This window comes from Streptomyces sp. NPDC048416, from assembly GCF_043200435.1.
In the GTDB taxonomy this organism is placed as follows: Bacteria; Actinomycetota; Actinomycetes; order Streptomycetales; family Streptomycetaceae; genus Streptomyces.
Window position 1 is genome coordinate 1 of sequence record NZ_JBICXU010000038.1, and the last position, 56462, is coordinate 56462.

The 56462-nt window shown below is 71.0% G+C and carries 52 protein-coding genes (1 of these 52 running past the window's edge); 22 read left to right on the forward strand and 30 right to left on the reverse strand.

All coding sequences use genetic code 11. From position 1 onward, the window contains the following. Positions 1-238: 238 nt before the first annotated feature. The 6 genes from ACGFW5_RS31570 to ACGFW5_RS31595 form a co-directional block, all read right to left on the reverse strand. Positions 239-1372 carry a hypothetical protein gene (locus ACGFW5_RS31570; protein ID WP_393837752.1) on the reverse strand — a complete coding sequence of 378 codons (1134 nt, stop codon included), beginning with the start codon at positions 1370-1372 and terminating at the stop codon, positions 239-241. Beyond that, the gene (locus ACGFW5_RS31575; protein ID WP_393837753.1) at positions 1369-2274 is read right to left on the reverse strand and encodes an NAD(P)-binding domain-containing protein; all 906 of its coding nucleotides are present in this window, start codon (positions 2272-2274) and stop codon (positions 1369-1371) included. Before ACGFW5_RS31575 ends, ACGFW5_RS31570 begins: the two co-directional genes overlap by 4 nt. Continuing rightward, positions 2271-3482, reverse strand: coding sequence for a phosphotransferase (locus tag ACGFW5_RS31580; RefSeq protein WP_393837754.1), 1212 nt, complete (start codon positions 3480-3482; stop codon positions 2271-2273). Before ACGFW5_RS31580 ends, ACGFW5_RS31575 begins: the two co-directional genes overlap by 4 nt. Before the next feature lie 70 nt (positions 3483-3552). Then, entirely contained in the window at positions 3553-3741 is a 189-nt protein-coding gene (locus ACGFW5_RS31585; protein WP_393837755.1) for a hypothetical protein, read from the reverse strand. An 81-nt stretch (positions 3742-3822) separates the two neighbouring features. Next, entirely contained in the window at positions 3823-4236 is a 414-nt protein-coding gene (locus ACGFW5_RS31590) for an ATP-binding protein (protein WP_393837756.1), read from the reverse strand. Positions 4237-4307: 71 nt separating this feature from the next. Beyond that, positions 4308-4868, reverse strand: a complete 561-nt coding sequence (locus ACGFW5_RS31595) for a hypothetical protein (RefSeq protein ID WP_393837757.1) — start codon at positions 4866-4868, stop codon at positions 4308-4310. Between the two features lie 203 nt (positions 4869-5071). Between ACGFW5_RS31595 and ACGFW5_RS31600 the strand changes: the two genes are divergently transcribed. Together ACGFW5_RS31600 and ACGFW5_RS31605 are read left to right on the forward strand one after the other, a co-directional pair. Further along, on the forward strand, positions 5072-6349 hold the full coding sequence (locus tag ACGFW5_RS31600; protein WP_393837758.1) for an XRE family transcriptional regulator: 1278 nt from the start codon (positions 5072-5074) through the stop codon (positions 6347-6349). Then, entirely contained in the window at positions 6346-6897 is a 552-nt protein-coding gene (locus ACGFW5_RS31605) for a GNAT family N-acetyltransferase (RefSeq protein WP_393837759.1), read from the forward strand. The genes ACGFW5_RS31600 and ACGFW5_RS31605 overlap by 4 nt, the downstream gene beginning before the upstream one ends. Before the next feature lie 45 nt (positions 6898-6942). Here the strand turns inward: ACGFW5_RS31605 and ACGFW5_RS31610 are convergent, their stop codons facing one another. From ACGFW5_RS31610 to ACGFW5_RS31620, 3 genes are all read right to left on the reverse strand, one after another. Then, positions 6943-10167, reverse strand: coding sequence for an NACHT domain-containing protein (locus tag ACGFW5_RS31610; protein WP_393837760.1), 3225 nt, complete (start codon positions 10165-10167; stop codon positions 6943-6945). Then, complete coding sequence (locus tag ACGFW5_RS31615) at positions 10164-10508, reverse strand: trypco2 family protein (RefSeq protein ID WP_393837761.1); 345 nt, start codon at positions 10506-10508, stop codon at positions 10164-10166. Before ACGFW5_RS31615 ends, ACGFW5_RS31610 begins: the two co-directional genes overlap by 4 nt. A gap of 98 nt (positions 10509-10606) precedes the next feature. Beyond that, the gene (locus tag ACGFW5_RS31620; protein WP_393837762.1) at positions 10607-13885 is read right to left on the reverse strand and encodes an NACHT domain-containing protein; all 3279 of its coding nucleotides are present in this window, start codon (positions 13883-13885) and stop codon (positions 10607-10609) included. A gap of 477 nt (positions 13886-14362) precedes the next feature. Here ACGFW5_RS31620 and ACGFW5_RS31625 point away from each other — a divergent pair, with 477 nt between their 5' ends. Further along, positions 14363-15019 carry a M23 family metallopeptidase gene (locus ACGFW5_RS31625; RefSeq protein WP_393837763.1) on the forward strand — a complete coding sequence of 219 codons (657 nt, stop codon included), beginning with the start codon at positions 14363-14365 and terminating at the stop codon, positions 15017-15019. 53 nt (positions 15020-15072) lie between these two features. Here the strand turns inward: ACGFW5_RS31625 and ACGFW5_RS31630 are convergent, their stop codons facing one another. Continuing rightward, entirely contained in the window at positions 15073-15639 is a 567-nt protein-coding gene (locus ACGFW5_RS31630) for a TetR/AcrR family transcriptional regulator (RefSeq protein ID WP_393837764.1), read from the reverse strand. A gap of 172 nt (positions 15640-15811) precedes the next feature. On the opposite strand from ACGFW5_RS31630, the gene ACGFW5_RS31635 reads away from it, so the two are divergent. Continuing rightward, complete coding sequence (locus ACGFW5_RS31635; protein ID WP_393837765.1) at positions 15812-17416, forward strand: MDR family MFS transporter; 1605 nt, start codon at positions 15812-15814, stop codon at positions 17414-17416. Between the two features lie 840 nt (positions 17417-18256). Here ACGFW5_RS31635 and ACGFW5_RS31640 read toward each other — a convergent pair. Next, positions 18257-19735 carry an MFS transporter gene (locus tag ACGFW5_RS31640; protein WP_393837766.1) on the reverse strand — a complete coding sequence of 493 codons (1479 nt, stop codon included), beginning with the start codon at positions 19733-19735 and terminating at the stop codon, positions 18257-18259. Between the two features lie 174 nt (positions 19736-19909). On the opposite strand from ACGFW5_RS31640, the gene ACGFW5_RS31645 reads away from it, so the two are divergent. From ACGFW5_RS31645 to ACGFW5_RS31670, 6 genes are all read left to right on the forward strand, one after another. After that, positions 19910-20323: a MarR family winged helix-turn-helix transcriptional regulator gene (locus ACGFW5_RS31645; protein WP_393837803.1), complete on the forward strand. Its 414-nt coding sequence runs from the start codon at positions 19910-19912 to the stop codon at positions 20321-20323. A gap of 16 nt (positions 20324-20339) precedes the next feature. Further along, positions 20340-21200, forward strand: a complete 861-nt coding sequence (folP, locus tag ACGFW5_RS31650) for a dihydropteroate synthase (protein WP_393837767.1) — start codon at positions 20340-20342, stop codon at positions 21198-21200. Beyond that, entirely contained in the window at positions 21197-21658 is a 462-nt protein-coding gene (locus ACGFW5_RS31655; protein ID WP_393837768.1) for a nuclear transport factor 2 family protein, read from the forward strand. The genes folP and ACGFW5_RS31655 overlap by 4 nt, the downstream gene beginning before the upstream one ends. 197 nt (positions 21659-21855) lie before the next feature. Then, the gene (gene folB, locus ACGFW5_RS31660) at positions 21856-22215 is read left to right on the forward strand and encodes a dihydroneopterin aldolase (protein ID WP_393837769.1); all 360 of its coding nucleotides are present in this window, start codon (positions 21856-21858) and stop codon (positions 22213-22215) included. Further along, entirely contained in the window at positions 22212-22826 is a 615-nt protein-coding gene (gene folK, locus ACGFW5_RS31665; protein ID WP_393837770.1) for a 2-amino-4-hydroxy-6-hydroxymethyldihydropteridine diphosphokinase, read from the forward strand. The genes folB and folK overlap by 4 nt, the downstream gene beginning before the upstream one ends. Before the next feature lie 126 nt (positions 22827-22952). After that, positions 22953-23432 carry a DUF3180 domain-containing protein gene (locus tag ACGFW5_RS31670; protein WP_393837771.1) on the forward strand — a complete coding sequence of 160 codons (480 nt, stop codon included), beginning with the start codon at positions 22953-22955 and terminating at the stop codon, positions 23430-23432. Between the two features lie 312 nt (positions 23433-23744). Here ACGFW5_RS31670 and folE read toward each other — a convergent pair whose 3' ends face one another. From folE to dacB, 6 genes are all read right to left on the reverse strand, one after another. Continuing rightward, entirely contained in the window at positions 23745-24350 is a 606-nt protein-coding gene (folE, locus tag ACGFW5_RS31675) for a GTP cyclohydrolase I FolE (RefSeq protein WP_393837772.1), read from the reverse strand. A 115-nt stretch (positions 24351-24465) separates the two neighbouring features. Then, a complete protein-coding gene (ftsH, locus tag ACGFW5_RS31680; protein WP_393837773.1) occupies positions 24466-26490 on the reverse strand; it encodes an ATP-dependent zinc metalloprotease FtsH in 2025 nt (674 codons plus the stop codon). Between the two features lie 214 nt (positions 26491-26704). Continuing rightward, positions 26705-27244 (reverse strand): hypoxanthine phosphoribosyltransferase, encoded by a 540-nt coding sequence (gene hpt / locus ACGFW5_RS31685; protein ID WP_120727895.1) that lies wholly within the window; start codon positions 27242-27244, stop codon positions 26705-26707. A 75-nt stretch (positions 27245-27319) separates the two neighbouring features. After that, a complete protein-coding gene (gene tilS / locus ACGFW5_RS31690) occupies positions 27320-28387 on the reverse strand; it encodes a tRNA lysidine(34) synthetase TilS (RefSeq protein ID WP_393837774.1) in 1068 nt (355 codons plus the stop codon). A 230-nt stretch (positions 28388-28617) separates the two neighbouring features. Further along, positions 28618-29757: a zinc-dependent metalloprotease gene (locus ACGFW5_RS31695; RefSeq protein ID WP_393837775.1), complete on the reverse strand. Its 1140-nt coding sequence runs from the start codon at positions 29755-29757 to the stop codon at positions 28618-28620. Between the two features lie 49 nt (positions 29758-29806). Then, on the reverse strand, positions 29807-31270 hold the full coding sequence (gene dacB / locus ACGFW5_RS31700) for a D-alanyl-D-alanine carboxypeptidase/D-alanyl-D-alanine-endopeptidase (protein ID WP_393837776.1): 1464 nt from the start codon (positions 31268-31270) through the stop codon (positions 29807-29809). Between the two features lie 142 nt (positions 31271-31412). Between dacB and ACGFW5_RS31705 the strand changes: the two genes are divergently transcribed. Together ACGFW5_RS31705 and ACGFW5_RS31710 are read left to right on the forward strand one after the other, a co-directional pair. After that, the gene (locus ACGFW5_RS31705) at positions 31413-31907 is read left to right on the forward strand and encodes an inorganic diphosphatase (protein WP_053731216.1); all 495 of its coding nucleotides are present in this window, start codon (positions 31413-31415) and stop codon (positions 31905-31907) included. A gap of 128 nt (positions 31908-32035) precedes the next feature. Further along, positions 32036-33685, forward strand: a complete 1650-nt coding sequence (locus ACGFW5_RS31710; protein ID WP_393837777.1) for a threonine/serine exporter ThrE family protein — start codon at positions 32036-32038, stop codon at positions 33683-33685. 54 nt (positions 33686-33739) lie between these two features. Here the strand turns inward: ACGFW5_RS31710 and ACGFW5_RS31715 are convergent, their stop codons facing one another. Then, positions 33740-34444 carry a DedA family protein gene (locus ACGFW5_RS31715; protein ID WP_393837778.1) on the reverse strand — a complete coding sequence of 235 codons (705 nt, stop codon included), beginning with the start codon at positions 34442-34444 and terminating at the stop codon, positions 33740-33742. Positions 34445-34580: 136 nt separating this feature from the next. Here ACGFW5_RS31715 and ACGFW5_RS31720 point away from each other — a divergent pair, with 136 nt between their 5' ends. Together ACGFW5_RS31720 and ACGFW5_RS31725 are read left to right on the forward strand one after the other, a co-directional pair. Beyond that, entirely contained in the window at positions 34581-34946 is a 366-nt protein-coding gene (locus ACGFW5_RS31720; RefSeq protein ID WP_393837779.1) for a YbjQ family protein, read from the forward strand. Between the two features lie 68 nt (positions 34947-35014). Next, positions 35015-36454 carry a glutamate decarboxylase gene (locus ACGFW5_RS31725; protein ID WP_393837780.1) on the forward strand — a complete coding sequence of 480 codons (1440 nt, stop codon included), beginning with the start codon at positions 35015-35017 and terminating at the stop codon, positions 36452-36454. 498 nt (positions 36455-36952) lie between these two features. Here ACGFW5_RS31725 and ACGFW5_RS31730 read toward each other — a convergent pair whose 3' ends face one another. The 4 genes from ACGFW5_RS31730 to ACGFW5_RS31745 form a co-directional block, all read right to left on the reverse strand. Next, complete coding sequence (locus ACGFW5_RS31730) at positions 36953-37519, reverse strand: PadR family transcriptional regulator (RefSeq protein ID WP_393837781.1); 567 nt, start codon at positions 37517-37519, stop codon at positions 36953-36955. An 18-nt stretch (positions 37520-37537) separates the two neighbouring features. Next, on the reverse strand, positions 37538-38074 hold the full coding sequence (locus ACGFW5_RS31735; protein WP_393837782.1) for a DinB family protein: 537 nt from the start codon (positions 38072-38074) through the stop codon (positions 37538-37540). Positions 38075-38355: 281 nt separating this feature from the next. Next, the gene (locus ACGFW5_RS31740) at positions 38356-39813 is read right to left on the reverse strand and encodes an aldehyde dehydrogenase family protein (RefSeq protein WP_393837783.1); all 1458 of its coding nucleotides are present in this window, start codon (positions 39811-39813) and stop codon (positions 38356-38358) included. A gap of 81 nt (positions 39814-39894) precedes the next feature. After that, a complete protein-coding gene (locus tag ACGFW5_RS31745; protein ID WP_393837784.1) occupies positions 39895-40794 on the reverse strand; it encodes a helix-turn-helix domain-containing protein in 900 nt (299 codons plus the stop codon). A gap of 291 nt (positions 40795-41085) precedes the next feature. Between ACGFW5_RS31745 and ACGFW5_RS31750 the strand changes: the two genes are divergently transcribed. Next, the gene (locus ACGFW5_RS31750) at positions 41086-41586 is read left to right on the forward strand and encodes an ATP-binding protein (RefSeq protein WP_393837785.1); all 501 of its coding nucleotides are present in this window, start codon (positions 41086-41088) and stop codon (positions 41584-41586) included. Between the two features lie 20 nt (positions 41587-41606). Here the strand turns inward: ACGFW5_RS31750 and ACGFW5_RS31755 are convergent, their stop codons facing one another. Then, on the reverse strand, positions 41607-41846 hold the full coding sequence (locus ACGFW5_RS31755; protein WP_189965259.1) for a DUF397 domain-containing protein: 240 nt from the start codon (positions 41844-41846) through the stop codon (positions 41607-41609). 327 nt (positions 41847-42173) lie between these two features. Between ACGFW5_RS31755 and ACGFW5_RS31760 the strand changes: the two genes are divergently transcribed. Beyond that, positions 42174-42647, forward strand: coding sequence for a hypothetical protein (locus ACGFW5_RS31760; protein WP_393837786.1), 474 nt, complete (start codon positions 42174-42176; stop codon positions 42645-42647). A gap of 93 nt (positions 42648-42740) precedes the next feature. Here the strand turns inward: ACGFW5_RS31760 and ACGFW5_RS31765 are convergent, their stop codons facing one another. Together ACGFW5_RS31765 and ACGFW5_RS31770 are read right to left on the reverse strand one after the other, a co-directional pair. Next, entirely contained in the window at positions 42741-44801 is a 2061-nt protein-coding gene (locus ACGFW5_RS31765; RefSeq protein ID WP_393837787.1) for an FUSC family protein, read from the reverse strand. Between the two features lie 668 nt (positions 44802-45469). Continuing rightward, positions 45470-46588 (reverse strand): DUF2786 domain-containing protein, encoded by a 1119-nt coding sequence (locus tag ACGFW5_RS31770; protein ID WP_393837788.1) that lies wholly within the window; start codon positions 46586-46588, stop codon positions 45470-45472. Positions 46589-47039: 451 nt separating this feature from the next. Between ACGFW5_RS31770 and ACGFW5_RS31775 the strand changes: the two genes are divergently transcribed. The 3 genes from ACGFW5_RS31775 to ACGFW5_RS31785 all read left to right on the forward strand — a co-directional run bounded on the left by ACGFW5_RS31775 (position 47040) and on the right by ACGFW5_RS31785 (position 50043). Further along, positions 47040-47723 carry a DUF4232 domain-containing protein gene (locus ACGFW5_RS31775; protein ID WP_393837789.1) on the forward strand — a complete coding sequence of 228 codons (684 nt, stop codon included), beginning with the start codon at positions 47040-47042 and terminating at the stop codon, positions 47721-47723. A 217-nt stretch (positions 47724-47940) separates the two neighbouring features. After that, on the forward strand, positions 47941-48954 hold the full coding sequence (locus tag ACGFW5_RS31780; protein WP_393837790.1) for an aldo/keto reductase: 1014 nt from the start codon (positions 47941-47943) through the stop codon (positions 48952-48954). A 96-nt stretch (positions 48955-49050) separates the two neighbouring features. Beyond that, the gene (locus tag ACGFW5_RS31785; protein ID WP_393837791.1) at positions 49051-50043 is read left to right on the forward strand and encodes an aldo/keto reductase; all 993 of its coding nucleotides are present in this window, start codon (positions 49051-49053) and stop codon (positions 50041-50043) included. A gap of 261 nt (positions 50044-50304) precedes the next feature. Here the strand turns inward: ACGFW5_RS31785 and thpR are convergent, their stop codons facing one another. The 3 genes from thpR to ACGFW5_RS31800 all read right to left on the reverse strand — a co-directional run bounded on the left by thpR (position 50305) and on the right by ACGFW5_RS31800 (position 52833). Next, positions 50305-50874 (reverse strand): RNA 2',3'-cyclic phosphodiesterase, encoded by a 570-nt coding sequence (gene thpR / locus ACGFW5_RS31790; protein ID WP_393837792.1) that lies wholly within the window; start codon positions 50872-50874, stop codon positions 50305-50307. 150 nt (positions 50875-51024) lie between these two features. Then, positions 51025-52362, reverse strand: a complete 1338-nt coding sequence (locus tag ACGFW5_RS31795; protein ID WP_393837793.1) for an MFS transporter — start codon at positions 52360-52362, stop codon at positions 51025-51027. A gap of 27 nt (positions 52363-52389) precedes the next feature. Then, positions 52390-52833, reverse strand: coding sequence for a MarR family winged helix-turn-helix transcriptional regulator (locus ACGFW5_RS31800; protein WP_393837794.1), 444 nt, complete (start codon positions 52831-52833; stop codon positions 52390-52392). A 180-nt stretch (positions 52834-53013) separates the two neighbouring features. Here ACGFW5_RS31800 and ACGFW5_RS31805 point away from each other — a divergent pair, with 180 nt between their 5' ends. Continuing rightward, a complete protein-coding gene (locus tag ACGFW5_RS31805) occupies positions 53014-53196 on the forward strand; it encodes a ribbon-helix-helix protein, CopG family (protein ID WP_328311355.1) in 183 nt (60 codons plus the stop codon). Positions 53197-53322: 126 nt separating this feature from the next. On the opposite strand, the gene ACGFW5_RS31810 is transcribed toward ACGFW5_RS31805, so the two are convergent. Then, entirely contained in the window at positions 53323-54315 is a 993-nt protein-coding gene (locus tag ACGFW5_RS31810; RefSeq protein ID WP_393837795.1) for an aldo/keto reductase, read from the reverse strand. Between the two features lie 129 nt (positions 54316-54444). Between ACGFW5_RS31810 and ACGFW5_RS31815 the strand changes: the two genes are divergently transcribed. Together ACGFW5_RS31815 and ACGFW5_RS31820 are read left to right on the forward strand one after the other, a co-directional pair. Then, positions 54445-55200, forward strand: a complete 756-nt coding sequence (locus tag ACGFW5_RS31815) for a TetR family transcriptional regulator (protein WP_393837796.1) — start codon at positions 54445-54447, stop codon at positions 55198-55200. A 518-nt stretch (positions 55201-55718) separates the two neighbouring features. Next, positions 55719-55874, forward strand: a complete 156-nt coding sequence (locus ACGFW5_RS31820; RefSeq protein ID WP_393837797.1) for a hypothetical protein — start codon at positions 55719-55721, stop codon at positions 55872-55874. 52 nt (positions 55875-55926) lie between these two features. Here ACGFW5_RS31820 and ACGFW5_RS31825 read toward each other — a convergent pair whose 3' ends face one another. Further along, a protein-coding gene (locus tag ACGFW5_RS31825) for an NCS2 family permease (RefSeq protein WP_393837798.1) crosses the window boundary here: on the reverse strand, positions 55927-56462 show its 3' portion. Its footprint extends 919 nt past the window's final position; only the last 536 of its 1455 coding nucleotides appear in the window; its start codon lies beyond the right edge, outside the window; its stop codon occupies positions 55927-55929.

The following is a 56462-nucleotide window of genomic DNA, read 5'->3' on the forward strand; positions in this document are numbered from 1 at the left end:
GATAGCTCCGCTATCACGACGTTCCGGCGCCTTGCGATGCACCGCACCAGGCGCCGCACCCTGACCGACCCTGATCCACCAGACACCCCCTAGCCAAGTGGGCTCCGTGCCGTCATCGTCGGGAACGTCACGATGCCGGGCCCGGTCGTACCCGGGTATCCCAGATGGAACGTCATCACGTCCAACGTGGGGCCCTGGTTGTCATCGTGCCGGTCGTTCTCCCTACGATCGCCGCCGGTCAGATCGAGTCCGTGACCTTGGCGAGCACGGCCGTGCTCGCCGGGATGTCGTGGGTGAGACGGACCGCGCGGTGAGGCAGCGCGGCCAAGCGAGTCCCCACGACGTGGCGCACGCTCTCCCGGCCGCCGCCCTCGATGCCGTGCCACTGGTCGAAAAGGTCCGGGTAGCGGTCCTCCGTCGACCCCGACATGAAGTCGGCCTCCCCCAGCGAGCGCGGCTCGTCCAGAACGTCCGGGACGCCGCTGGGGTCCATCTCGGGGAACAGCACCGCGGCAGCGCGTCCGCTGGTGGCCAGCGGCACGCCGAACAGCTTCGGGAACTGATCCGGGAACACCTGCACCTTCCGCTCCCTCCTGGCGGACTCCCACAGCGGCTCGCTGCTGCCCCTCATGAGTGAGGTGGTGACCGCCTCGTGCTGGGTCGGGTGGAAGGAGCCGCCGGCCCGCAGGTGCTCGCGCGCGATGACGTCCCAGCCGAGCGAGTGCAGCAGGCCGAGGCCGAGCGCCGCAGCCGACGGCCACGGCACCACCTCGACGCCCTGCTCGGTCGGCCGCACCAACACCCGGTCGTTGGCCAGTAGTTCCCAGCCGTGGGATGCCAGCAGCAGCGCCGTGGTGGTCTTTCCCGCCCCCTTGTCGCCGAACGTGAGGATCGTCGCGCCGTCCCGGGGCCGCACGACCGCCGAGGCGTGGAGCACAGCCCACCCCGCGCGCAGCAGCTGACCCCGGATCGCCTCACGCGCCACGCGGGCCGCCGCCAGAGCGAGCGGCTGCACGTCCTCCATGGTGGCCATCACGAACCGCCCGTTGGCCGGGCTGCTGCGGTAGGCGACACCCTCGCTCGCGGACGTGGCGATGACGTCGTCGCCGTCCCGGGCGGCCCGAAGACGATGCTTGGCGAAGTCCACGCTCACGTTGAGCCGCCCGTCGAACACGAGACGCGTGATCGTGTCGTGCTCGCCCGGGTCGACGTCTGCGATCACCACGCCCTCGGCGCTCACTGCGGTGGGCTCGACAGGCGCGGCATTCCACCACGGGCCGAAGTAGCGCTGAGCCCAGTCCGTGACCTCCCGCCGGTTGCTGAGCACGGTGACGGCGGCGGTCGCCGGCTCAAGACGGGTTGCGGTGATCATGTAGCTGTCCTCTCGATAGGAGCGGGGAGTTGGGTGTACGCGTCGCGGAGGCTGCTCGCGGCAGCATCCAGACAACGACGCTCGGAAAGAGTGAGGGGAGGCAGGCACCCCTGGGGCGTGCCCGCCGTGAAGCGCAGCGGGATCCCGAGGAAGACGCCGGCGTACGGCACGGACAGCTCCTCTACCCCGTCGGCCAGTCCGAGGGCCTTGCGGAGCGTGGACAGCACGGCACCGGCGGGCCCGCAGCGAGTACGTCCGATGCCGTCACGGATCAGCGCCGGCCGTCGCTGAAGGTGGGCTACCAGGGACCGCACCGGCACCTCGAAGGCGCCGCCGCCCACGGTGGTTGTCGACGCGCACACCACGGCCCGGTCTCCGTGCTCACCGATCACATGGCCGTGCACCAGGTCCGGCGACACCCGGGCGTAGCGGGCCAGCAGGAGGCGGTACCGGGCCGAGTCGAGGTTCGACCCGATCCCGAAGACGCGCGAGCAGCCCGACACGTCGGCGAACAGTCGGGCCATGAGGTCCACCGGGTTCGTCACCACGAGGACCGTCCCGCCGTATCCGCGCAGCTCGCGCGCCAGTGCGGCGAGCGCGGGAGCGTTCGCCGCCGCGCCGCCGCGCCGGATGTCCCGCGCCGCGGTGTTCGTGAAATCCGTCCGCAGCGCGATCACCACCGCGTCGCAGCCGTGTAGGTCCGCTACCTCGCCGGCGTCGACCCGCGAGGACACCCCGGCGGTAAGAGCGAGGTCCTGGAGGTCGGCGGTCAGCCCCTGCACCTGGACGGCCTTCCGCGCCACGACGACGAGCCGTCCCGGCAGGCCTGCGGCGACAAGTCCCGTCGCGACGGCCTGGCCAACCGCTCCAGCGCCAACGATGCCCACAACCGGGCCGCTCACGGCAGGCCTCCAGCGACCATGTCCACCTGGTCGACCACGACGTCCAGGAGCCGGAACCCTGCCGTCGATCCGACCAGGAGCGCACTCGCCGCGTCCACCATGCGCGCGACCATGCGCGCCATCGCGAGGAGCGAGATTTGGTGGTTGGCGAGCGGCAGATCCGGCGGGGCACTGAGACAGGTGCTCAGGATGCTCACGGTGTCCATGAGCCACAGCACCAGCAGCTCCCGGAGCCGAGCGTCACGGTTTGGTCCGGCGGACAGCACGGCCACATGCCGCGACAGGGTCGAGTACACGCCGTCCACGATCTGCCGCCGGACCTCCGGGTCGGGATGCCCGAGGGCCAGGAGCAGCGTGCGGCCCGTCAACTTCGCCACGTCCGGCTCAGACCCTGCCGCCCACTGCACCGCCGGGTCGATGAAGCGGAGACAGCCGCCGCCGTCGAGAAACACGTGCTCGGGCTTGAGATCCCCGAACACCACGGTTTCCCGGCGCGACGACACCGCCCCCAGCAGCCGCGCCAGCCGGTCCACCACCCGGCGCACCAGCTCGGCCACCTCCTGGCGCTCGTCTTCCGGCAGCCCGCTGTCCTGGCCCAGCTCGCGCAGATAGCCGGCTGACCTCGGACCGAGGAACTTCCGGCGGAACACGCCGATGACGGACCGCTCCCCGATCGGCGACACCGCGCTCAGGCGCCGCGCCCCGGCGGGCCCGTGCAGATCGCGGAGCGCGGTCAGCGCCGCCTCGAGGAAGTCACTCGTGTCCGCGGGATGCGCGACCAGCTCGGCCGCGAGTGATGTCCCTTCGGCCTCCCGCGTGACCAGCACTCCGCCGTGCACACCGGCCGTGTCGCACACGCGCGGCCGGCCGAGCTTGCGGATGGCCGCCAGGTGCTGCGCCTCGCGCGTCACCAGGGACTGCGGACTTTCGGCGTAAAGGTTCTGCGCCGACCGGACGTCGTCCCACGTCCCTGCCGCGCCCCGCAGAACGGACACCAGGGACATGCCGAGCCAGCTGTGCTTGGCGATCAGCGGCTCACCGTCCACCGTGACCCGGCACACGTACGACGTGACGCTCGGGCACTGGGCGCCAAGGACGGCTGTCCTGTCCGGCCACAGCTCTTCCAGCGCTCTGCTGATGCGCCATCGGCTCGCGGTGTGCAGCGTCGCCGCACTCACCGCCTTCTTCTCGCTCGCAGCGAGGGTCACCGGCTGCCTCCTCATGAGATCCCGGTAGATGGACCCGTTCCCGGACGTAGCGCATCCGGGAACGGGGGCGTCAGGCCGAGGCGTCGACTCGGCGGTAGTGCGCGCGGACCAGGTCCTCCAGCCGGCGGATGCACGGCTCGCACGCATGGAACGGGGCGTCCCCCTCGTTCGGGCAGTGGACCGGGCCCAGCCACATCACCGGCAGGTCCACGGCGTCACAGCGCCAGCAGTCGCCGACGCTCCACTTCGTGTCAGCCACCGGCCCGGCTCCAGACACCGAGTGCGAGCGCGCCGAGCAGAGCGGATACGGACAGGACGTACAGGATCTGGGCGTTGCGGTTCACTGCTCTCCTCGATCGCCCAGTTCGGCCCACACCCGCTTGCCCCAGCCCAGGGGGTCGGCCCCCCAACGCCCGCTGCTCAGGGCGTCCACGATTGCCAGACCGCGGCCCCCTTCGTCATCGTCACCAGCGGCGGCCAAGTGCGGCATCACCCGCGACCGGTCGGTCACGGCCACGGACACCCGGTGCTCGCCGCTGCGCGTCACGGTCAGCCGGACGCTGTCGAAGCGGGCGTGACGAGCCGCGTTCGACATCAGCTCGACGGCGACGAGCTCGGCCTCCTCCTCCAGGTCGTCCAGGCCCCACCTGCGCAGCACGGAACGCACGAGACGCCGCGCGTGGTGCGCCGCCTCCGGAGTCCTCGGAAGGTTCTGGCTGTAGACGGGTTCATCGGTCGGGGATGGCAGCACCATGCGCGCACCGTTCCTCACGGGCTGGACGCCGGCGCTCACACTCCACGCCGCGACGGAATCAGCTACGGCCGTCATCGCACGTCCCCATCCGTCCGGCTGACGTTGTGCCGGCCCATGTGCACGAGCGTTTCCACCGACGGGCGCGAGCAGAACTCGCCCGCACCGTCCGGGGGACGCACCCACCAAGGGCCCTCCGCGTCCGGCTCACAGCGGTCAGGAGCGGGAACCAGGAGCAGGGCGCGCGACGGGTGAAGCACCGAACTCCGCACTCTCCAGGACCGGGCCACGCCGGCAGGTAGCAGCGCCACGAAGGCGCCCTCTCCCTGGAAGTCGGCGGGCTGGAAGAACACCGGACCGTCCAAGGCGTCGTGGATGCGCCGATCCTGCGACTGCGGGCTGTAGCCGCCGACCGCCGCGCGGACGATCGAGGCGGGGACTGTGACCGCCGCGAAGAGGAGACCCGGACGCAGCCATGCCGCCCCTTCCGTCTTCCACTCGGTCAGGGCGGCCGGGATGGACGGGGCAGCGGACACCAGGAAGTGCCCGGCCGCCAGGCGCCGCTCGGCGGCGGCCACCACGGCTTTCGCGTCCGGCTGCACGGGACTTGAGGGCCCGTCATGTCGCATACGCATGTGCGGCATTGCTCTGCACTCCCGCTCGGGTCAATGGGGCTGGTCGGCGCGTCGGCGCGCCCGACGGACGCTCCAACACCCAGGCAACTCCCGGCCGGAGCAGGCGGATAGGTTGATGTGCGGAGTACTGCGCTGTCACACTTAGGTAGATTTGACCGTCCGTTTGCCAGACAGCGCGAACGCGCCGGGTCTACCGTGCGGGCATGGACACCGCGCGCAACGTCCTTCTGGAAACGTGGATGACAGAGCACGGGCACAGCTCAAACACCATGGCGGAGGCCGTGAATCGGGCTGTTGAACGGCTGACGGGACACCCCGGCGGATGCGACGGCTCATCGGTCCGCGCTTGGAAATCCGGCCGCATCCAGTGGCCCAAGTCGCTTACCCGCCGAGCGCTGGAGGAGGTCACCAACCTCCCCATCGCCGCTCTAGGGTTTGCGCCACGGGGCCGAGCTGTGCCCGCTCCCGAACCAGAGCAGGAGGACTCCGACTTGAAGCGCCGTACTCTCGTCAGCGGCGGGCTTGCCGCCGCCGCAGCCGCTGCCGTTCCCGGCTCCACCCCGCGCCGTATCGGCATGGAGGATGTCGATCGACTCCAGCGCCGATTCACCGAGATCATCGCCAGCGACCACCGCCACGGCGGACAGCTCGGCATCGAGAGGCGCGCCGCCTCTCTGGCCGACGAAGCTCTGAACCTTCAGAACTCCGGCAGCGCCTCCCAGCGCGTACGCGCCAACCTCTACGCCGCGGCAGCCGCCTTCCGTTCCTCCGCGATGTGGGCAGCGATCGACGGCCGACGCTACGACGAGGCGAAAGCCCATATGCGCGAGGCCCAGGCCCTCGCCGAGATGTCCGGCGACCAGGCGATCAAGTTCCGCATCTGGAGCCATGCCGGCACGATGTACCGGCACATGGGGCGTCAGGCCGACGCACTCGCTGCGAACGATGTCGCCCGCAACCTGCACATCACCAGGCGAGACCCGATGTTCGCGTCCCTTGGCCTGGCTCGGCAAGCGGCCATCCTCGGCGCGTCCCAGGACCGCACCGGCACCCGCCGGTCCTTCGAGCAGGCCGGCGACGCCATGGACCGTGCCGACCCCACCGCACACCGCCCGACGTGGCTGGTCGCCTTCTACGACCGGGCCGAGCTGCACTCTCTTGCGCTCTCTGCCCACCTGGCCCTCGGGGACTACCCGGCCGCAGAACTGCACGCGAACCACTGCCTGGCCACCCTCCGCCCCCACATGCTTCGTTCGCGAGCCATCACCACCACACGCCTGGCACACGCCCAACTCGCCCAAGGCGACGCCGATGCGGCGACCAGGGCGGCCATGACCGTCCCCACCGCAGCCGCTACCCAGCACGCCCGGGTGTCCCGCATGCTTGGAGAGTTCGGGTCCGCGCTGCGTGCGAAAGCACCTCGCAGCCCGCTCGTGGACGCCTGGACAGAGCACACGGCCGCCTGGAGGATCACGGCATGACCACCGCACCGGCAATCGAGCTCCGCGAATTCACCACGCTGGACCAGGTGCGCAGCGACCTGATCGACGTCTACGCCGACGTACGCGCGCCCCTGCTCCATCTCCCGAACTACGCGGTCACCGCCTTCGGTGAACGGCTGGACCGTCACAGTGCGGAGCCCGGATTCCTGGCCGTCATGGGCTACGTGGACGACGAGCCTGTCGGGTATGCCTACGCCAACCGCATCGAGCACGGTGACCGGTACTGGCAGCGCACCCAGCCCGAACCGGACGAGGCGTACACCGGGCAGCCGGCGGCAGCGCTCAAGGAGATCGGCGTGCGTCCGCCCTGGCGCGGCACGGGCACCGCCCGCCGCATCCACGACGGACTGCTCCGTGCACGCGACGAGCAGTTCGTGACGCTGATGGTCAACGGCGCGGCTGGGGACGGCAAGGTCCATCAGCTGTACCGCTCGTGGGGATACGAGGACATCGGCCAGAGCCAGCCCTCGCCGACGTCCCCGCTCCTCACCGTCATGATCCGGCCCCGGGTCGGCATCGCCTCGTAAAGGGGGCAGACGGTCACCTATCCGGCGCAACCCAACGAAGCGCTACTACGGGGCGGGTGGGCCGCCGTTGACGGTGATCGTCAGGCCGGGGCGGCGCAGCAGGGCGGCCGGGTTCCAGGAGCCCGCCTGGACGGTGCCCACCGCGAGGTCCACCGTCGCCAGCGCGGGGAACACCGTGAGGACGGCTCCGAGGTCGCCGTCGGAGTTGGCGAGCCACAGGTCGAGGTGGCGCACGCCGGGCAGCGGTGCGACCCCGGCCAGCGCGGCCACCGAGCTGAGCGCCACCCCGAGCCGGCCGATGCCCGGGCGCCCGCGCACGTACGCGAGCAGCCGTCTGGTGGTGGCCGACGACGACGGGGCCAGCTCCAGATGGCTGAGGGCGGGCCAGCGGCTCAGCGCGTCGAAGCCGGCGACCTGGTCGGCCTCCAGGTGCAGGGTGGTGACGCCGCTCAGCACCGGCAGCTGGGCGAGGTGGAGGTCGGTGCTGCTGCCGAACACCAGGGTGCGCAGCGCGGGAGCGGATCCAAGCGGCGCCAGGTCGACTTCCTGGGCGGGTGTGTCGAGCAGCCCGAGCGCCGTCAGCCGCGGCAGCCGGGCGAGCTGGGACACATCGCGCAGGCCCGACCCGCGCAGCACCTCCAGATCCTCAAGGCTCTCCGCGCTGTCCCGCAGGAAGGCGAGGTCGGGCAGGCGCTCAGTGCCGCTCAGGCGCAGGGCCCTCACGCTGCGGCCGCGCAGCGCCGCGTGGAGCTCGTCCGCGGTGAGGTCGGGCGGCATCGTGATCCACAGCCGGCGGGCGTCGGGGACGTGCGGGAGCTGGGCCAGTTGCCAGCGGGTCTCCACATGCAGCCGGACCTCGCGCAGATCGAGGTGGGCCAGGACGTCACGGGCGTAGCGCTCCGCCGGGTAGCGCGACCACTCGGTGGCGAACAGGCCGGCCGCCCCCGGACGTGCCGCCGCCCAGGCCCGGGCGTGGTCGACGGCCTCCGTGCCGCCGACGTGATTGATGAGCCCGACGACGTGGACGAGGGCTTCGCCCGCCACAGCGCCCGGGGCCGGTAAGTGGGCGAGCACCGACGGGCCGAGGCGGGCGAGGAGCGTGACCGTCTCCAGGTCGCGGGGCGGCAACAGCGCCCTGATGTGCTCGCCGACCCGGCGCGCGGTGGTCTCGTCGAGGTACGCGGCGTGCTGGGCGCAGCGCGCCGCGAGCACCTGGATCTTCGCCTTGTCCTGAGGGGCGTGCTGCCGGGAGCCGGCGTCCAGGAGCCCGTTGACCAGGACGGGCCGGTCGCGGCGGCCGCAGTGCCCGGCGGCGAGCAGGATCACGTCCTGCCACTGCTGTTCCTCCGACGCGTGCCGCAGTAGTTCGTTCAGGTGGCCGTCCTCCACGAACTCCTTGGCGGCGAGGAAGTCCTGGAAGGTGCGGTGGGTGAACTGGAAGACGTTGTCGGCGCGTTCCTGGAGCAGCCCGCTGCGGTTGAGCAGATGGCGCAGCACATCCTCGGGGGTGCCCTGGCCGCGTACGTTCTCCATGCCGGAAAGGGCCCGCTTGAGCTGGCGCAGGGCCTGCTCGCGGGTGAACTCCGACTGGCCCTCGCGCACCAGCCACACCGCGATCCGCTGGAGCAGTTCGGTGCACTCCTCGGCGCTGATCTCGATGCCTTCGGGCGCCTCCACCTTGCGCTGCTGGTCCCGGTTGCCGAGCAGCATCCGCAGCGCGGCCTCGTACAGCTTCCAGCGGGTGTCGGGCAGAAAGCCCTGGCGCAGCCGGTGCAGGGCGCAGATGACGGCGCACAGCAGCGGGGTGCGGGCCAGTCCGCGCAGGGCGCCGTTCTGCTTGAACTGCTCGGACAGGTCGCGTTCCAGCTCGTCCAGGTCCTCGTGCGGGCCGCTGTCGAGCCGGGCCGCGCGATGCCAGGCGGCGATGAACGCGGTGATGTCCTCGTCGTTCATGGGGAGCAGGCGCAGCTCTTCGAATCCGGCGTACTTCAGCCAGTCCGGCTCGACCGCCATGGGCCGCACCGTCACCACGCAGCGGGTGCGCGGATAGCGGTCCAGGAGGGCGGCCAGCCAGCGGTGTGCCTCCTCGCGGTCCTCCTGCGGCACCTCGTCCAGGCCGTCCACCAGGAGCAGCGCCTGCCCTGTCTTCAGGACGCGCCCGGCCCAGCCGTCGGGCGCCGCGTCCACCACCAGCCGTGCGGCGGAGGGGAGTTGGGCGGGCAGCGGGAACGTGGCGCCCTGGGCGCGCAGGCTGCGCAGCGGCACCACGAACGGGACGAGCGCGTTGAGATCGGCGAGGCCCGGGCCGAGCCGCCCGGCCGCCGCGTGCGCGGCGAGCCACCACACCAGCGTGGTCTTGCCCGCGCCCGCCTCGCCCCGGATCAGGACGCGGGGGCGGGAGGCGAGCAGGGCGTCGATGCGCTGCGGCGCGCTGTCCATCAGGGCCCTGCCGGCCTGCGGGGGCTCGCTGGCCTTCGGTCTTGCCTCCAGGCTGAGGTAGGCGGTGTCCAGGTCCCACTCGGAGTCCCGCTTGTTCAGCTCGTCCAGGCCGAAGATCTTCGTCTTGCGGTACGAGGCGCCGATGGCCTCCGCGTACTCGTGCTCATAGCGCTGGTCCTCCGGGGGTACGCCGGTGACCAGTTCGAGGGGCGGCACGGTGGCCAGGGCCGCGAACGCGGCGCAGAAGCCCTGCGCGGCGAAGACGGAACGCAGGGGCACGCACACCACCCTGCGGTGGCCCCGGCCGCGCGGGATCTCCTTGACCAGGCCGAGCAGGACCGCCCCCGCGAAGAGCGGCGCGCCCGACAGGCCGAGGAGCGGCGAGCTGCCGTCGGCGCGCTCGGCCGCCGGCGGCCGGTGCAGTTCGCAGACCAGGTCGTCGCGCAGACTGCCCGCGACGGGCAGGACGGTGCCCACGAACTGGTCGTAGTCCAGGTGGCGGTCCGCGCCGTAGCGCTGGATGTCGGGGAAGCCGATGATCTCGCAGCCCGGCAGCGACTGCGCGGTGTCCACGGCGCCGAGCCGTACGAGGCCGGGCAGCAGCTCCTCGTCGCTGTAGAGCAGCGCGGCATCAAACTCGGCGTCCTGCCACAGGACTTGGGCGCTCACCTCGCCGATGGAGGGGTGGGCGAGCCGCACGGGCGCGGCGCCGGCCAGATTGTGCGCGCAGGTCAGCACCAGCCAGGGGGAGACGACGATTCCGCTGCCCTGGCACCCGTCGGACAGGACGGCCACGACCCGGTCGGCGGTCGTGGGCAGCAGCGTGCTCACCGCGGCCCGCCCGCGAAGCCCCCGCCGGGCCGGTCGTTGCCGACCTTCCAGGCGGAGCCGTCGGTGGCGGTGTGCGGCTTCAGGGTGAAGGACACCTTGTGGGTACGCCCCGTCGAGCGGCCCGCGTCCGCGCCCGCGTCCACCACCCACGCCCGCACCTTGGCGCCGCCCTTCACCTCGCGGCGGAGTTCGAGGGTGAACTCCATGTGGATGTCGCCCAGTTCGAAGACCAGCGGCTGCCCGGTCGCCCGCGCGGCGGCCTCGGTGAGCTGGTCCCGTACGGATGCGATGGCGTCGGCCAGCTCGATGCCGTCCCACGCGTGATCATTGTCGTCGGTCATGGTGCGCCCCCTCGCGTTGCCTCAATTCTCGTGCTGCACACGGCAGTTGTGACAGAGGTACGAACGGATCGTGTCGCGTCGGCGGCCGGGCCGGTGCGTCACCGGCCGGGGAGGACGGGGCGGCCCGCGTGGGTCAGACGGACGCCCGGGGCGAGCGCTTCGGTCCCGGGTGGCCTTCTGGTGACCGAATGGAGGTCCACCGTCCGCAGGTCGGGGCAGGCGGCGAGCGCGCTCACGTCCAGCGCGACCGGCGCGCCGGAGGTGATCAGGTGCCGGAGGTGGGGGAAGAGCACGGGCACGCGGTCGAGTGCGGCCTGGGACGGTCCGTACAGCAGGAGGGTCCGGATCCGGTCGAGCCGGGCCGAAGGCGGCGCCGCGCCCGCGGACTGGCCGGTCACGGCCAGGGTGCACAGGTCGGGCAGCCAGGCCAGCACCGTCCAGTCGGACGCGTCGCGAGGGCTGTTGCGCGGCCCCAGGCGCAGGGTGGTGAGCGAGGTGAAGCGCGTCAGGCCGCGCAGACCGTCGCCCGGCCGCCCGGCCGCACGCAGGTGCAGCGCCCGCAACGGCGCTCCCCTCGGCAGGTCGGACAGCCGCCACCCCCAGCCGCGCTCGTCGAGGGTCAGGCTTTCGAGCTGGTCGAGGCCCGCGAGGGCGAACGGGTCGAGATGGGGGCCCGCGTCCAGGGCCAGGGTCCGCAGCGGCAGCCGGGTCAGCCGCGTGAGGTCCCTGAGGTGTCCGCAGCCGCTCAGGGTCAGATCGGTCAGCGCGTCCTGCCCGGCGAGGAACGCCAGGTCCCGCAGATCCGGGTTCCCGCGAAGGCGCAGCCCGGTCAGCCGCGCCCGCTCCGCGTACCCTCCCAGCGCGTCCGGTGACAGGCCGTTGCGAGCCTCAAGGAGCGGCCGGGTCCCCAGCTCCCGCAGGGCCGCCAGCTGTTCCTCGGACGTCACACAGAAGTACAGGTCGGTGGGGTCGAGGCGGGCGATGACCTCGTCCGCGTACTGCTGCGTGTCGAACTGCCCCCAGGACCATGCGAGTTGTGCGCGGACGCCGAGGTCTGGACACCGGGCGAAGCGGGCCATGAACGGGATCGCGCGTTCGGAGCCGGTGTGCGACGCGGCGATCACCACATGGGCGGCGCCCAGGGGGGACAGCTCCTCCGGGCCCGGCAGCAGGTCCAGGATCAGCGGGCCCGCCTTGGCCAGGACGCGGGCGGCGGCGGGGCTCGTCGGGGGGATCAAGCCGGTGGTACGCCGCTCGACCTCGGCCCGTACCGCCGGGTCGAGCTCCGCCGCGTGCTCCAGGCAGGTCGCCGCCAGCATGTGCACCCGCATGCGGACCGCGGAGGAGTCGTGGTCGTCGCCGAAGCCCAGCAACTCGCCGAACAGGTCGCGGCGTTCACGCGGCCGGCCGTGCGCGACGGCCATCCGCACGACGTCCTCCCACTGGTCGTCGCCGGCGTGCCGCACCAGCTCGCCCCAGGCGCCCTCCTCGACCGCGGCCCGCGCGCCGAGGAAGTCCTGGAAGGTGCGGTGGACGAACTCGACGGTCCCGGGCCCCGGCTCGCGGAGCAGCCCGCTGCGGTGCAGGAAGTGGGTGTAGACGGCCGCCGCATCACCGATGCGGGCGATCTCGGGGATCGCGGGAAGCACCTCGCCGATGATCTGCTCGGCGCGCGAACGGTCCATCTCGGTGCGCCCGTTGCGGATCAGCCAGTACGCGATGCGCTGGAGCAGCTGGAGCTGGGGCTCCTCGCGCAGCTCGGGCAGGTCCATGCTGCGTTCGCGGTCGCGGCGGGTCAGGAGCATGGTGAGGGCGGCGTCGTACAGGTCCTTGCGGCCATGGGGCAGAAAGCCGCGGCGGTCGCGGTGCAGGGCGCACACCAGGCCGCACATGAGCGGGTTGGTGGTGAGCCGGCCGAGGTCGGGCTTGGTGCGCACGGCGTTCAGGAGCTGCGCCTCGTACGCCGCGAGCAGGTCGTCCTCGTCCTCGGCGCCGGAGCGTGCGGCCGTGTGCCAGCGCCGGATGAACGCGGCCACGCCCGACGGGCTCATCGCGGACATCGTCAGCTCGGTGAAGTCCTCGTCGCCGAGCCAGTGCTCACGCACGGCGGAGGGCCGGGAGGTGACCAGCCAGCGGTTGCCGGGGAAGGCGCCGATCAGGTCGACGAGCCAGGCGCGGGTGCGGGCCCTTTCGACGTCGGGGATCTCGTCGAGGCCGTCCACCAGGACCAGGCCGCGGCCGGCCGTGAGCACCCGGGACTCCCAGCCGGGGGGCTGTTCACCGGCCAGCGGGGAGCCCACCGCCGCGAGGAAGTCCTTGGGCGCGGGCAGCCGTTCGCCGTGCCGGGTCAGGGTGCGCAGCGGCAGCACGAAGGGGATCCGGTCGCGCAGATACGTCATGCGGCCGTCCCCCTCCCCGGTGTCCTGCCGGGCCGCGCTGACCGCGAGCCACTGCACCAGGGTCGTCTTGCCCGAGCCGGCCTCGCCGCGCAGCAGCACGCGCTCGCGGTCGGCAAGGGCCTGGTCGGCGGGCGTGGGCACACAGGCGGCCGGGTCCTTGTCCGGGCTCGGAAGGCGGGCGGTGCGGACCCGGGATGCGAGCAGACCCGCGTGCTGTTCGTAGCGGGTGGCGGCGGCGTGCAGCCGGCCGGCGAGCTCGGCGCGCGGCTCCGTGCCGGTCGCCTCCAGGCTCAGGTACGCCGCGTCCAGCGGCCAGGTGCCGGGGGAGTTGGTCAGGTCGAGCCCGTAGATCGTCAACTTGCCGTGTTTGTGGGCGACATGGGCCAGATAGCGACGCTCGAAGGCGGTGTCGTGGCCGTCGGAGCGCGGCGTACGGCTGATCAACTCGTCCATCTTGTCGGTGAACTGGGCCTGGCGCCTGCTCTGCTGGACGATCCCGGACGCGACGAACGTCGAGCGCTGGGTGAAGAAGTGCAGGATGTGCAGGCAGGTGGCGGTCAGCAGGCGTTCGTAGAAGTAGGTGGCGTCGGCGGAGAGATGGCGCTCGGGGCGGGTGCCCGCCCGGCGCAGCTCGCGGGCCAGCGCCTCGTGGCCGAGCGCGACCGCCTCGACATCGCTGAGGCTCAACTCGCCCAGCGCGTACAGGGTGGCGGTGAGCGCGTCGACGACGGCCTGCTCCTCGTCGGGCGGCACCGCCCGCTCCCCGGCCCGCACGCCTTCCTTCACCAGCGCGGCCGCGAGCCTGCGCAGGTCGGGCTCGGTCAGGGTGCGCTTCTCGCCGCGGAAGGAGACGTACGAGGAGAGGCGGACCGGCTGGTCGGCCAGGCCTGCTCCGGGCCCGTCGGCCACGAAGAGCTTCTTCACCAGGGGGCCGACGACGCTCATCGCCAGCTTGAGGCCTATCTGCGCGGGATCCACGACGTCTGAGCCTAGCGAGGCGGCGGGTCCTTGGTCCCGAAACGGACGGACCGGGGGCCCGGCCGCGGTGACAAGGCGCACAGGCGGCGCGGGTCCTACTAGGCGCGTTAGGGGGTGTCTGGTGGATCAGGGTCGGTCAGGGTGCGGCGCCTGGTGCGGTGCATCGCAAGGCGCGGGAACGTCGTGATAGCGGAGCTATCGGGGCGTTTCGGCAACGCCGCGAGGTGCCGTGCCAGGCGCCGCACCCCCGGCCATGATCCACCAGACACCCCCTAGGGGGCGTTGGGCGGGCGCCGCCGCTATTCCCGGCCTGATCATTACGGCTTTCGTTAGTAGATGGGCGTTTTGGGCGGGGATGGGTGGGTGGGTTGCCAAGGTGAGGCCGACTCGTGTGCCGCTCTGTGCGCCGGGTCCCCGCAGTGCCGCCAGGAGCCCCGCTCGGCGGCGACCCCGTCCCCGTCATGGAAGAGCTCCCGCATGTTCCGGCGCATCCCGTCCTCCTCCGCCCGCCCGTCCGTCCCGTCGCTGCGTGCCGCGGCCGTCGCCACCGGGATGGGGGCCGTCACGCTCCTCGGTACGGGCGTCGCGGTCGCCGACCAGGTCGACGCCACCCCGCGGGCCGCGGTCACCGCCACGACGAACGCCGTCGCCGACCAGGCTAAGGCGCAGAGCAAGGCCGCCGCCGCGGCGCGCAAGGCCGCCGCCGCCAAGGCCGCCTCCTGGGTGCACCCGGTCTCGCACTACACGCTGAGCGCGAGCTTCGGCCTGGGCGGCACGATGTGGTCGCACAAGCACTCCGGGCAGGACTTCGCGGTGCCCAGCGGCACCCCCGTCGCGGCCGCGCACGGCGGGACCGTCGTCAAGGCGGGCCCGGTGGGCGCCGGTGACGGCCCGGCGTACGGCAACGCGATCGTGATCCGGCACGCGGACCGTACGTACTCGCAGTACGCCCATCTCTCGCACATCGGCGTGCACGTGGGCCAGAGCGTGGCCACCGGCCAGCGGATCGCCCTGTCGGGCAGCACCGGCAACTCCAGCGGCCCGCACCTGCACTTCGAGATCCGTACGACGCCGAACTACGGCTCGGCCGTCAACCCCGTCGCCTTCCTGCGGACGGTGGGCATCACCGTCTGAGGGGCCCCGGACAAGCGGGTGCCCGGCCCAGGGAGGGGGGCGCCGGCCGCGTTCTAGCGACCGCGCGCGTTGTGGTGGGCCTGGACGACCAGGTCGTTGGCGACTTCGAGGATGCTGGTGCGCTTCTCCTCGGGGTCGCCCTCCATGTCCTTGAGCACGAACATCCCGGCGTGCATCGAGAACAGCGCCGTGAAGCAGCGGATGCGGTCGGCCATCGAGCCGTCCGGATCCTTGAGCAGGTCGACCATGGCGTGCATGCGCTCCTTGAACGTCTCGCCGATGCTCAGCTCGCGCATGGCCGCCTGGTTCTCCTGCATGAAGCGGAACAGCGGCTCCGCCCCGACCAGGGCCTCGCTGTAGCGGCGCAGGATCTCCTGCTTGACCTCCAGGGTGTGCGGCTGCGTCTGGCCCCACTCGATCAGCTCGTCCATGGGCCTGGTGAGGTCCTGGAAGAGGCTGATGATGATGTCTTCCTTGGTCTTGAAGTGGTAGTAGAGCGCGGCCTTCGTCACATCCAGGCGCTCGGCGATCTCGCGCAACGAGGTCTTCTCGTACCCCTGCTCACCGAAGAGCTCCAGGGCAACGTCCTGGATCCGCTGGCGGGTGTTTCCTCTGGCCATGCCGCTCTCCCGAATGCATACGGCCGCCGTCCCCCGGCGGCCGTGCCGGTTGATCACTAACTTGCTTGACGCCCGGCTAGTTAGGGTCTACCTTCCCCAGTGTAGTGGTAACTAGCCGGGCGGCAAGTAAGTGCCTCACCCGGTGGACGGCAGGTTCAGGGAGTTGGGGACGATGGCGACGGGGATATCGAAGGACCAGGCGGCGGACCCGGGGGTGAACGACGGGCCACAGCCGCGCAGCGTCCGCGTGGTGCTGCTCGCGCTCATGATCGCGATGCTGCTCGCCATGCTCGACAACATGATCGTGAACACGGCGATGCCGACGATCGTGGGCGAACTCGGCGGCCTTGAACACCTGTCCTGGGTGGTCACCGCCTACACCCTGGCCACCGCGGCCTCCACCCCGATCTGGGGCAAGCTCGGCGACATGTACGGGCGCAAGGGCGCCTTCCTGACCTCCATAGTGATCTTCCTGATCGGCTCCGCGCTCAGCGGCATGGCCCAGGACATGAGCCAGCTCATCGGCTTCCGCGCGATCCAGGGTCTCGGCGCCGGCGGCCTCATGGTCGGCGTCATGGCGATCATCGGTGACCTGATCCCGCCCCGCGACCGCGGCAAGTACCAGGGCATGATGGCCGGCGTCATGGCGCTCGCCATGATCGGCGGCCCGCTGGTCGGCGGCGCCATCACCGACCACCTCGGCTGGCGCTGGACGTTCTACATCAACATCCCGCTCGGCGCGGTCGCGCTCGCCATGGTCACCGCCGTCCTGCACCTGCCCAAGAAGCGGGCCCGCGGCCGGATCGACTACCTCGGCACGATCCTGCTGACCGTCGGCATCACCTCGATCGTCCTGGTCACCACGTGGGGCGGCTCGCAGTACGCCTGGGGCTCCGCGATCATCATGGAGCTCATCGCGGTCGGCGTCGCCTCGATCGTCGGCTTCCTCTTCGTCGAGACGAAGGCCGCCGAGCCGATCGTGCCGCTGCACATCTTCCGCAACCGCAACTTCTCGCTGATGTCCGTGATCGGCTTCCTGACCGGCTTCGTGATGTTCGGCGCGATGCTCTTCCTGCCGCTGTACCAGCAGTCCGTGCAGGGCGCGTCCGCCACCAACTCCGGTCTGCTGCTCCTGCCGATGCTGCTCTCGATGATGGCCGTGTCGCTGATCGCGGGCCGGGTCACCACCAACAGCGGCAAGTACAAGATCTTCCCGATCATGGGCGGCGCGCTCGTCGTGGTCGGCTTGTTCCTCCTGTCCACGATGGACACCACCACGACCCGGTTCATGTCCGGCGTCTACATGGCGGTGCTCGGCGCGGGCATGGGCTTCCTGATGCAGATCACGATGCTGGTCGCGCAGAACAGCGTCGAGATGAAGGACATGGGCGTCGCCTCGTCCTCCACTACCCTCTTCCGTACGCTCGGCTCGTCCTTCGGCGTCTCGATCATGGGCGCGATCTTCACGAACCGGGTCGGCGACGAGATGGTGCACCGCCTCGGCGCGGCGGCGTCGGGAGCCGGCAGCCTGGCCAACGCCCAACTCGACGAGGCCAGCCTGAAGAAGCTGGCGCCGCCGGTGCGGGAGGCGTACCAGTACGCCGTCTCCTCCGGTACGCACGGGACGTTCCTGGTCGGTTCGATCATCGCGGTGGCCCTGTTCGTGGCAGCGCTCTTCGTCAAGGAGGTCCCCCTGCGGGGCTCCGCGCCGACGCCGGGCAAGGAGACCCCGCAGGACGCCCCCGCGGAGGCCCCCTTCACGGAGCCGGCCCTGTAACCGGCCGCTTCCCCTTCCCCCTTCCCCTCCCCGCTTTCCTCACCGCGCCTCCTTGTTCCTTGCCCTCGTGGGCGGGGTGGGGGGCGCGGTTTGGTGGGTGTGGTTTGGTGTGATGCGTTGTGATGCAGTGTGGTGCGGCGCGGGTGCCGGTGGGTTTCAGTGTGCGGGCCGGATGTGGCTGGCCGCGCAGTTCCCCGCGCCCCCAAAACCTTCGGTCGCGTGCGGACCGTGGTCGCTTTTCGCGCAGTTCCCCGCGCCCCTTGAGGGGCCGGTTTTCGGGTGCGGGTCGTGGGTGCTTCTCGCGCAGTTCCTCGCGTCCCTGAACCCGCTTTCGTCCGCGGGTCGTGCGTGGCTGGTTGCGCCGTTCCCCGCGCCCCTTGAGGGGCTGGCTTTCGGGTGCGGGTCGTGGGTGCTTCTCGCGCAGTTCCTCGCGCCCCTGTAGGGCATCCGGCATCGCCTCTCGTGGCCACCGCGGCAGAGACTCGCTTTCGTCCGCGGGCTGTGCGTGGCTGGTCGCGCAGTTCCCCGCGCCCCTGGCGGCGCTGGTGCAGGGGCCGTGCTGGGTTGCTCGGGCATCTTCAGCCTGTCCGGCGTTTGAGGACGAGCGCCGTTCAGGCGCGAACGGGGGTGCAGGGGGCGGAGCCCCCGCATGGGGTCTGGGGCGCAGCCCCAGGGGTCAGCTCATTCAATGCGCTGTACGGGCGGGCGGGTGGGCAAACCCGCATGGGGTCTGGGGCGCAGCCCCAGGGCGCCGCACCCTCAAGTAGCCGCACGGGCGGGCGGGTGGGAAAACCCCCCGGGGCGGAGCCCAAGGGGGTTCAGCGGGGCCCACCCCGGAGGTCAGGCGCGTTCGAGTTGCGCCTCCGGCGCATCCGACGACCCCGCCACAACGCGCCGCGCCCGCACCCCCCGGTCAGAGGAAAGCCCCACCAGAGCCACCCCCACCACCAGCACGAACGCAATCCCGGCCAGCGCGAAGGACAACGTGAACTGGCTCTCCGCCGGCAGCGGCGGCACCCCGGCCGGCAGCCCGGAGATGACCTTCGAGGCGAGCAGCGAGGTGATCACGGCACTGGCGATCGCGGAACCCACGGACCGCGAGATCGAGTTGATCCCGTTCGCGATCCCCGTCTGGTGGTGCGGGACGGACGCCACGATGAGCGCCGGCATCGCCGCGTACCCGAAGCTGATCGCGGCACCGATCAGCATGCCCGCGAGGATGACGGACGACGTCGAGTCGTGCGCCCCGGTCAGCCAGGCGAAGCCGAGCACGCCGAAGGCAGCGCCCGCCGCGAGCGTGAAGCGCGCCCCGATCCGCCCGACGAGCTGCCCGCCGAGCGGCGCGGCGATCAGCGAGACCAGCGTGGTGGGCAGCAGGTACTCGACGGAGGCGCGCAGCACGGAGGCGGTGAAGCCGTACCCGGTGAGCTTGTCGGGCATCTGCACCAGGTAGGAGACGCCGATGAACTGGGAGAACATCGCGAAGCCGAGGAGCAGCCCGGCCAGGTTGGTGAAGAGCACCGGTCGGTGCGCGAACATCCGCATGTCGACCATGGGCTCGGCGACCTTGCGCTCGACCAGGACCCAGACCCCGGCCATCACCACGGCGCCGATGAAGAGCCCGATCGTACGGCCCGACGACCAGCCCCACTCGTGGCCCTGCGAGATGGGCAGCAGGAGCATGACGAGGAAGGCGGCGAGGGTGGCCGCGCCGAGCCAGTCGGTGCGTCCGCCGGTCTTCGTACGGGAGGCGGGGACGACCACGATGACGGCGATCAGGGCGAGGACCGCGAGGATCACGGCGAGCCAGAAGACGCGGTGGTAGTCGGGGTGCGAGCCCTGCGTGAGCAGCCCGGCGCCGACGAGTGCGAGGCCGCTGCCGAACGCGAGGGTGCCGCTGACCAGCGCCATCGCGCCGTGCAGCTTCTGCGCGGGGATCTCCTCGCGGAGTACGGAAAGCGCCAGCGGGAAGATCGCGGTGGCCGCGCCCTGGAGCACTCGGCCGACGATCAGCAGCACGAGGGAGCTGGTGGTGGCGGCGAGCACGGAGCCCGCGACCATGACCACGAGCACACCGATCAGCGTCGGCTTCTTGCCGTGCATGTCGCCGAAGCGGCCGAGCAGCGGGGTGAAGACGGCCGCGGAGAGCAGGGTCGCGGTGGTGACCCAGCTGACCCCGGAGGTGGTGGTGCCGAGGTCGCTCTGGATGGTCCCGAGGATCGGCACGACCAGGGTCTGCATCATCGAGACGACCATGGCGGCGAGGCCGAGGACCAGGACGAGCCCGGTGCCGCCGCTGGGGCGTTGATTAGTGGTCACTGTTTCTTCCGTACGGCAGAGGAGGTACGTGAGCGGATGGCAGCTTGATTACCTCAAGCAACTTAATGAAGGTAAACATCAAAGGTTGAGGTAGTCAAGTTTCCCTTGAGTCGCGGGTACAGTGGCGGCATGCCCCCTGGAACCCGCCACGCCGCCGCAGGCAACCTCACGCTCATGGACGCCATCTGGGACGCCCTGGCCGGCTTCTACGGCGACTTCACCTCGGCCGCCGCCGACGAGGGCCTGACCTCCAGCCAGGCCAAGACCCTGACGGTGCTGCGCCGCGGCCCCGCCTCCATGCGCTCGCTCGCCACCACGCTGCACTGCGACGCCTCCAACGTGACGGGAATCATCGACCGGCTCGAAGCACGCGCCCTGGTGCGCCGCGAGCCGAGTCCGACCGACCGCCGCGTCAAGAACGTGGTCCTCACCGACGACGGCATGCGGACCGTGGAGACCGTCAGGACCGGCATGCTCGCCACCCACAGCGCACTCGACTCGCTGGGCGACGCCGACCGGGCCGTCCTGCACGATCTCCTCCAGCGCCTCTTCCCGGCCCCCGGGGATGGTCCTCGAACGCCCGCCTGACGCCTACGCTTGACGTATGAGTACGTGGAACGGGCGGGGGTCCGTCGAAGGCCTGCCCGAATGGGACCGCTGCGCGGTCATGGGCGTGGTCAACGTGACGCCCGACTCCTTCTCCGACGGCGGCCGCTGGTTCGACACCTCGACCGCCGTCAAGCACGGCCTCGACCTGGTCACCGCGGGCGCCGACCTGGTGGACGTCGGCGGCGAGTCGACGCGCCCCGGCGCCTCCCGCGTGGACGAGGACGAGGAGCTGCGCCGTGTCGTGCCGGTCGTGCGCGGCCTGGCATCCGAGGGCGTCACCGTCTCCGTGGACACCATGCGCGCCCGCGTCGCCGAACAGGCGATCGCCGCGGGCGCGGTCCTGGTCAACGACGTCAGCGGCGGCCTCGCCGACCCCGCGATGGTCCCCGCCGTCGCCGCCACCGGCGCCCTCTTCGTCGTCATGCACTGGCGCGGCTTCAGCCAGGACATGAACAGCCGCGCGGTGTACGGGGACGTGGTGGCCGAGGTCGTCGCGGAACTCCGCCTCCGTACGGAGGCCGTCATCGAGGGCGGTATCGCCCCCGAGCGCATCGTCATCGACCCCGGCCTCGGCTTCGCCAAGCGGGCCGAGCACGACCTCGCCCTGGTCGCCCACCTCGCCGCGCTGCGCGCGCTCGGTCGGCCCGTCCTGGTCGCCGCCTCCCGCAAGCGGTTCCTCGGCCGCGTCCTGGCCGGCGACGAGGGCGCCCCGCCGCCCGCCCGCGAGCGCGACGCGGCCACCGCCGCCGTCTCCGCCATAGCCGCCCACGAGGGCGCCTGGGCGGTCCGCGTCCACGAGGTGCGGGCCACCGCCGACGCCGTCCGCGTGGCGCGCGCCGTCGAGGGAGCCCGGTGAGCCCGCGCGCCGAGAGCGAGGCGGTCGAGCGCGCCAACACCGCGTTCTACGAGACCCTTGAGCGGGGCGACTTCGACGAGCTCTCCGAGCTGTGGCTGGACGCCACCGAGGCAGGCGACACCGGGATCTCCTGCGTCCACCCGGGCTGGCCGGTGCTCTCCGGGCGCGGCGAAGTGCTCCGTTCGTACGCGCTGATCATGGCGAACACGGAGTACATCCAGTTCTTCCTGACCGATGTGAAGGTCGTCATCCTCGGCGACACCGCCCTCGTGACCTGCACCGAGAACATCCTCAGTGGCGGCCCCGCCGAGGAGAGCGGCGAGCTGGGCCCCCTGGTCGGCCAGCTCGTGGTCGCCACCAATGTGTTCCGCCGCACATCCGGCGGCTGGCGACTGTGGTCCCACCACGGCTCACCGGTGCTCGCCGAATCGGGCGAGGACGAGCCCGAAGAGGACTGAATCCGGGCACGCCGGGGGGCTTTTCAGGATTGAACCCACAGCCATCGGGTAGGGGCGGCTACCAGGCCTGTCAGGATCTGTCCATAGCCCCCGTGGGCGAGCAGTGTCAGTGCCCGCAGGTAGATTCGATTGTGGGCACCGAGCCGCCCGCACGCGGCCGCATGTCCGTCTGACCAACGACAGCAGGAGTGATTCGCGTGGATCGTGTCGCGCTGCGCGGCCTCAAGGCCCGTGGGCACCATGGCGTCTTCCCCCGGGAGCGCGAGGAAGGCCAGACCTTCATCGTGGACCTGGTGCTCGGCCTCGACACCCGCCTCGCGGCGGCCGACGACGACCTGGCGAAGACCGTGCACTACGGCGTGGTGGCCGAGGAAGTCGTGGACGTCGTCCAGGGCGAGCCCGTCGACCTGATCGAAACGCTCGCCGAGCGGATCGCCCAGCAGTGCCTCAAGCACGAAGGCGTCCAGGAGGTGGAGGTGGTCGTCCACAAGCCCGACGCGCCGATCACCGTCCCGTTCGACGACGTGACCATCACCATCATCCGGAGCCGAGTATGAGCGTGTATCCGCAGGGGGCCGCGCAGAGCGACCCGACCGTACAGCCCGTGCCGGCCGCCGTGGTCGAGCAGGTGGACGCGGCCGATGTGACGCTCTCCAACCCGCGCCGCGCGGTGATCGCCCTCGGCTCCAACCTCGGCAACCGTCTGGAGACGCTTCAGGGCGCCATCGACGCCCTGGAGGACACCCCGGGGCTGCGCGTCAAAGCCGTCTCGCCGGTGTACGAGACCGAGCCGTGGGGCGTCGAGCCCGGCTCCCAGCCGGCGTACTTCAACGCGGTCGTCGTCGTGAAGACCACCCTGCCGCCGGCGTCCCTCCTGGAGCGCGGCCACGCCATCGAAGAGGCCTTCGACCGGGTGCGTGACGAGCGCTGGGGCCCGCGCACCATCGACGTCGACATCGTTGCCTACGCCGATGTCGTGTCCGACGACCCGGTCCTGACCCTCCCTCACCCGCGCGCCCACCAGCGGGCCTTCGTGCTCGCCCCCTGGCACGACGTGGAGCCCGAGGCCCAGCTCCCCGGCCACGGCACCATCGCCGAGCTGCTGAGCGGCGTCGGCCGCGACGGCGTACTGCCCCGCGCCGATCTGGAACTCCGGCTGCCCGAGTAGTCGTTACGCTTCTGGGAGGCCGGCCACCGGGCGCGCCGCGGGACGGGCGTCACAGCCCCGCACCCCCGGGCGCTCCGGCGCACCGGCTTCGACCAGACCACCGAGAGACGCGAAGGGCCCTACTCCGTGAAGCAACTGCGGCTTGGCGTGCTGGCCGGACTGTTCGTCATCGCCGGAGTGCTCTCCTGGGCGGGCGCCCGGCTGTGGGACGCGGTGGCCACCCTGCCGAGCGTGCCGATCGCGGCGCCCATCGTGCTCGCGGTGATCGCCGTCATCCTGCTCGCCACCGCCCTGTCCATCCGTTCCCGGCTGCGCGCCCAGCGCGAACGGCGTCCGGGCGCCAAGGGCGTGGAGCCCCTGATGGCGGCGCGCGCGGTGGTCTTCGGCCAGGCCAGCGCCCTGGTCGCGGCCCTGGTGTGCGGGATGTACGGCGGGACGGGCATCTATCTGCTGAGCTACCTCGACGTGCCGTCCCGCCGCGACCAGGCGATCTACGCCGGCTTCTCGGTCCTGGCCGGCATCGCCGTGGTGGCCGCCGCCTTCTTCCTTGAGCGCGTCTGCAAGCTCCCCGAGGACGAGGACGACACCACGGCCCCGGTCGCCTGAGACCGCCACCCCCGAAGGACGGCCCCTTGAGCCGGCCCTGACCGACCCCAACCGGCTTACCCGGCACGGGAGTTGAGCGCCACCACCACGCCGGCACGACACCGGCACCGGCACCGGCACCGGCACCGACACTGGCCGATGCCATCAGGCGGTGCCGCCGGGGCCGACGCTCCGACGGGCCGTCAGGCGGGGCCGACGGGGCCGACAGGCATCAGCCAACCTCAACCGACCTTCAGCCGACCTCAGCGAACCTCAACCGCGCCCAGCCGCGCTCAACCGCCCTCAACGGGCCTCAACGGGCCTCAACGGGCCTCAACGGGCCATGATCAGGCTCATCGCCTCGCTGCGCGTCGCCGGGGCGCGCAGTTGCCCCCGCACCGCCGAGGTCATGGTCTTCGCGCCGGGCTTGCGGATGCCACGCACCGACATGCACATGTGCTCGGCCTCGATCACCACGATGGCGCCGCGCGCGTCGAGGATGCGCATCAGCGAGTCGGCGATCTGCGTGGTCAGCCGCTCCTGCACCTGCGGCCTGCGGGCGAACACGTCCACCAGGCGGGCCAGCTTCGACAGACCGGTTATCTTCCCGGACTCGGCGGGGATGTAGCCGACGTGCGCCACTCCGTGGAACGGAAGAAGGTGGTGTTCACAGACGGAGACGATCTCGATGTCCTTCACCAGGACCATCTCGTCGTGCCCCAGGTCGAACGTCGTCGTCAGAACGTCCTCGGGCTCCTGCCGCAGTCCCGCCAGGATCTCCTTGTACGCCCGCGCCACTCGCGCCGGCGTCTCCTTCAGTCCCTCGCGGTCCGGGTTCTCGCCGACCGCTATGAGGAGCTCGCGTACGGCGTTCTCGGCCCGCTTCTCGTCGAACTCGCCGATCTGGGCCTCGCCGTCCAGCGTCACCGGGTCGGTCATCTGTGCCTCGTTCCTCGACTGTCATCATGGCGCGTGGCCGGAAAACACCCGCGCCCCCACAGGCTAAAACCTGGGGGGCGCGGCATGCATTCCGGGGCCGGTACGGCCCCCGTGCTCAGCTCTCCGGACGGTCCTCGGGGGCCGGCAGGGCCTCCGTGGGGGTGTCCAGGGGGGCGGAACCATTGGCGCTCGTGGCACCGTTGGTCAGCGCCAGCTCCTTCGGCGACAGCACCGGCGGCCTCGTCGACGGCGTACGCCGCGAGGAACCGGTCCAGGCCGGACGGGCCGGGCGCTTGACGATGCCGGAGAACACCTCGGCGATCTGCTCCTTGCTCAGAGTCTCCTTCTCCAGGAGCTCAAGGACCAGCTTGTCGAGGATGTCGCGGTTCTCGACCAGGATCTCCCAGGCCTCGTTGTGCGCCGTCTCGATGAGCTTCTTGACCTCTTCGTCGACGAGCGCCGCGACCTCTTCCGAGTAGTCGCGCTGGTGCGCCATCTCCCGGCCGAGGAACGGCTCGGTGTTGTCGCCACCGAACTTGATCGCGCCCAGACGCTCGGTCATGCCGTACTGCGTGACCATCGCTCGCGCGGTGGCCGTGGCCTTCTCGATGTCGTTGGCCGCGCCCGTCGTCGGGTCGTGGAAGACCAGCTCCTCGGCCGCGCGCCCGCCCAGCATGTACGCCAGCTGGTCAAGCATCTCGTTGCGCGTGGTCGAGTACTTGTCCTCGTCCGGCAGGACCATGGTGTAACCCAGGGCCCGGCCGCGCGACAGGATCGTGATCTTGTGGACCGGGTCCGAGTTGGGGGAAGCCGCGGCGACCAGGGCGTGACCGCCCTCGTGGTACGCGGTGATCTTCTTTTCCTTCTCGGACATGATCCGCGTCCGCTTCTGCGGACCCGCCACGACACGGTCGATCGCCTCGTCGAGCGCGTTGTTGTCGACCAGCTTGCGGTCGCTGCGCGCCGTCAGGAGCGCCGCCTCGTTCAGCACGTTCGCGAGGTCCGCGCCGGTGAAGCCCGGCGTGCGCCGCGCGACGGCCGACAGGTCGACGTCCGGAGCGACCGGCTTGCCCTTCTGGTGGACCTTCAAGATCTCCAGACGGCCCTGCATGTCCGGACGGTCGACCGCGATCTGGCGGTCGAAACGGCCGGGACGCAGCAGCGCCGGGTCGAGGATGTCGGGCCGGTTCGTGGCGGCGATCAGGATGACGCCGCCCTTCACGTCGAAGCCGTCCATCTCGACGAGCAGCTGGTTGAGCGTCTGCTCGCGCTCGTCGTGACCGCCGCCGAGGCCCGCGCCGCGGTGGCGTCCCACGGCGTCGATCTCGTCGACGAAGACGATCGCCGGGGCGTTCGCCTTGGCCTGCTCGAAGAGGTCGCGGACACGCGAGGCGCCGACACCGACGAACATCTCGACGAAGTCGGAGCCGGAGATCGAGTAGAACGGCACGCCGGCCTCACCCGCGACGGCGCGGGCGAGCAGCGTCTTGCCCGTGCCGGGCGGGCCGTAGAGCAGCACACCCTTGGGGATCTTGGCGCCGACGGCCTGGAACTTCGCCGGCTCCTGAAGGAACTCCTTGATCTCGTGGAGTTCCTCGACCGCCTCGTCGGACCCCGCCACGTCGGCGAAGGTCGTCTTCGGGGTGTCCTTGGTGATGAGCTTGGCCTTGGACTTCCCGAAGTTCATGACTCGGGAGCCGCCGCCCTGCATCTGATTCATCAGGAACAGGAAGACCACGACGATGAGGACGAAGGGGAGCAGCGAGAGCAGGATCCCGAGGAACGGGTTCTGCTTGTCGGGCGAGACGGTGTAGCCCTTGGGGATGTCACCGGCCTTGACGCTGCCCTGGAGCTGATCGGCCAGCGAGCTCGCCTGGATGTCCCCGATGTAGTTCGCCTGGACCTTGCTGCTGCCCTTGACCTTCTGGCCGTCCTTCAGGTCGATCTTGATGACCTGACTGTCACCTGTGGTGATCTTGGCCTGTTCGACCTGCTTGTTGCTGATCGCCTGAACGACATCGGATGTGTCGACCGTCTTGTAGCCGCCACCCGAGCCGACGACCTGCATCAGCACGACCACGGCGAGGACGGCCAGCACGATCCACATGACCGGCCCACGGAAGTATCGCTTCACGTCCATCCATACGGAGCGAGAACGCCCCGTCCCTCCTGCCCGTAGGTAAATGCTGCTGTGACTATGACTAAGACTGACTAAGACTCTGCGTAAAGACTGTTCTTCGGACGGTACCCCAGCATTGTCACCCGTGGTCGCACGGTACGGCTGACAAAGGGCCCTTCCCATGCTCCAACGGCGCGAGGCGGGCTGTGGTTCCCCGAAACGCGACGGGGTTGCGTCAGCCGCCGTACACGTGCGGTGCGAGCGTCCCGACAAAGGGGAGATTGCGGTACTTCTCGGCGTAGTCGAGGCCGTAGCCCACGACGAATTCATTCGGAATGTCGAAGCCGATCCACTTCACGTCGATCGCGACCTTTGCGGCATCCGGCTTACGGAGCAGCGTGCACACCTCCAGGGAGGCGGGCTCGCGCGATCCGAGGTTGGACAGGAGCCACGACAGGGTCAGACCCGAGTCGATGATGTCCTCGACGATGAGGACGTGCTTGCCCTTGATGTCGGTGTCGAGGTCCTTCAGGATCCGCACGACGCCGGAGGACTGGGTGCCCGCACCGTACGAGGAGACGGCCATCCAGTCCATGGTGACGGGGGTGGACAGCGCACGGGCCAGATCCGCCATGACCATGACGGCGCCCTTGAGGACACCGACGAGGAGCAGATCCTTGCCCGCGTACTCCGCGTCGATCTTCCCGGCCAGCTCCGCCAGCTTCGCGTCGATCTCTTCCTTGGTGATGAGCACCGACTGGAGGTCGGTGCCCATGTCCTTCTCGTTCACCCGGGCCGCTTTCTTGGGGGTTTGCCTGTGTCGTACGCGAGCCGAGTGTCGTGCGTGGGCTCAGCTCTGCCGAATGACCAGTCTGCCACCCTGGCGACGCGCGACGACGCGGCCCGGGAGATTGATGGCCCGCTGACCGCGCCAGCCGGTGATCAGCTTGTCGACCTCCTCCACGTGCCGGGCGAAGAGCGAACCGGCCGGTGAGCCCGCTTCGATGACCGCCCGGCGCACGATGCGGCGCCGCACGGCGGGCGGCAGCGCGTAGAGCTTCGCGCACTCCAGGAGCCCCGCCTCGTCCCGTACGGAGGCCTCGGCCCGGAGCGCCCAGGCGTCCAGGGCGTCGGCGTCGTCGCGGGAGAGCTGGGCGGTGCGGGCAAGCGCCTCGACGACGCCCTTGCCGAGCGCCTTCTCCAGGGCCGGCAGACCCTCCTGGCGCAGCCGGGAGCGGGTGTAGGCGGGGTCGGCGTTGTGCGGGTCGTCCCAGACGGGCAGCGCCTGGACCATGCAGGCCTTGCGGGCGGTCTGGCGGTCGAGCTCAAGGAAGGGGCGCCGGTAGCGGCCCGCCGCCCCCGAGACGGCGGCCATGCCGGACAGGGAGCGGGTGCCGGAGCCGCGGGCGAGGCCGAGGAGCACGGTCTCGGCCTGGTCGTCACGCGTGTGGCCGAGCAGGATCGCGGCGGCGCCGTGGCGCTCGGCGGCGGCATCGAGCGCGGCGTAGCGGGCATCCCGGGCGGCGGCCTCGGGTCCGCCCTCGCGGCCCACGTGGACGGCGACGGACTCGGCGGGTTCCAGGCCGAGGCCCGTCATGCGGGAGACGACTTCGGCGGCGCGCAGGTCCGAGCCGTCCTGGAGGCCGTGGTCGATGGTGATGCCGCCGGCGCGCAGCGAGAGCTTGCGGGCCTCGAAGGCGAGGGCGGAGGCGAGCGCCATGGAGTCGGCGCCACCGGAGCAGGCCACGAGCACCAGGGGCTCGGGCGCGGGGCGCGCGCCGGTCCCGGGACCGGCGGGGGCCCCCGCGGTCACGGCCGTCGCGGCGCTCTCGTGGTGGCGGGAGTGTTCGTTCAGTACGTCGTGGAGTACGCGGCGAACCGCCAGGCGTATCGCTGCGACCGCAGGATGGGGACCCATGTCCGGTGCCCTTCGGTGAAGTTGGGGGTGCCTCTTGCGCGGAGAGGAGCAGGGAGTAACAGAACGAGCAGGAGGAGCAGGAGGTACGTTCAGTCACACAGAGTGCGTAGATGGTGACAGAACAGAGCCGTTACCCGAGCATTGCACGCCTACCCATGCGCCACGGTCCCTCGGATGGGTGATTCCCGCGTTGACACCCGCCACCGGCGGTCTTCGGCTCAGGGCCGCGCTCAGGACTCCGTCTTGCGGTGCACCCGGGTGACCCAGTCCGCCGGCTTGGCGATCTCGGCCTTCGTCGGGAGTGTGTTCGGCGACGTCCACACCCGGTTGAAGCCGTCCATGCCGACCTCGTCCACCACGGCCCGCACGAAGCGCTCCCCGTCGCGGTACTGGCGCAGCTTGGCGTCGAGGCCGAGCAGTTTGCGCAGCGCCAGGTCGAGCCGGGAGGCGCCCTTGGCCCTGCGCTCCTTGAACTTCTCGCGGATCTCGCCCACCGAGGGCACGACCTGCGGCCCGACCCCGTCCATCACGTAGTCCGCGTGCCCCTCAAGGAGGGACATCACGGCGGTGAGCCGGCCCAGGATCTCGCGCTGGCGGGGCGTCTGCACCAGCTCGACCAGGGAGCGCCCGCCGTCGTCCTCCTCGCCCTCGGGCCGGCCCCCCGCCAGGGACTGGGCGGCCTCGCGCAGCCGCTCCAGGACGGTCATCGGGTCGACCTCGGTCGCGTCGAGGAACGCCTGGATCTCGCTCTCCAGGTGGTCGCGCAGCCAGGGCACGGCCGTGAACTGGGTGCGGTGGGTCTCCTCGTGGAGGCAGACCCAGAGCCTGAAGTCGTGCGGATCGACGTCGAGTTCACGCTCCACGTGCACGATGTTGGGCGCCACGAGCAGCAGCCTGCCCCCGCCGCCCGGCGCCGCCGGAAGGTCCCGGCTCGCGGGCGCGAACGTCTCGTACTGGCCCAGGACCCGCGAGGACAGGAAGCTCAGGAGCATGCCAAGCTCGACGCCGGTGACCTTGCCGCCGACCGCGCCGAACACGGCTCCGGCGGGGGTGGCGCCGCGGCGCTCCTGCATCTTGTCGAGCAGCGGCCGCAGGATCTCGCGGAAGCCCGCCACGTTGGCCTTCACCCAGCCGGCCCGGTCGACGACCAGGACCGGGGTGTCTTCGGGTTCGACGCCCTCCGGGATCATCCGGGTGAACGTCCGTACGTGTTCCTCGGCGGCCTTGGCGTGCCGACGGAGCTCGGCGACGATCTCTCGCGCCTCGTCACGGCTCACGTCGGGGCCCGGCCGCACCAGTCGGGTCGCGGTCGCGACCGCGAGGTTCCAGTCGACCATCCCAGAGGTACCTGCACCGCCGATGCCAGTCATGCGTCAACCGTACGTTGTCGTCCCCGCGAGGGAACCCGGTCGGCGGCGCTCAGTGCGCGACGAGCCGGGTGGCGAGCCGGTCGAGGGCCCGCTGCGCGGGGGCCGGGTCGGCGCCGGGCGTCCCCGTCGACAGGAAGGCGAACGCCAGGAGGTGCCCGCTCGCGTCCACGACCGTGCCGGCCAGGGTGTTGACGCCGGCCCCGCCGAGGGTGCCGGTCTTGGCCCGGACCAGGCCGGCCGCCGCGGATCCGGTGCCGTAGCGGGCGGTGAGGGTGCCGGTGAAGCCGGCGACGGGCAGGCCGGTGAGGATCGGCCGCAGTTCGGGGTGGCCCGGGGCGGCGGCCTCGGCAAGGAGGCGGGTGAGCAGTTGCGCGGTGACCTTGTCGGCGCGGTTGAGCCCGCTGCCGTCCGTGAACACGCTTGCCTTCACCGGGAGTTGGAGCCTGGCGAGCTGGGCCGACACGGCGTCGGCGCCGCCCTGGAAGCTCGCGGGCTTACCGGTGGCGATCGCGGTCTGCCGGTTCAGGGCCTCCGCGATGTCGTTGTCGCTGGTGGTCAGCATCCGCTCGACGACCTCGGTGAGCGGTGCGGACCGTGTGCTCGCCACCGGTTTGGCGTCCGCGGGCGCGGTGGCGGGCGCCGGGTCGGCCACCCGCACCCCGTGCCCGCGCAGCAGCGTGGCGAAGGCCCGCGCGGTGTCGCCCGCCGGATCCGAGGTGCGCGTGCCCGGCCCGCTCTCGACGCCCTCGCCCGTCCCGGACGTACCGGATGCACCAGACGTGCCGGATGCCCCGGATGGCCCGGCGGCGGCCGTACGCCCTTCGTCCGTCATCAGGGCGACGACCGGCGCAAGGTTCTCGTTCGGCCCGATCGGATGCACCGGGTCCCCGCTGAACAGCGAGGTGTCGTACGTCAGCCGTACCTGGTCCAGGGAGCGCCCGCGCAGCACGCGGGCGGTGTCGTCGGCGAGGGCGGCAAGCCGCGTCCGGTCCAGGGTGGGGTCGCCGCCCCCGACGAGGGTGAGGCCCGATCCGCCGGCCGGGGCCACCACGGCGGTGGTGAAGCGGTGGTCGGCCGGGAGCGCGGTGAGGACCGCGGTCGCCGTCGCGATCTTGATGGTGGAGGCGGGCGTCATGGCGGCGTCCGCGTGGGCGGCGTACAGCTCCTTGCCGGTGGCGGTGTCGAGCACCGAGGCCGCCGGGTGCGGGCCGAGCGCCGGGTCGGCGAGCAGCGGGGCGAGGGCCGCGGGCAGGGCGGCCGGCACGGGTGTGCCGCCGGGCGCCGCGAGCGCGGTGAGCACGCTGGGCGCGCTCGGGGCCGGAGCCGGAGCCTCCGGATCGACCGGGCCCTGGTGATGTGCGCCACCCCTGGCGCCCCACGATGCGGCCCGGTGACGCTCGGCCGTACGCTGACCTGAGTCCCACGGCCCCGCCAGGGCCACGGTCCCGGCCGCGAGTGCCAGGCCGACCGCCGCGGCACCCGCTGTGAGCTGCCATGTCTTGGGTCCCGGCACCGAGGACCAGCCCCTTTCGCGATCACACACCTGCGTGAGGGACACTTAATCACCAGAACTGCGTCTTGCCGCGAACATGGCAGCCGACGCAGCCCCGTCAGATGCGTCAGATGCATGTGCTGATCATGGAGGAGAGCCACCCGTGGAGTTCGACGTCACCATCGAGATCCCGAAGGGATCGCGGAACAAGTACGAGGTCGACCACGAGACCGGCCGGATCCGTCTGGACCGTCGACTCTTCACCTCGACCAGCTACCCGGCCGACTACGGCTTCGTCGAGGACACCCTCGGCGAGGACGGCGACCCGCTGGACGCCCTGGTCCTGCTGGACGAGCCGACCTTCCCCGGCTGCGTCATCAAGTGCCGCGCGATCGGCATGTTCCGTATGACCGACGAGGCCGGCGGCGACGACAAGCTGCTGTGCGTCCCCGCGTCCGACCCGCGCGTGGAGCACCTGCGCGACATCCACCACGTCTCCGAGTTCGACCGCCTGGAGATCCAGCACTTCTTCGAGGTCTACAAGGACCTGGAGCCCGGCAAGTCCGTCGAGGGTGCCAACTGGGTCGGCCGCGTCGAGGCCGAGGCCGAGGTCGAGGCCTCCTACAAGCGCCTTGAGGCGCAGGGCGGCGCGCACTGACACGCTTGTCTCCGTGACAACGGGCGGCGCACCTTCGGGGTGCGCCGCCCGTTGTCGTGCCACGTCATGGCGCCCCACATACTGGGCACACGCACCCGAAGTGGCCGGAGGGAGGCACGGGACCAGTGGTGACCGAGCAGCACGACACGGTCGAGGACCGCAAACCGCAGTCCGACGAGGCGCGCAGCGCCTTCGCGGCCCCCGAGGGCGTCGAACAGCCCCAGGTGCCCGAGGAGGACTCACCGACCTCCGAGTTCGCGCTGCCCGCCGGCCTCGCCACGCCGGTCATCGAGTCGCCCGCCGAGCAGCCGGCGTCGGCGTTCACCACGCCGAGCGGGTACACCGCGCGTGACGCCCCCAACCCCTCGACCACCACCGGCAGCCTGCCCTTGGTGCGCCTTTCCAAGGACGCCCCCTGGCAGGACCGGATGCGCACCATGCTGCGCATGCCGGTGGGCGACCGGCCGGTGGCCGAGCCGGTGCAGAAGTCCGACGACTCGGGCCCCGCGGTGCCCCGCGTGCTCGACCTGACGCTGCGTATCGGCGAGCTGCTGCTCGCGGGCGGCGAGGGCGCCGAGGACGTCGAGGCCGCGATGTTCGCGATCTGCCGCAGCTACGGCCTCGACCGCAGCGAGCCGACGGTCACCTTCACCATGCTCGGCATCACCTACCAGCCGTCCCTGGTGGACGACCCGGTGACGGCCAACCGCACGGTGCGCCGCCGCGGCACCGACTACACCCGTCTGGCGGCCGTGCACCGGCTCGTCACGGACATGACCAGCGAGGACCACGAGGTCTCCCTCGAAGAGGCCTACCGGCGCCTCGCCGAGATCCGCCGTAACCGCCACCCCTACCCCGGCTGGGTCCTGACCACCGCCTGCGGAATCCTGGCCGGAGCGGCCTCGGTGCTGCTCGGCGGCGGCGTCACGGTCTTCCTGGTGGCCGCGGTCGGCGCGGTGCTCGGCGACCGGCTCGCCTGGCTGTGCGCGGCCCGCGGGCTGCCGGAGTTCTACCAGTTCGTGGTGGCCGCCATGCCGCCCGCCGCGATGGGTGTCGCGCTCAGTCTGCTGTCCTGGAACCTCAGGCCGTCCGCCGTGATCACAGGTGGCCTGTTCGCGCTGATCCCCGGGCGGGCCCTGGTGGCCGCCGTCCAGGACGGTCTGACCGGCTTCTACGTCACCGCCTCCGCGCGGCTGCTCGAAGTCGGGTACTTCTTCGTGGCGATCGTCGTCGGCGTCCTGAGCGTCCTGTACGGCGGGCTCCAGATCCACGCCGAGCTCAACCCGGAGGGCACCTTCCAGCCCATCAACCGGCCGATCGTGCAGATCCTCGCGTCGATGGTGCTCTGTCTGACCTTCGCGATCCTGCTGCAACAGGACCGCTCGACCGTCCTGATCGTCTCCGTGAACGGCGGCGTGGCCTGGGTGGTGTACGCCGCCATCGCGGTCACGGCGAAGGGCTCGCCGATCATGGCGACGGCGATCGCGGCAGGCCTGGTCGGCCTGTTCGGCCAGCTGCTCTCGCGGTACTGGAACACCTCGGCGCTGCTGTACGTGACCGCGGCGATCGGCCCGCTGCTGCCCGGTAGCGCCACCTATTTCGGGGTCCTCTCGATCGCCCAGAACCACCTGAACACGGGCGTCGCCTCGCTCGCGAAGGCGGCGGCGCTCGCCCTGGCCATCGCGATCGGCGTGAACCTCGGCAACGAGGTCGCCCGCCTCTTCCTGCGCTCGCCCGGCGCGGGCCGCGCGGCGGCGAAGCGGACCCGCGGCTTCTGAAGCCCGCACACCGCCCGGGCCCGCGCACCGTACTGGGCGCTCAGCGCTCAGCGCTCAGCGCTTGGCGTGGCGGCCGCCGCGCTGCGGGGTCTGACCCGGGGCCCGGCCCCCGGGGCCCTCCGCCACCTGCGGGTTCTTCTTCGCCTTGGAGCGGGCCCGCAGGAACTCGATGGCGATCGGGACGACCGAGACGAGCACGATCGCAACGAGGATCAGCTCGATGTGCTGGTGCACGAACGCGACGTTCCCAAGGGCCGCGCCCAGCAGCGTCACACCCGCGCCCCACAGGCTGCCGCCGATGACGTTGAAGGTGACGAACGGCCGGTAGCTCATGCCGGAGACGCCCGCGATGATCGGTGTGAACGTCCGCACGATCGGCACGAAGCGGGCCAGGACCAGCGACTTCGGGCCGTACTTCTCGAAGAACTCGTGGGCCTTCTCGACGTTCTCCTGCTTGAAGAGCCTGGAGTCGGGCCGGCTGAAGAGCGCGGGCCCGACCTTCTTGCCGAACAGGAAGCCCACCTGGTCGCCGAGGACCGCGGCCAGCACCACCAGGACGCAGACCAGCCACAGCGGGGTGTCCAGCTTGCCGGTGGTGACGAGGAGGCCGGTGGTGAACAGGAGCGAGTCGCCCGGCAGGAAGAAACCGATGAGCAGTCCGGACTCGGCGAACACGATGATCAGCAGCCCGGCGAGGCCGAAGGTGCCCAGCAAATAGTCGGGATCCAGCCAGCTCGGTCCGAGGGCAAGGGATGTCACGGGTACCGGGCTCCTGGTGTGGGTGTCGGGCGGGCTGTCTGCCGTCGGCAGCCAAAGTTATCAACGTAACGCGCGAAAGCGTGGTTCCAGGGGCAGGCTGGAGAAGGCCGACAAGGGCTACCGGAAGGCGGAACGCATGGGCATCGAGGAGTTCGGCGGCGGACAGAGCCAGCAGTCGGACGTGCTGGTGGTGACCACGAACGACGTACCCGGCCACACCGTGCAGCAGGTCATCGGGGAGGTCTTCGGGCTGACCGTACGCTCACGCCATCTGGGCAGCCAGATCGGCGCAGGCCTCAAGTCCATGATCGGCGGCGAGCTGAAGGGCCTCACCAAGACGCTGGTCGAGACACGGAACCAGGCGATGGAACGGCTGGTGGCCCAGGCGAAGGCGCGGGGCGCGAACGCGGTTCTGATGATGCGGTTCGACGTGACGGAGGCCGCGGACGTGGGGACGGAGGTGTGCGCGTACGGGACCGCGGTGGTCCTGACCCGCACCTGACCCCAGCCGCAACGGCCCCACCTCCCCTCCCCTCCCCCCTTCCCCCTCCCGAAAGGTGTTCGACCCCCATGGCACTGCACCGCGGCGGCAGCAAGAAGGAGCATGACGAAGAAGGAGGGGAGAAGGAGTTCGGGCGGCTCGCGCTGAACCCGTTCTTCGGGGAGGCGGACCCGGTCGGTTCGATGACCTCCGCGCCGCCCCGGCACCGGCTGCCCGACCGGCCGCTGGCCCCGGCGACCGCGTACCAGCTGGTCCACGACGAGCTGATGCTCGACGGCAACGCCCGGCTCAACCTCGCGACCTTCGTCACCACCTGGATGGAGCCGCAGGCCGGGGTGCTGATGGCGGAGTGCCGGGACAAGAACATGATCGACAAGGACGAGTACCCGCGCACCGCCGAGCTGGAGCGGCGCTGCGTGGCCATGCTCGCCGATCTGTGGCACGCCCCGGACCCGAACACCGCGGTCGGCTGCTCGACGACCGGGTCGAGCGAGGCCTGCATGCTGGCGGGGATGGCACTCAAGCGGCGCTGGATGAAGCGCAACGCGGACCGCTACCCCTCGCGCGAGGCCCGCCCCAACCTCGTGATGGGCGTGAACGTGCAGGTCTGCTGGGACAAGTTCTGCACCTTCTGGGAGGTCGAGGCGCGCCAAGTGCCCATGGACGGCGACCGTTTCCACCTCGATCCGCAGGCCGCGGCGGCGCTCTGCGACGAGAACACGATCGGCGTCGTCGGGGTGCTCGGCTCCACCTTCGACGGGTCGTACGAGCCGATCGCCGAGCTGTGCGCGGCGCTGGACGATGTGCAGGAGCGTACGGGCCTGGACATCCCGGTCCATGTCGACGGGGCGTCAGGGGCGATGGTCGCGCCCTTCCTCGACGAGGACCTGGTGTGGGACTTCCGGCTGCCCCGGGTGTCCTCCATCAACACTTCGGGGCACAAGTACGGGCTCGTGTACCCCGGGGTGGGCTGGGCCCTGTGGCGCACGGCCGACGAACTCCCCGAGGAACTGGTCTTCCGGGTGAACTACCTCGGCGGCGACATGCCGACGTTCGCCCTGAACTTCTCGCGGCCCGGGGCGCAGGTGGTGGCGCAGTACTACACGTTCCTGCGGCTCGGCCGGGAGGGATACCGGGCGGTCCAGCAGACCACGCGGGACGTCGCGCGGGGTCTCGCGGAGCGGATCGAGTCGTTCGGCGACTTCCAACTCCTCACGCGGGGCGACGAGTTGCCGGTGTTCGCCTTCACGACGACGCCGGAGGTGGACCGGTACGACGTGTTCGACGTCTCGCGGCGCCTGCGCGAGCGGGGCTGGCTGGTGCCGGCGTACACCTTCCCGGCGAACCGGGAGGACCTGTCGGTGCTGCGGGTGGTGTGCCGCAACGGCTTCTCCTCCGACCTGGCCGGCCTCCTCATCGAAGACCTGGGCCGCCTACTCCCCGAACTCCGCCGACAGGCCGCGCCACTGGGCCGCGACGAGTCGGAGGCAACAGCGTTCCACCACTAGGGGGTGTCTGGTGGATCATGGCCGGGGGTGCGGCGCCTGGCACGGCACCTCGCGGCGTTGCCGAAACGCCCCGATAGCTCCGCTATCACGACGTTCCGGCGCCTTGCGATGCACCGCACCAGGCGCCGCACCCTGACCGACCCTGATCCACCAGACACCCCCTAGCCTCGCCGAGCAACGGGCCCCAGGGGCCCGGAGACCGTCACGAAAAGCGACCACGCCCGACGGACGAAGACGGGTTCCAGGGGCGCGGGGAACTGCGCGAGAAGCGACCACGCCCCGCAGCCGAAAACGGGCCCAGGGGCGCGAGGAACTGCGCAAAAAGCGACCACGACCGCAGCCGAAAACGGGCCCAGGGGCGCGAGGAACTGCGCAAAAAGCGACCACGACCGCAGCCGAAAACGGGCCCAGGGGCGCGGGGAACTGCGCGAAAAGCGACCACGTCCGCAGCCGCAAACGGGTTCAGGGGCGCGGGGAACTGCGCAAAAAGACCCGCACCTACCCCCCCTCCCCCACAAACGCATACGCCCCACCCTCAACCCGCCCGATCAACCCCCGCGTCCACTCCGCCCCCGCATCCGACGAGTGGATCCACATGTTCATGATCTCGCCGATGTGCCCCAACTGCTCCGGCTCCGCCCCCGCCAGGTAGTACTCCGTCACCGACTCGCGCCACCGGGCCAGCTTGTCCAGCCGGTCGCGCAGCAGGGCGACGACCTCGGCGCGGGGCAGGTCCACCATGAATCCCAGCGCCGCCGACAGCACGTCCGGCTTCTGGTTGTACGAGGACAGCGCGGCCCGCAGCAGCCGGAAGTACTCCTCGCGGCCCGCGTCCGTCAGCTCGTACTCCGTGCGCGGCGGCCCACCCACCGTGCTGGGCCCCACCTCATGGGCGAGGAGGGCGCCCTCCTTGGCCATCTGCTTCAACGCGTGGTAGATCGAACCCGGTTTGGCGTTGGACCACTCGTGGGCCCCCCAGTACTCCAGGTCGCTCCGCACCTGATAGCCGTGCGCCCGGCCGTGCTGACGTACCGCGCCGAGGACGAGCAGGCGGATGGTTGACATGGCCGCCAGCCTATGCCCTCAGCTCTTTGCGAGCGTCACCAGCTCGTACGCCGTCTTGCCGTCGAGCGACTCGCGGATGATGTCCGCGTGCCCGGCGTGCCGCGCGAACTCCTCGACGAGGTGCATCACCAGCCAGCGCATCGAGACCCGCCCGTCCTTCGGGAACCACGGGGCATCCGGCAGCGGAAAGGTGTCGTCGAGCGAGGGGACCTTGCGGATGAACTCCTCGGTCTCGGCGGCCACTTCGCCCCAGAAGGCCAGCATGCCCTCAACGGTCTCGTCACCGGTCAGCTGGAAGCTCTCGTGCCAGTTGGACTGGTCGCGCTGCTGCTGGTTGGGCCTCTCCTGCGCCATTCGGAGCCAGTTGAGCTCGCACTCGGCGACGTGCTTGAGCAGTCCGGACAGACACAGCCCGCTGGCGCTCGGGCGGCTCGCGGCCTGCTCCTCGGTAAGGCCGATGAGGGAACGGCGTACCGCACCGCGCTGGGCCTCCACGAAGTTGAGGAGAGCTCCGCGCTCGTCGCCGTGTGCCTCTGAGGGAACGTGCGTCACCATGATCAAACCGCCTTCGTTCGCGTCCGGTCGTCCCGGGCCGGTGGCCCGTGCGGGTGGCCCGTGCGGGTGGCCCGTGCGGGTGGCCCGTGCGGGTGGCTCGTGCCGACGGCTTCCGCCGCTCTTCCCCGTCGACAACCACCACGGTAGGCACCAAAGAGGTCAGTTCCTGACCTCTGAGCGCCGCGATCTCGGACCGGCCGGCCGACGGACGTGACATCGCAGAAGCGCCGCGCCCCGGACGGCACCGCACGCCTCCCACGCCCGCCCGGGCCCGGCCGGCTCTAGAACGGGAACGGGCTCCGCTCGTGCTGCACCGAGATCCACTTCTGTGTCGTGAACGCCTCGACCGTGGAGTCGCCGTTCAGGCGTCCGAGCCCGGAGTACTTCTCGCCGCCGAAGGCGACCAGCGGCTCGTCCTGGATCGTCGAGTCGTTGACGTGCATCATCCCGGTCTCGATCCGCTTGGCGAACCGCACCCCGCGCTCGACGTTGGCGGTGTGCACGGCGCCGCTGAGCCCGTACGGGCTGTCGTTCGCCATGCGTACGGCGTCCTCCTCCCCGTCGAAGGGGATGAGCAGCGCCACCGGCCCGAAGATCTCCTGGCGCAGTATCGAGGAGTCGGCGGGCATCCCCGCGAGCACGGTGGGCTCCACCAGGTTGCCCTGGGTGCGGCCCCGCACCAGCGCGGTGGCGCCCTCGGCCAGTGCCTGGTCGACCAGTGCGGCCAGCGCCTCCGCCTGGAAGCTGTTGATGACAGGACCGATGTCGGTGGCGGGGTCGGCCGGGTCGCCGGTCCTGAGCGAGGCCACCTTGGCGAGGAACTTCGCCGTGAACTCGGCCTGCACCGACCGGTCGACGAGGATCCGGTTGGCGGCCATGCAGACCTGGCCCTGATAGACGAAGCGGCTGAAAACCGCCGCGTCCACCGCGTAGTCGAGGTCGGCGTCGTCGAGGACGACCAGCGCGCTGTTGCCGCTCAGCTCCAAAATGACGCGTTTGAAGTGGCTGCCGGCGACCGAGGCGACATGGCGGCCGACGCGGTCCGAGCCGGCGAAGGAGATCACCTTGGGGACGGGGTGCTCTATCAGCGCGTCGCCGATCTCGGCGATGTCGGTGACCAGGACGTTCAGGAGGCCCGCGGGCAGCCCGGCGTCCTGGAAGATCTTCGCTATGAGCCCGCCGCCGACGACCGGCGCGTTCTGGTTCGGCTTGATGACGACCGCGTTGCCCAACGCCAGTGCGGGGGCGATGGACTTCATGGTGACCAGGAACGGGAAGTTGAACGGGCTGATCACCCCGATCACGCCGACCGGCAGCCGGTAGACGCGGTTCTCCTTGCCGTCCACCGGCGACGGCAGGATCCGGCCCTCCGGGCGCAGCGCCAGCTGGATCGCCTCGCGCAGGAACTCCTTGGCGAGATGGACCTCGTACACCGCCTTGAGCCGGGTGCCGCCCAGCTCGCTGATGATGGCCTGGACGATCTCGCCCTCGCGCTCCTCGGTGATGCGCAGGGCGCGCTCGAAGACGAGTCTGCGGGTGTACGGATTGGTCGCGGCCCACTCACGCTGCGCGCGCTCGGCCGCGCGGTAGGCCTCGTCGACCTCCCCGACGGTGGCGACGGTGATCGAGGCCAGCTTCTCGCCGTTGTACGGATCGAAGTCGATGATGTCCCACGACCCGCTGCCGGTGCGCCACTGGCCGTCTATGAACTGGTGGGCGAGGTCGGTGAAGAAGGACATGCCATCCCCTACTGCTGTGTCCGCCGGCTCCGCGCGGTCAACCGCGTAACTGGCCTGATGTGACGTCATCCTACTGATGAGTCAGCTGAGTTGAAGGAGTCCGCGCAGAAGATCGCGGCTTTCCTCCGGGCCGGGGCTGTCCTGTTGCAGGCGGGCCATGGCCCGTTCGTACTGCGCGACCTCTTCGGCCTTGTCCAAATACAGGGCGGAGGTGAGCTGTTCGAGATAGACGATGTCCGACAGGTCCGACTCGGGGAACCGCAGCATCGTGAAGGCACCGCTCTCACCGGCGTGCCCGCCGAAACTGAACGGCATGATCTGGAGGTTGATGTTGGGCTGCTCCGACATCTCGATCAGATGCTTCAACTGGCCGCGCATCACGTCGCGTTCGCCATAGGGCCGGCGTAGCGCGGCCTCGTCGAGAACGGCATGGAACTGCGGGGCACGCTCCGACACCAGGGCCTTCTGCCGCTCAAGGCGCAGCGCGACACGCTTTTCCACCTCGGCCGCGGGCGCGCCGTTCATGCCGCGCGAGACGACGGCGTGGGCGTACGCCTCGGTCTGCAACAGGCCGTGCACGAACTGGACTTCGTAGATGCGGATGAGCGAGGCGGCGCCCTCAAGTCCGATGTACGTCTGGAACCAGCCCGGCAGCACATCGCCGAAGCTGTGCCACCAGCCCGCGATGTTGGCCTCCTTGGCGAGGCCGAGCAGCGACATGCGCTCGGATTCGTCGCCTACGCCGTAGAGCGTGAGCAGGTCCTCGACATCCCTGGCCTTGAAGCTCACCCGCCCCAACTCCATACGACTGATCTTGGACTCGGACGCCCGGATCGAATAGCCGGCTGCTTCCCGCGTGATGCCGCGCGACTCGCGCAGGCGCCTCAGTTGAGAGCCCAGCAGAATGCGCCGGACCACCGAGCCTCCGCCGGCCTCGACTGCGCTCGGCCGGGGGGATCCCCATGCCTCCCCTGCGGTCACTTCGCCGCCCTCCCCATCCAATGGTGCGGTGCAGTCTGCCATCAAAACGCTTCACCCCGTACCCGCGCGATTACGGAAATGGTCAAGGAGTGAAATCGGCCTGAAGAACTTCTGAGGAAGAAAAGAGCAAGAAACGGCACGGGCAGGGACAGGTCGGTCGCGTGCACGTGCATCTGCCCTTGCATCGGGCCGACGCATTCGGAACCATGGTCCCCGCGCACCTGCGTGCTCAACTGCGTCTAGTCGCTTGCGTCCTGTACCGCCACGGCCGCGAACCCGGGAGTGCCTCGCATGGGGACGAATGGATCGACCATGCTGGAGCCTCATGAGCCCTTGAGGCAGGCGCTTCCCCCCTTCGACCCCTCGACCGTGGCGGGTTCCGCGTCCTGCGCGCTGCCCGCGCGCTTCGAAGCGGTGGGCGGGGCACGGAAGTTCACCAGATCCACGCTGACCCAGTGGGGCCTCGCCGAGTGTTTCGACGATGTCGCCCTTGTCGTCTCCGAACTCGTCACCAACGCCCTGCGGCACGCGCTGCCCGCCGACACCCCGCGCGAGAGCGAGGTTCCGGTACGTCTGCATCTGATGCGCTGGACCAGCCGGCTGGTGTGCGCGGTGCGCGACCCCAGCGACGACAGCCCGGTCGAGCGCGAGAGAGACGACTTCGGCGCGGAGTCGGGCCGTGGCCTGTTCCTGGTCGAGTCCTTCGCCGACAGCTGGGGCTGGCACCCGCTCACGGGGGCGATCGGCGGCAAGGTCGTGTGGGCGCTGTTCCGTCTTCAGCCGACGGACTGAAGCGTACGGAGCGGAGCTGTTCAGTCCACTATCAGGTGGTCGAACTCCCCGTCCTTGATCCCGAGCAGCATCGCCTCGATCTCCGCTCTGGTATAGACCAGAGCAGGCCCATCGGGATGGCGTGAATTGCGTACCGCCACCCCTCCCCCCGGCAGCTTGGCGAACTCGACGCAGGATCCCTGCGAGTTGCTGTGCCGGCTCTTCTGCCACGCGGCACCCTGAAGCTCCGCTGCCGCCATGCCGTTGTACGCGTGGTGCAAGGTCGCTCCCGGGATGTGCAGACGTGCAACTGTGAATGGTCAACTGTCCCGGATCATAGCTGTGTTCATGTGCGCCTGCATGGGAAGATGCACGTGCACGCGGGGTGCCCGGGCGGTTACAGACGCTCTGCCGGGCCATCCGCCCCGCGTCCCTGGTCTGCACCAGTAAGAGACGCATTCCAGGGCTCCCTGGTTCAAACGTCCGCGTGACCGTCTCGCCGGGCGGCCGTCGCCGGGGCGGGGCGCGGCCCGTCGGCTGGTAGCTTGTCGCGGTCCCAGACACCATTCACGCGGTCCCGGAGACCGTTCACAGGGGGAAGACAAACCGTGCACAGGCACATATGTACCGCGGCAATCGCGGCAGCCGGGCTCTCGGTCGCGCTCGTTCTGACCGGGTGCGCAAGCAGCGACACAAAGGCCGACCCGGCCACCAAGTCCCCGTCGGGCTCGGGCGGCTCCAGCTCCGGATCGGACAACGGCGCCCCGGCCAAGAGCAGCGATCTGCAAGGCAGTTGGACCGCGACCACGGGCGGCAAGACCGTCACGATGGTCATCGCGGGCAAGGGGGTCGGCCTGCTCTCCCCGCACGTGTGCTCCGGCGCGGTCACCGAAAGCGGGAGCATGACGATGCTCACCCTGAAGTGCGCGGACCAGAACACCGAGCGCACCCAGGGCATGGCCACGATCAAGGGGGACACCCTTCAGGTCACGTGGCAGGGCGCCGGGACGGACTCCTTCACCCGGGGCAAGACGGGATCGTCGCTCCCGAGCGGCCTGCCCACGGCTGTGCCGGCCCCGTAACGCGCTCACGCGGCGGGCGCGCCGCGTGGTGGTGCGGGCAGCAGCACGCCGAACCGCCGCGCGGCGGCGATCGTCACGGCTCCGGGGCGCTCGTCACGGCTCCGGGGCGGCCGGCACGGTCAGGGCGTCGGTCAGATCGTCCAGGCAGTGCAGGACCAGGCCGGCCCCGCTGCGCACCACCCGGTCGGGCACGCCCTCGCCGTCCCAGGCGGCCAGGGCCAGCTCGACCTCCTCCCACCGCGGAACCCGCCGCTCGCGCACGGCCTTGGCCCCCTGCTCGGTGGCCTCGCGCAGCGCCTCGGCGAGTTTCGCCGCCGCGGGCACGGGCACCGCGTCCCGTTCCGGCAGATGGGCCTCCATCAGCATGGCCGTACGCCCCAACTGGCCCAGCGCGTGGGCGGCTTCCTCGGCCGATGAACGCGAGAGGCCCCGGTGGCGCACCGGCTCGTGGGTGGCCTTGTCCAGCGCCTCCTGCCAGGCGATGCGGGCCGCGCGGGTGTCGAGCAGCGCCTGGCGGACCTCGCCGGAGCCGCGGTCCGGGTCGGCGTAGTGGGCGACGACGGCGGAGGCGTACCGTCCGCTCGCGACGAGCCAGTCGGCGAGCCGGGTGCGCAGCCGCGGGGTCTCCCACGCCGGGTAGACGGCGTAGGAGCCCATCGCGAGCGCCCCGCCGACCAGCGTGAGGAACACCCGGTCGGGCACGGTCTGCGTCCACTGGAGGCCGCCCATGCCGAGCAGGAAGACGACGTATGCGGAGACGCAGCCGCTCAGCACCGCGTATCCCGTACGCATCAGCAGGTACGCGAGGAACGCGCAGGCGACCGCGATGACCGCGGACAACGCGGTGTCGGGGTGGGTGAGCTGCACGATGCCGGTGGCGAGCGCGACACCGACGAGGGTGCCGCCGAACCGGGCGACCGCGCGGGCGTAGGTGAGGGAGAAGTCGGGGCGCATCACCATGACGGAGGCCATCGGGGCCCAGTAGCCGTGCCCGAACGGCAGGACGTGGCCGAGCAGATAGCCCACCGTCGCCACCGCGCAGACCCGGACGGCGTGCCGGAACACCGGTGACTCGTGACGGGCGAATTCGGCGCGCATGGTGCGCAGGGCGAGCGGGACCAGGCGGGGCAGGGCGGGCCGGAGCAGGGGTTCGGCTCCCGCCGCAGTGCCGCTGCCGCGGGCGGTTTCCACGACGTCCGCGAGCAGTGCGGTGAGCCGGGTGGCGGCGCGACGGGCGGGCCCGGTGAGGATGGCGCCGGTGTCGGGAGTGGCGAGCGCGGCCTCGGCGGCGGGCGGGATGGCGGGGGGCTCGCCGTGCCGGATGGCGCGGGCGGCGGCGTCCAGGACGGTGGCCGATGCGGCGAGCAGTTCCAGGACCCGGTCGCGTTCGGCGCCCTCCTCCGGTACGCCGAGCGCCGGGTCGGCGAGCGAGGCGAGCACCGGCCGGATGCGCTCGGCGACGCCGCGGGCGCCGTGCAGCTCGGCGGGGCGGCGACGGGCCTCGCGCGGGGTGACGGCGGCGGCGAGCCGGGCGGTCATGAGGGGTTCCGGGTCGAAGGGGGCCACGGGGTCGTGCCGCAGCCGGCGCGCGTAGTCGGCCTCCGCGGCGAGGGCGTCGGCGAGCGCGTCGCGCTGGGCGCCCCAGCGTCGGATGGGGAACAGGACGACGAGGGCGGCCTGGACGACCCCGCCGACCGCGATCATCGCGGCGTGCCCCGCCGCTTCGGCGAGCGAGCTGGGCAGGGTGACGGTGACCAGCATGATCGCCACGTTGGACGAGGCGATCACCCCGACGGTCGGGCCGACGGCCCAGGCCAGCCCGGCCAGAAACGTCCACAGGGCGAGCAGCAGCAGAAAGAACGGCGAGTGGGTACCGACGAGGTAGCCGAGGAAGGTGGACACCGCGAGGGAGAGCCCGGAGGCGAGGGCGAGCACGGGGCGGGGGCGCCAACTGCGCTGGTACGTGGCGATGGCGCCCTGGAACGCGCCGAACGCGGAGCTCGCGGCGACGGAGGGGCCGAAGAGGGTGAGGCTGACGCCGACGACGATGGCCAGGCCTGTGGCGGCGCGCAGTGCGACCAGGGGCTCCAGTCGACGTGGCTCGACCTTCAGCCCTGAACGGGCGGTCTCCCTCAGCGCCCGGAGCCAGCTCATGATCCCGAGGGTAACGTCCCCCGCCCCCCCCGGCCCCCTCCGGCCGCAGCCCGCGCCCCTGGAGAGGCCGGCTTTCGGGTGCGGGCCGTGGTCGCTCCTCGCGCAGTTCCCCGCGCCCCTTAACCCCCTTTCGACCGCGGACCGTGGACGGTTGCTCGCGCAGTTCCCCGCGCCCCTGTAGGGCACCCGGAATCGCCTCTCGCGCCCACTGCGGCGGAGCCGCGCAATGACACAGCCCCGCGCCCCTTAACCCCCTTTCGACCGCGCGCCGTGGACGGTTGCTCGCGCAGTTCCCCGCGCCCCTGTAGGGCACCCGGAATCGCCTCTCGTGCCCACCGCGGCGGAGCCGCGCAATGACACAGCCGCGCCCCTGGCGGCACTGGTGCAGGGGCCGTGCTGGGTTGCTCGGGCATCTTCAGCCCGTCCGGCGATTGAGGACGAGCGCCGTTCAGGCGCGAACGGGGGTGCAGGGGGCGAAGCCCCCGCCCGGGGTCTGGGGCGCAGCCCCAGGGCTCAGCTCATTCAATGCGCTGTACGGGCGGGCGGGTGGGAAAACCCGCCCGGGGTCTGGGGCGCAGCCCCAGGGCGCTGCACCCCCAAGTAGCCGCACGGGCGGGAGGGTGGGAAAACGTCCCCGGGGTCTGGGGCGGAGCCCCAGGGGCCCGGGGTCAGGGGCGGAGCTCCCTGGGGTGGGCCAGGTGGGCCCGGTCCGCCGCGGCACGCCCGTCGCGCCACCCGGACTCGTCAGAAACCCCCCGCACCCGCGTAGCCACCGTCCGGGGAAACATCTCCTCCGCCCGCCCGGCAACGGCAACCGCCCGCGTGGCCAGCACCGGCAGCAGCTCACCCCCGAACTCCTCCTCCACATGCCGGGCCGTCGAGGCCAGCAGATCCCCGAGCCGCCCCGCGTACGCCAGCAGGAACGACTGCCGGAACGTCTTCGTGCGCTTGCGCCCACCCGCCCGCTGCGCGGCCTCGGCCTTCGCCATCGCGGCAGTGCCCTGCACGAGCAGAGAGGTGTGCAGCAGCTCGACCGCCTCCAGGTCGCCCTCGAAGCCGACGACCGTCGAGAAGCCGAGCTCGGAGTTCCACACCGCGCGGCAGTGGTTCGCGGACGCAACCGCGTCGAGCAGGATCGCCTTGGCCGTCTCGTACGGCGCGTCCACCCCGATCCGGCAGGCCCCCGGGACGTCGCCGCCCGGCCCGCGCCCGGCGAGCAGCGCGTCGTCCACGCTGTGCCGCGCCATCAGTTCCTGCGCCTTGGCGGTGAGCGCCTCCGCCTCCTCGGGGAAGCCGGTCGCCTCGGCCTTGGCGAGCAGCGCCCGGATGCGGGCCAGCGTCTTGGGTTCGCCGTGCACCGGCGACCCGAGCACCGAGTCGCCCGGCGCGGGCCCGGCCGGCTCGATGGCGGGCAGCGCGAGCAGCAGCCGGTAGAGCTCAAGCACGGCAGTGGCGTACGAGAAGCGGTCGGCCCGCCATGTCTCGCGCGGCAGCTCGTCGAGCTGCCCCTGCCACCGCGCGGGCAGCCGCTCGTAACGGGCCAGCTCGTCACGGATCAGCCCGCTGAGGATGCGTACCTGCGGCTCGTCCAGATCACGCCGTACGATCCGCACGACGTCGGCGGGCTGCCAGCCGCGGTCCCAGGCGCGCCGCACGAACTCCCGCCCCCGCACGGCTAGTTCGGCGTCCGAGTCCGGCGACGCGGCGAGCAGCGACGCACCGGTGTCGAGGGCCGCGTCGCCCTCGATGTACAGCGCCGCGGCGAAGGCGCGGTCCACGGCCTCCATCACCGCACCCCGCGTCCACGTACCCGGGTCACCGCGCTGAACCCCACCGCCACGAGCCGGCCTCCTCACCCATCAGGGTCCGCGTGCACCGCCGCACGCCCCGGCCCCGATGGTCCCAGCAACCGCCCCGAACCACGAAACGAGAGCCGCCCCGGCCGCCGCCCCGCCTCCACCCACAGCCTGTGGACGGATGGCCGGAGACAGGACGACCGGAACAGGACGACCGGCGCGCCGTTACGGCCGTGGCAGATGTGCGGTGAAACCGTCTGGCGGTGCGGGACGTCCGAAAGGTGCTCGGCTCCTAGGACGTCCCGTCTGGGCCCGCCCCCCAGGGGCACCCAGCGGACAACGCCCCAACGAACACCGAAAACGAGACCGAAAACGAACAACCGACAACGGACACCGGACACCGGACACCGGACATTGGACACCAAACGAAAGGACCGCCGTGTTGCGCCTACGCACCTCCTCCCTGGCCGCCACCGCCGTACTCGCCGCCGGCCTGACCCTGACCGCCTGCGGCAGCGACAGCGGCGGCTCGACCCAGATCGCCACCGACACCCCGAGCAGCACCGGATCGAACAACGCCAGTACCGGCACCGGCACCGGATCGAGCTCCCCCGGCGCCGACGGCGGCCGCACGATGGCCCCCTCCGGCGGCAGCTCAGGGGGCGGCACAAATGCAGGGACCGGCACCGGAACCGGAACCGGCGCCGGCGCCTCCTGCCCGACCTCCCAGCTCGCCTTCGCCGTGGCCCCCGGCAGCGGCGCCCAGTCGGAGGGCTCCCAGGGCGCCGTCACCATCACGCTCACCAACAAGGGCGCCAAGTCCTGCGTGATGAAGGGCTACCCCGGGGTCGACCTGGTGGGTGGCGCCACGAAGTGGTCGCTGACGCGCGGCACCGCCGAGTCGCCCGCGGCGGTCACCGTACGCCCCGGCGCGACGACCACCTTCAACATCTTCTACCTGCCGTTCCACCACGGCGACGGGCAGGAGTTCAAGCCGAAGAGCATCGTGATCACCCCGCCGAACGAGACCCACTCCCACACCCTGCCCTGGACCTTCTCCTCGGTCCTGCTCCAGGACGGCGCCACCCACCCGGGCACCTACATCAGCCCGGTCGGCGCCAAATGACGCAAGGACACCGGGAGTCGGCCCGTTCACGGCTCTCAGTGTCCAGCCGACGGGATCCCGGCTCTCGGCGTCCGGCCGGGGGGATCCCAGCTCCCGGCGTCCGGCCGACGGGATCCCGGCTCCCGGTGTCGGGCCGACGGAATCCCGGCTCGCGCCGCCCAGTTGACGTCCCCCACACCCTTGCTTCGAGCGCACACGAGCCCGCTTTGATGGGCCCATGAAGTACACACAGCTCGGACGCACCGGACTCCAGGTCAGCCGCCTCGTTCTCGGCACGATGAACTTCGGCAGTGAGACCGACAAGGCGGTCAGCCACGCCCTGATGGACGCCGCTCTCGACGCGGGTGTCAACTTCTTCGACACCGCCAACATCTACGGCGTGGACGGGGACAAGGGGCTCACCGAGAAGATCATCGGTTCCTGGTTCGCGCGGGGCGGCGGCCGCCGCGACAAGGTAGTCCTTGCGACCAAGATGTACGGGGACATGACCCAGGACAAGGCCTGGAGCACCAGCGAAGCCTGGCCCAATCACAACAAGCTGTCCGCGCTCAACATCCGCCGTGCCGTGGAGGCTTCACTGAAGCGCCTCGGCACCGACCACATCGACGTCTACCAGTTCCACCACGTGGACCGCGCCACCCCGTTCGAGGAGATCTGGCAGGCGGTCGACGTCCTGATCACGCAGGGCAAGATCCTGTACGCGGGAACCTCCAACTTCCCCGGCTACAAGATCGCCCAGGCCAACGAGATCGCCGCCCGCACCGGACGGCTCGGCCTGGTCAGCGAGCAGTGCCTCTACAACCTCGCCGAACGCCGCGCCGAGATGGAGATCGTCCCGGCCGCCCAGGAGTACGGGCTCGGCGTCATCCCCTGGTCCCCGCTGCACCAGGGTCTGCTCGGCGGCGCGCTGCGCAAGGAACGCGAGGGCACGGGCGCCCGCACCACCAGGACCGGCCGCTCCGCCGCGGGCCTCGCCGACCCGGCCGTACGGGCCAAGGTGCAGGCGTACGAGGACCTGCTCGCCCAGCACGACCTCGACCCCGGCGAGGTGGCGCTGGCCTGGCTCCTGTCGCGGCCCGGCGTGACCGGCCCCATCGTCGGCCCGCGCACCCCCGACCACCTCCAATCGGCGCTGCGCGCCCTGGAGTTGGAGCTGAGCGAGGAACTGCTCGGCGCCCTCGACGAGATCTTCCCCGGCCCGGGCCCCTCGCCGGAGGCTTTCGCCTGGTAGGCCGTGCGCGCGGGGGCGCGCCAGGGGGCGGGCCGGGTGAAAGCCGCGGCTCGCCCCCTTGCTTCGAGCGCGCTCGAAGACGTTGGCTTGGTGCCCATGAAGTACACGCAGCTCGGACGCACGGGTCTCCAGGTGAGCAGGATCGTCCTGGGGACGATGAACTTCGGACCGCAGACCGACGAGGCCGCGAGCCACGCGATCATGGACACCGCGCTCGGCGCGGGCATCAACTTCTTCGACACCGCCAACGTGTACGGCTGGGGCGCGAACAAGGGCCGTACCGAGGAGATCATCGGCAGCTGGTTCGCCCAGGGCGGCGACCGGCGCGACAAGACCGTCCTCGCCACCAAGCTCAACGCCAACATGGCCGAGGGCGAGCCCTGGCCCAACCACCACAAGCTGTCGGCGGTCAACATCCGCCGCTCCGTGGAGGCCTCCCTCAAGCGCCTGCGCACCGACCACATCGACCTCTACCAGTTCCACCACATCGACCGCCTGACCCCCTTCGAGGAGATCTGGCAGGCGATCGACGTCCTGATCGCCCAGGGCAAGATCCTGTACGTCGGTTCGTCCAACTTCCCCGGCTACAAGATCGCCCAGGCCAACGAGATCGCCGCCCGCACCGGACGGCTCGGCCTCGTCAGCGAGCAGTGCCTCTACAACCTCGCCGAACGCCGCGCCGAAATGGAGATCATCCCGGCGGCGCACGAGTACGGGCTCGGCGTCATCCCCTGGTCGCCACTGCACGGCGGCATGCTCGGCGGAATCCTGCGCAAGGAGCGCGAGGGTACGACGGGTCGCTCCAAGGGCGGCCTCGCGGCCCAGGCCCTCGCCGAGCCCGCGGTGCGCAAGCAGGTGGAGGCGTACGAAGAGCTCGCCGCCAAGCACGGTCTCGACCCTGCCGAGGTGGCGCTGGCCTGGCTGCTCACCCGGCCCGGCGTGGCGGGCCCGATCGTCGGCCCGCGCACGGCGGACCAGCTGGACGCGGCGGTGCGGGCGGTCGAACTGGACCTGACCGAGGAGTTCCTGAGCGCGCTGGACGACATCTTCCCCGGCCCGGGGCCCTCCCCCGAGGCCTTCGCCTGGTAGCCGTACGCGACCCGCGTACACAAGCACGCAACGGACGCAACGGACGCAACGGACTCGACGGACTCGACGGACGCGACAAGCTCGACAGGCACGACAGACGCAGCCGACGCGACCGACGTCAGGGTCGCCGGACGCGACACGTACGGGAGGTGGCGGTCGCCGCGGTCAGCCGACGGCGGCCGCCACCGCCACCACGACGAACATCAGCACGAGCACACCGGCCATGATCCGGTTCCTGGTCTTCGGGTCCACCCCTTGAGCCTAACCGCCCGGGCCGAGCGGCCAGCGGGCGACCGTCTCGTACCGGGGGCGCTCTTTGGGGGTGCCGCCACGCGGCAGGGTGCTGCGGATCAGCGCCAACTCCGCGACCTGCCACGGGCTGCCCTCGAACGCGGCGAGGCCGGCGACGTATGGCCCCAGGTCCACGGGCGTACCCGATCTGGCGAGCGTGAGGTGCGGCACATAGCGGCGGTGCTCGGTCATCGCGATGCCGGAGCGGCGGGCGGCGGCGTCCGTACGCTCGGCCAGCAGCCGCAGCGTGTCGATGCCGCCCGCGACGCCGGCCCACAGGGCGCGGCCGTCGAAGCGGCCGCCGGCGTGCAGCCGCAGCGTGAACGGGCCGGTGCGCCGGGCCGCACGGCGCAGCCGTTCGCACAGCTCCGGCAGGACCGCTTCGTCGGTCTCGCCGTAGAACGCCAGGGTGAGGTGCCAGGCCTCGCGTCCGGTCCAGCGCAGCCCCTGCGCCCCGGGAAGCTCGCCCAACTGCCTTACCGCACGGCCGAGTTCGTCCACGGCTCGCGCCGGTGGGAGTACGGCGGCCAAGAGTCGCATGGGGACAGTTAAGCAAGCGGGGCAGCCGGTGTCGCGTACACGGAAAACCACCCGGCCCCCACGTCGGGGACCGGGCGGACCGGGCGGCGTCACATCGGGCGGGCCGTAAGACGGCCAGGGCGGTGTCACATCGCGCGGGCCGCCGGGCGATCAGGCGGCCGCGATGAGTGCCGACTTCCGCGGCACGAAGGTGAGGTGCCGGTGGCCGGGGCGTACGTCGACCTTCAGACGCAGGTTGGCCGCGCGGGCCAGCATCAGGCCGACGCCGATCGCCGCCGCACCGCAGATGAGGCCGCCGAGCGCGAGGCTGACCCGGACGCCGTAGACATCGGTCAGCCAGCCGAAGAGCGGGCCGCCGAACGGGGTGCCGCCGGTGAAGACCATCATGAACAGGCTCATCACCCGGCCCCGCATCTCGGGGTCGGTGGCCATCTGCACCGAGGCGTTGGCGGTCACGTTCACCGTCAGGCCGAGGATGCCGACCGGAATGAGCAGGGCCATGAACACGCCGATGTCGGGCGCACCGGACGCGACGATTTCGAGCGCCGCGAACAGGACCGCCGCGAGCACCAGCATCCGCAGGCGCGTGCTGGAGCGACGGGCCGCGAGCAGCGCGCCGACCAGCGAGCCGATCGCCATCAGGCTGTTGAACAGGCCGTACATGCCGGAGTCGCCATGAAAGACGTCGGAGGCGAACGCGCTCAGCCAGATCGGGAAGTTGAACCCGAAGGTGCCGACGAAGCCGACCAGGACGATCGGCCAGATCAGCTCGGGCCGCTCGGAGACGTACGCGAGGCCTTCCTTCAGCTGACCCTTGCCGCGCCGGGCCAGCTTGGCGGGCTGAAGGTCCTGGGTGCGCATCAGCGACAGCATGATCAGCGGGGCGGTGAACGACAGGCCGTTGGCGAGGAACGCCCAGCCGGGTCCGACGGCCGCCATCACGACGCCCGCGACGGCGGGGCCGACGAGGCGGGCGGACTGGAAGTTCGCCGAGTTGAGGCTGACCGCGTTGCGCACCCGGTCGGGGCCGACCATCTCGGAGACGAAGGACTGCCGGGTGGGGTTGTCGACGACGGTGACCAGGCCGGTGAAGAACGCCGTCAGATAGACGTGCCACACCTGGACGTTCCCGGACAGGGTCATCACGGCGAGGAAGAGCCCGCCGAGACCCATGGCCGCCTGCGTCACGAACAGGATGTTCCGCTTGGCGAACCGGTCCGCTATGACGCCGCCGTACAGACCGAACAGGAGCATCGGCAGGAACTGCATGGCCGTGGTGATGCCCACCGCCGCCGAGGATCCGGTGATGGTCAGGACGAGCCAGTCCTGCGTGATCCGGGCCATCCAGGTGCCTATGTTGGACACGATGGCGCCCGAGAAGAACAGCCGGTAATTGCGGACCGCGAGCGAGGAGAACGTCCCCCCACCACGCTTGTTGTAGGTAGGGATAGGTGCGGGGGCGGAGTCTGCTCCGGATCCCGTACTCAAAAGGGCTCGCCTCCTAGCGATGCGCGTTTACAGATGTGCGAGCTTCTCCAGGACCGGGGCGGCCGCGCGCAGCTTCGCCCATTCGTCCTCGTCCAGACCTTCCGCGAGGGAAGCCAGCCAGGCGTTGCGCTTGCGGCGGCTCTCTTCGAGCATCGCCTCGGCCTCAACGGTCTGGCTGACCACCTTCTGGCGGCGGTCATCAGGATGCGGCTCCAGCCTGACCAGGCCTTTTGCCTCAAGCAGTGCGACGATTCGGGTCATCGACGGCGGCTGTACGTGCTCTTTGCGGGCCAGCTCACCGGGGGTGGCCGAGCCGCAGCGGGCAAGGGTGCCGAGCACCGACATCTCCGTCGGGCTGAGCGATTCGTCGACGCGCTGGTGCTTGAGGCGCCGGCTCAGCCGCATGACGGCCGAGCGCAGGGAGTTCACGGCGGCGGCGTTCTCGCCAATGCCGTGGGACAGGTCAGACATGTTCGTTAGCGTAACTCATTACTCTGGCTAAATACCACCGGGTTACGCCCAGGTGTCCAGCGCCACACCGGCGCGTTCGGGCCACACGCTGCCCGGGGGCCCCGCGAACTATCACCCGAACGAGTGAGTACGCGGCGAAAAGCGACGCACGTTCCCCTGGCGGGCGGCCACCCTCGCTCCATGGGGACCAGCGTGCTCAGCCTGCGAATAGACGGTGAGCTGCTTGAACGGCTCAAGCGCCATGCCGCGAAACGCGGCATGAGCGTCCAGGACTATGTGGTCCGGACGCTCATGCGGGACGACTTCGACGAACGCTTCAAGGCGGCGGTGGATGAGACGGAGCGGTTCTATGGGGCGGCGTAGGGGGCGCGTGCCGGACGCCACGAACCCCCTGGGCCTGCCCAGACCCCCAGGACCGGGCTTTCGGGTCGGCACGCTGCCGCTGCTCGCCGCCGCCTGCCCGGGACGCCGAACGTGGAGTACGGGCGGTCAGTCGGTGCGGAAGCCGGCCATCACCGAGGCCGGGTAGCGGCTGCCTGCGGAGCCCTGGGGAAGGACCTCCCGGACACGGGCCAGGTCGGCCTCTGTGAGTTCCACGCCGGTGGCGCCGACGTTCTCCTCCAGACGTGCCGCGCTGCGGGTGCCCGGGATCGGAACGACGTCCTCGCCCTGGGCGAGCAGCCATGCCAGGGCGAGCTGGGCGGGGGTGATGCCCTTGGTGGCGGCGAGCTCTCGTAGCTGCTCGGCTGCGTTCAGGTTGTAGGCGTAGTTCTCGCCCTGCCAGCGCTCGTCCCAGCGGCGCATGTCGTCCTCGGGATACTCGTCGGCGGGCTTGACCACGCCGGAGAGAAAGCCGCGGCCGAGCGGCGAGTAAGGCACCAGGCCGATCCCCAGCCCCCGCAGGACCGGCAGGATCTCGTCCTCCACCTCGCGCTCGAAGATCGAGTACTCGTACTGAAGGGCTGTGACCGGGGTGATGGCGTGGGCGCGGCGGATGTACTGCGGGCCGACGTTGCTCAGGCCGAAGTACCGCACCTTGCCTTCGGCGATCAGGTCACCGACAGTGCCGGCGACCTCCTCGGCCGGCACGTCGGGGTCGGAGATGTGCTGGTAGAAGAGGTCGATGCGGTCGGTCTTGAGGTAGCGCAGGCTGTTCTCGGCGACCTCGCGGATGTTCTCCGGGCGGCTGTTGGTGCCGCTCCCCAGCGCCTTGCTGGTCATGTCGAAGCCGAACTTGGTGGCCAGGACGACCTCGTCGCGGAAGTCCTTGACTGCGGTGCCGAGCAGCGTCTCGTTACTGCCGGTGCCCTGGCCGTACAGCTCGGCGGTGTCGAAGAAGTCGACTCCGAGTTCGTGGGCGCGGTGGATGGTGGCGATGCCGTCCTCGTCGTTCGAGGGGCCGTAGGCCAGGGACATCCCCATCACGCCCAGTCCGAGCGCGGAGACGCGCAGACCCTGCTGTCCCAGGGTGCGGTGCTGCATGAGATCGCTCCTCGTGTCGTATGCCGGGCCGGCAGCCGATAGCCAGCCAAACCAAACGGTTCGGTATGACCCTACGTCTGCCCGGAGTGCAGCGCAAAACCGAACGGTTCGGTCGCCTATCCTGGCCTCATGCCTCGCTCCACCAGCCGCAGCCCTGGCCAGACCCCGGACGACGCCGCCTCGGACGCCGCCGCCTCGGGCGCCGCCACCCCGGGCGCCCCCACCCCGGGCGCCCCCACCTCGGGCGCCCCCACCTCGGGCGCCCCCACCTCGGGCGCCGCCACCTCGGGCGCCGCCACGTCGGGCGAGTCCGCCGACTCCACGCGGCGGCGGATCGTCGCCGCCGCCAAGGAGGAGTTCGCCCGGCACGGGATCGCCGGCGCCCGGGTGGACCGCATCGCCAAGCAGGCCAGGACGAGCAAGGAACGCGTCTACGCCTACTTCCGCAGCAAGGAAGCCCTTTACGCGTACGTCGCCGAACGCGAGACGACCGCGCTCATCGAGGCGACTCAGCTGGATCCGGCCGACCTGCCCGGCTATGCCGGCATCCTCTTCGACCACTTCGCGGCCCATCCGGACCACTACCGCCTGATCGCGTGGGGCCGCCTGGAGCTGGCAGAGTCCGCGGACAACACCGCCGGCCCTCTCCAGGCCACGATCGCCGGCAAGCTCGACAAACTCCGCGACGCTCAGCGCATCGGGCTGCTCGACCCGGCCTGGGACCCGGTCGACGTCCTCGCCCTGATCAACCAGATCGCCATGACCTGGGCAGGTCAGCCCGAAATCGCCGCCGCCGCAGCAGCCCAGGCCGTGGACCCCGCTGTCACCGCCCGTCGCGCCGCGCTGGTGACCGCCGTCGAGCGCATGTTCCCTCGCCCGGACTGAGACCCCCTTTCGGGTGCGGGCCGTGATCGCTTGCTCACGCCCCTCACCTTTCGGGTGCGGGCCGTGGTCACTTGCTCGCGCAGTTCCCCGCGCCCCTGGCAGGGCTGGTGCCGGCCCGCATGGACATCCCCAGCCCGCTGGGCTGCCCGGTGCGGGCCGGCACGGGCATCTTCAGCCCGTCCGGCGATTGAGGACGAGCGCCGTTCAGGCGCGAACGGGTCTGGGGCGGAGCCCCAGGGTCCCTCGCCTTTCGGGTGCGGGCCGTGGTCGCTGCTCGCGCAGTTCCCCGCGCCCCTGGCGGTGCTGGTGCGGGCCAGCATGGACACCCTCAACCCGCCGGGCTGCCCGGCGCCGGCCGGCATGCGCATCTTCAGCCCGTCCGGCGATTGAGGACGAGCGCCCTTTAGGCGCGACCGGGGTCTGGGGCGGAGCCCCAGGGTCCCCCGCCTTTCGAGTGCGGACCTTGGTCGCTGCTCGCGCAGTTCCCCGCGCCCCTGGCAGGGCTGGTGCCGACCCGCATGCACATCCTCAGCCCGCCGGGCTGCCCGGCGCGGGCCCGCATGGACACCCTCAACCCGCCGGGCTGCCCGGCGCGGGCCCGCATGGACGTCCCCAGCCCGCCGGGCTGCCCGGCGCCGGCCGGCATGGACATCTTCAGCCCGTCCGGCGATTGAGGACGAGCGGCGTTCAGGCGTGAAGAGGGGGCTGGGGCGGAGCCCCAGGGGGTCAGGTCAGGCCCAGGGCCGGCATCAGGTAGTAGAAGGCGAACACCGCCGACACGAGGTACATCGCGATCGGGATGTCGCGGGCCCGGCCCGCCACCAGACGCAGCACCGTGAAGGCGATGAAGCCCATACCGATGCCGTTGGTGATCGAGTACGTGAACGGCATCATCAGCATCGTCACGAACGCCGGAATCGCAATCGTCCAGTCCGCCCAGTCGATCTCCCGGATCGAACCGGACAGGATCAGGAAGCCGACCGCGAGCAGCGCAGGAGTGGCCGCCTGCGAAGGCACCATCGTGGCGATCGGGGTGAGGAAGAGGGCGACGGTGAAGAGCCCGCCGGTCACCACGTTCGCCAGGCCGGTGCGCGCCCCCTCGCCGACACCCGCCGTGGACTCCACGAAACAGGTGGTGGCGGACGAGGACGAGGCACCGCCCACCGCGACCGCGATGCCGTCGACGAACAGCACCCGGTTCATGCCCGGCATGTTGCCGGCGGCATCGGTGAGCCCCGCCTCGTCGCTGATGCCCATGATCG

What these genes read in the sequence shown, in the direction of transcription:
- ACGFW5_RS31770 (WP_393837788.1), bottom strand. Translation starts at nt 46,588, where the DNA reads ATGGAGGCCGTGGACCGCGCCTTCGCCGCGGCGCTGTACATCGAGGGC.
- tilS (WP_393837774.1), bottom strand. Translation starts at nt 28,387, where the DNA reads ATGGGTCCCCATCCTGCGGTCGCAGCGATACGCCTGGCGGTTCGCCGC.
- ACGFW5_RS31765 (WP_393837787.1), bottom strand. Translation starts at nt 44,801, where the DNA reads ATGAGCTGGCTCCGGGCGCTGAGGGAGACCGCCCGTTCAGGGCTGAAG.
- thpR (WP_393837792.1), bottom strand. Translation starts at nt 50,874, where the DNA reads ATGCGACTCTTGGCCGCCGTACTCCCACCGGCGCGAGCCGTGGACGAA.
- ACGFW5_RS31635 (WP_393837765.1), top strand. Translation starts at nt 15,812, where the DNA reads ATGGCGACGGGGATATCGAAGGACCAGGCGGCGGACCCGGGGGTGAAC.
- ACGFW5_RS31600 (WP_393837758.1), top strand. Translation starts at nt 5,072, where the DNA reads ATGGACACCGCGCGCAACGTCCTTCTGGAAACGTGGATGACAGAGCAC.
- ACGFW5_RS31630 (WP_393837764.1), bottom strand. Translation starts at nt 15,639, where the DNA reads ATGGCCAGAGGAAACACCCGCCAGCGGATCCAGGACGTTGCCCTGGAG.
- ACGFW5_RS31750 (WP_393837785.1), top strand. Translation starts at nt 41,086, where the DNA reads ATGGGGACGAATGGATCGACCATGCTGGAGCCTCATGAGCCCTTGAGG.
- ACGFW5_RS31645 (WP_393837803.1), top strand. Translation starts at nt 19,910, where the DNA reads ATGGACGCCATCTGGGACGCCCTGGCCGGCTTCTACGGCGACTTCACC.
- ACGFW5_RS31780 (WP_393837790.1), top strand. Translation starts at nt 47,941, where the DNA reads ATGAAGTACACACAGCTCGGACGCACCGGACTCCAGGTCAGCCGCCTC.
- ACGFW5_RS31590 (WP_393837756.1), bottom strand. Translation starts at nt 4,236, where the DNA reads ATGGTGCTGCCATCCCCGACCGATGAACCCGTCTACAGCCAGAACCTT.
- ACGFW5_RS31815 (WP_393837796.1), top strand. Translation starts at nt 54,445, where the DNA reads ATGCCTCGCTCCACCAGCCGCAGCCCTGGCCAGACCCCGGACGACGCC.
- folE (WP_393837772.1), bottom strand. Translation starts at nt 24,350, where the DNA reads ATGACCGACCCGGTGACGCTGGACGGCGAGGCCCAGATCGGCGAGTTC.
- ACGFW5_RS31625 (WP_393837763.1), top strand. Translation starts at nt 14,363, where the DNA reads ATGTTCCGGCGCATCCCGTCCTCCTCCGCCCGCCCGTCCGTCCCGTCG.
- folK (WP_393837770.1), top strand. Translation starts at nt 22,212, where the DNA reads ATGAGCGTGTATCCGCAGGGGGCCGCGCAGAGCGACCCGACCGTACAG.
- ACGFW5_RS31570 (WP_393837752.1), bottom strand. Translation starts at nt 1,372, where the DNA reads ATGATCACCGCAACCCGTCTTGAGCCGGCGACCGCCGCCGTCACCGTG.
- ACGFW5_RS31595 (WP_393837757.1), bottom strand. Translation starts at nt 4,868, where the DNA reads ATGCGTATGCGACATGACGGGCCCTCAAGTCCCGTGCAGCCGGACGCG.
- hpt (WP_120727895.1), bottom strand. Translation starts at nt 27,244, where the DNA reads ATGGGCACCGACCTCCAGTCGGTGCTCATCACCAAGGAAGAGATCGAC.
- ACGFW5_RS31740 (WP_393837783.1), bottom strand. Translation starts at nt 39,813, where the DNA reads ATGTCCTTCTTCACCGACCTCGCCCACCAGTTCATAGACGGCCAGTGG.
- ACGFW5_RS31725 (WP_393837780.1), top strand. Translation starts at nt 35,015, where the DNA reads ATGGCACTGCACCGCGGCGGCAGCAAGAAGGAGCATGACGAAGAAGGA.
- ACGFW5_RS31720 (WP_393837779.1), top strand. Translation starts at nt 34,581, where the DNA reads ATGGGCATCGAGGAGTTCGGCGGCGGACAGAGCCAGCAGTCGGACGTG.
- ACGFW5_RS31615 (WP_393837761.1), bottom strand. Translation starts at nt 10,508, where the DNA reads ATGACCGACGACAATGATCACGCGTGGGACGGCATCGAGCTGGCCGAC.
- ACGFW5_RS31605 (WP_393837759.1), top strand. Translation starts at nt 6,346, where the DNA reads ATGACCACCGCACCGGCAATCGAGCTCCGCGAATTCACCACGCTGGAC.
- ACGFW5_RS31785 (WP_393837791.1), top strand. Translation starts at nt 49,051, where the DNA reads ATGAAGTACACGCAGCTCGGACGCACGGGTCTCCAGGTGAGCAGGATC.
- ACGFW5_RS31695 (WP_393837775.1), bottom strand. Translation starts at nt 29,757, where the DNA reads ATGACTGGCATCGGCGGTGCAGGTACCTCTGGGATGGTCGACTGGAAC.
- ACGFW5_RS31805 (WP_328311355.1), top strand. Translation starts at nt 53,014, where the DNA reads ATGGGGACCAGCGTGCTCAGCCTGCGAATAGACGGTGAGCTGCTTGAA.
- ACGFW5_RS31800 (WP_393837794.1), bottom strand. Translation starts at nt 52,833, where the DNA reads ATGTCTGACCTGTCCCACGGCATTGGCGAGAACGCCGCCGCCGTGAAC.
- ACGFW5_RS31735 (WP_393837782.1), bottom strand. Translation starts at nt 38,074, where the DNA reads ATGGTGACGCACGTTCCCTCAGAGGCACACGGCGACGAGCGCGGAGCT.
- folP (WP_393837767.1), top strand. Translation starts at nt 20,340, where the DNA reads ATGAGTACGTGGAACGGGCGGGGGTCCGTCGAAGGCCTGCCCGAATGG.
- ACGFW5_RS31820 (WP_393837797.1), top strand. Translation starts at nt 55,719, where the DNA reads ATGCACATCCTCAGCCCGCCGGGCTGCCCGGCGCGGGCCCGCATGGAC.
- ACGFW5_RS31810 (WP_393837795.1), bottom strand. Translation starts at nt 54,315, where the DNA reads ATGCAGCACCGCACCCTGGGACAGCAGGGTCTGCGCGTCTCCGCGCTC.
- ftsH (WP_393837773.1), bottom strand. Translation starts at nt 26,490, where the DNA reads ATGGACGTGAAGCGATACTTCCGTGGGCCGGTCATGTGGATCGTGCTG.
- ACGFW5_RS31730 (WP_393837781.1), bottom strand. Translation starts at nt 37,519, where the DNA reads ATGTCAACCATCCGCCTGCTCGTCCTCGGCGCGGTACGTCAGCACGGC.